Source organism: Nocardia sp. NPDC019323, from assembly GCF_044389845.1.
GTDB lineage: Bacteria > Actinomycetota > Actinomycetes > Mycobacteriales > Mycobacteriaceae > Nocardia > Nocardia implantans.
On sequence record NZ_JBIRYN010000013.1, the window covers coordinates 1 to 56808 of the forward strand.

The 56808-nt window shown below is 69.0% G+C and carries 50 protein-coding genes, 1 tRNA gene, 2 pseudogenes and 1 riboswitch (1 of these 54 only partly in view); of the genes and pseudogenes, 36 read left to right on the forward strand and 17 right to left on the reverse strand.

From position 1 onward, the window contains the following. Positions 1-254 (reverse strand): acetyl-coenzyme A synthetase N-terminal domain-containing protein (locus tag ACH49X_RS31000; RefSeq protein ID WP_397071578.1); only part of this gene is annotated, 254 nt, incomplete at its 3' end. Between the two features lie 379 nt (positions 255-633). Here ACH49X_RS31000 and ACH49X_RS31005 point away from each other — a divergent pair. Genes ACH49X_RS31005 through ACH49X_RS31025 form a run of 5 tightly spaced genes read left to right on the forward strand, consistent with a single transcriptional unit; the run spans position 634 to position 6606 of the window. After that, on the forward strand, positions 634-2223 hold the full coding sequence (locus ACH49X_RS31005; RefSeq protein WP_357208979.1) for an ABC transporter substrate-binding protein: 1590 nt from the start codon (positions 634-636) through the stop codon (positions 2221-2223). Between the two features lie 54 nt (positions 2224-2277). Beyond that, entirely contained in the window at positions 2278-3204 is a 927-nt protein-coding gene (locus ACH49X_RS31010; protein ID WP_195077965.1) for an ABC transporter permease, read from the forward strand. Next, positions 3197-4147, forward strand: coding sequence for an ABC transporter permease (locus ACH49X_RS31015; RefSeq protein ID WP_195077966.1), 951 nt, complete (start codon positions 3197-3199; stop codon positions 4145-4147). The genes ACH49X_RS31010 and ACH49X_RS31015 overlap by 8 nt, the downstream gene beginning before the upstream one ends. Beyond that, a complete protein-coding gene (locus tag ACH49X_RS31020) occupies positions 4144-5808 on the forward strand; it encodes an ABC transporter ATP-binding protein (RefSeq protein ID WP_357110595.1) in 1665 nt (554 codons plus the stop codon). The genes ACH49X_RS31015 and ACH49X_RS31020 overlap by 4 nt, the downstream gene beginning before the upstream one ends. A 51-nt stretch (positions 5809-5859) precedes the next feature. After that, the gene (locus ACH49X_RS31025) at positions 5860-6606 is read left to right on the forward strand and encodes an oxidoreductase (protein ID WP_195077968.1); all 747 of its coding nucleotides are present in this window, start codon (positions 5860-5862) and stop codon (positions 6604-6606) included. A 490-nt stretch (positions 6607-7096) separates the two neighbouring features. Here ACH49X_RS31025 and ACH49X_RS31030 read toward each other — a convergent pair whose 3' ends face one another. Beyond that, positions 7097-7906: an HAD family phosphatase gene (locus ACH49X_RS31030; RefSeq protein ID WP_195077969.1), complete on the reverse strand. Its 810-nt coding sequence runs from the start codon at positions 7904-7906 to the stop codon at positions 7097-7099. Positions 7907-8521: 615 nt separating this feature from the next. Between ACH49X_RS31030 and ssd the strand changes: the two genes are divergently transcribed. The 7 genes from ssd to ACH49X_RS31065 all read left to right on the forward strand — a co-directional run bounded on the left by ssd (position 8522) and on the right by ACH49X_RS31065 (position 13880). Beyond that, a complete protein-coding gene (gene ssd, locus ACH49X_RS31035) occupies positions 8522-9631 on the forward strand; it encodes a septum site-determining protein Ssd (RefSeq protein ID WP_357208935.1) in 1110 nt (369 codons plus the stop codon). Between the two features lie 10 nt (positions 9632-9641). Next, positions 9642-10826, forward strand: a complete 1185-nt coding sequence (locus tag ACH49X_RS31040) for a TadA family conjugal transfer-associated ATPase (protein WP_195077971.1) — start codon at positions 9642-9644, stop codon at positions 10824-10826. Beyond that, entirely contained in the window at positions 10823-11617 is a 795-nt protein-coding gene (locus ACH49X_RS31045; RefSeq protein WP_357110600.1) for a hypothetical protein, read from the forward strand. The genes ACH49X_RS31040 and ACH49X_RS31045 overlap by 4 nt, the downstream gene beginning before the upstream one ends. A gap of 360 nt (positions 11618-11977) precedes the next feature. Further along, on the forward strand, positions 11978-12601 hold the full coding sequence (locus ACH49X_RS31050; RefSeq protein ID WP_357110603.1) for a type II secretion system F family protein: 624 nt from the start codon (positions 11978-11980) through the stop codon (positions 12599-12601). Between the two features lie 354 nt (positions 12602-12955). Then, on the forward strand, positions 12956-13156 hold the full coding sequence (locus ACH49X_RS31055) for a DUF4244 domain-containing protein (protein WP_357110714.1): 201 nt from the start codon (positions 12956-12958) through the stop codon (positions 13154-13156). Between the two features lie 38 nt (positions 13157-13194). Then, on the forward strand, positions 13195-13509 hold the full coding sequence (locus tag ACH49X_RS31060) for a TadE family type IV pilus minor pilin (RefSeq protein ID WP_357110606.1): 315 nt from the start codon (positions 13195-13197) through the stop codon (positions 13507-13509). Continuing rightward, entirely contained in the window at positions 13506-13880 is a 375-nt protein-coding gene (locus ACH49X_RS31065; RefSeq protein WP_195077975.1) for an Rv3654c family TadE-like protein, read from the forward strand. Before ACH49X_RS31060 ends, ACH49X_RS31065 begins: the two co-directional genes overlap by 4 nt. 289 nt (positions 13881-14169) lie before the next feature. On the opposite strand, the gene ACH49X_RS31070 is transcribed toward ACH49X_RS31065, so the two are convergent. Then, on the reverse strand, positions 14170-16554 hold the full coding sequence (locus tag ACH49X_RS31070) for a DEAD/DEAH box helicase (RefSeq protein ID WP_397071584.1): 2385 nt from the start codon (positions 16552-16554) through the stop codon (positions 14170-14172). A gap of 436 nt (positions 16555-16990) precedes the next feature. Here ACH49X_RS31070 and ACH49X_RS31075 point away from each other — a divergent pair, with 436 nt between their 5' ends. The 3 genes from ACH49X_RS31075 to ACH49X_RS31085 all read left to right on the forward strand — a co-directional run bounded on the left by ACH49X_RS31075 (position 16991) and on the right by ACH49X_RS31085 (position 20957). Then, positions 16991-17197 (forward strand): cold-shock protein, encoded by a 207-nt coding sequence (locus ACH49X_RS31075; RefSeq protein WP_011206895.1) that lies wholly within the window; start codon positions 16991-16993, stop codon positions 17195-17197. A 375-nt stretch (positions 17198-17572) separates the two neighbouring features. Continuing rightward, on the forward strand, positions 17573-20419 hold the full coding sequence (gene topA / locus ACH49X_RS31080; RefSeq protein WP_323124588.1) for a type I DNA topoisomerase: 2847 nt from the start codon (positions 17573-17575) through the stop codon (positions 20417-20419). A gap of 31 nt (positions 20420-20450) precedes the next feature. Next, on the forward strand, positions 20451-20957 hold the full coding sequence (locus ACH49X_RS31085; RefSeq protein ID WP_195077978.1) for a DUF664 domain-containing protein: 507 nt from the start codon (positions 20451-20453) through the stop codon (positions 20955-20957). Positions 20958-21478: 521 nt separating this feature from the next. Here ACH49X_RS31085 and ACH49X_RS31090 read toward each other — a convergent pair. Then, positions 21479-21604: pseudogene (locus ACH49X_RS31090) on the reverse strand (response regulator); the annotation flags it as partial. A 79-nt stretch (positions 21605-21683) separates the two neighbouring features. Here ACH49X_RS31090 and ACH49X_RS31095 point away from each other — a divergent pair. Both ACH49X_RS31095 and ACH49X_RS31100 read left to right on the forward strand, forming a co-directional pair. After that, complete coding sequence (locus ACH49X_RS31095) at positions 21684-22919, forward strand: DNA polymerase III subunit delta' (protein WP_397071645.1); 1236 nt, start codon at positions 21684-21686, stop codon at positions 22917-22919. 63 nt (positions 22920-22982) lie between these two features. Beyond that, positions 22983-23055 (forward strand) — tRNA-Thr (locus ACH49X_RS31100). A 440-nt stretch (positions 23056-23495) separates the two neighbouring features. Here ACH49X_RS31100 and ACH49X_RS31105 read toward each other — a convergent pair. From ACH49X_RS31105 to ACH49X_RS31115, 3 genes are all read right to left on the reverse strand, one after another. After that, positions 23496-23843 carry a DoxX family protein gene (locus ACH49X_RS31105; protein ID WP_357208937.1) on the reverse strand — a complete coding sequence of 116 codons (348 nt, stop codon included), beginning with the start codon at positions 23841-23843 and terminating at the stop codon, positions 23496-23498. A gap of 467 nt (positions 23844-24310) precedes the next feature. Beyond that, positions 24311-24982 carry a serine protease gene (locus tag ACH49X_RS31110; protein ID WP_357110610.1) on the reverse strand — a complete coding sequence of 224 codons (672 nt, stop codon included), beginning with the start codon at positions 24980-24982 and terminating at the stop codon, positions 24311-24313. A 658-nt stretch (positions 24983-25640) separates the two neighbouring features. Then, on the reverse strand, positions 25641-26396 hold the full coding sequence (locus ACH49X_RS31115; RefSeq protein WP_195077981.1) for a ZIP family metal transporter: 756 nt from the start codon (positions 26394-26396) through the stop codon (positions 25641-25643). Between the two features lie 517 nt (positions 26397-26913). On the opposite strand from ACH49X_RS31115, the gene ACH49X_RS31120 reads away from it, so the two are divergent. The 3 genes from ACH49X_RS31120 (at position 26914) to ACH49X_RS31130 (ending at position 30083) form a co-directional block, all read left to right on the forward strand. Next, entirely contained in the window at positions 26914-27723 is an 810-nt protein-coding gene (locus ACH49X_RS31120) for an alpha/beta hydrolase (RefSeq protein ID WP_357208939.1), read from the forward strand. After that, entirely contained in the window at positions 27720-28979 is a 1260-nt protein-coding gene (locus ACH49X_RS31125; protein WP_357208941.1) for a SpoIIE family protein phosphatase, read from the forward strand. The genes ACH49X_RS31120 and ACH49X_RS31125 overlap by 4 nt, the downstream gene beginning before the upstream one ends. A gap of 69 nt (positions 28980-29048) precedes the next feature. Next, positions 29049-30083: a small ribosomal subunit Rsm22 family protein gene (locus ACH49X_RS31130; protein ID WP_195077984.1), complete on the forward strand. Its 1035-nt coding sequence runs from the start codon at positions 29049-29051 to the stop codon at positions 30081-30083. Between the two features lie 681 nt (positions 30084-30764). Here the strand turns inward: ACH49X_RS31130 and ACH49X_RS31135 are convergent. Beyond that, positions 30765-31220 carry a hypothetical protein gene (locus tag ACH49X_RS31135; RefSeq protein WP_357110620.1) on the reverse strand — a complete coding sequence of 152 codons (456 nt, stop codon included), beginning with the start codon at positions 31218-31220 and terminating at the stop codon, positions 30765-30767. Between ACH49X_RS31135 and ACH49X_RS31140 the strand changes: the two genes are divergently transcribed. From ACH49X_RS31140 to ACH49X_RS31155, 4 genes are all read left to right on the forward strand, one after another. Further along, complete coding sequence (locus ACH49X_RS31140; protein ID WP_357208943.1) at positions 31203-32153, forward strand: cytochrome P450; 951 nt, start codon at positions 31203-31205, stop codon at positions 32151-32153. The genes ACH49X_RS31135 and ACH49X_RS31140 overlap by 18 nt on opposite strands. Before the next feature lie 67 nt (positions 32154-32220). Then, positions 32221-33963 (forward strand): hypothetical protein, encoded by a 1743-nt coding sequence (locus ACH49X_RS31145; RefSeq protein WP_357208945.1) that lies wholly within the window; start codon positions 32221-32223, stop codon positions 33961-33963. Between the two features lie 395 nt (positions 33964-34358). After that, the gene (locus ACH49X_RS31150) at positions 34359-36191 is read left to right on the forward strand and encodes an MFS transporter (RefSeq protein ID WP_357110627.1); all 1833 of its coding nucleotides are present in this window, start codon (positions 34359-34361) and stop codon (positions 36189-36191) included. Between the two features lie 61 nt (positions 36192-36252). Continuing rightward, entirely contained in the window at positions 36253-36999 is a 747-nt protein-coding gene (locus ACH49X_RS31155; protein WP_357208947.1) for a hypothetical protein, read from the forward strand. 136 nt (positions 37000-37135) lie between these two features. On the opposite strand, the gene ACH49X_RS31160 is transcribed toward ACH49X_RS31155, so the two are convergent. Both ACH49X_RS31160 and ACH49X_RS31165 read right to left on the reverse strand, forming a co-directional pair. Continuing rightward, positions 37136-37591 (reverse strand): hypothetical protein, encoded by a 456-nt coding sequence (locus ACH49X_RS31160; protein WP_195077990.1) that lies wholly within the window; start codon positions 37589-37591, stop codon positions 37136-37138. 239 nt (positions 37592-37830) lie between these two features. Beyond that, on the reverse strand, positions 37831-38883 hold the full coding sequence (locus ACH49X_RS31165; RefSeq protein ID WP_357110632.1) for an alpha/beta hydrolase: 1053 nt from the start codon (positions 38881-38883) through the stop codon (positions 37831-37833). A 192-nt stretch (positions 38884-39075) separates the two neighbouring features. Here ACH49X_RS31165 and ACH49X_RS31170 point away from each other — a divergent pair. The 3 genes and pseudogenes from ACH49X_RS31170 to ACH49X_RS31180 form a co-directional block, all read left to right on the forward strand. Next, positions 39076-39254 (forward strand): annotated as a pseudogene (locus ACH49X_RS31170) (glyoxalase superfamily protein); the annotation flags it as partial. Between the two features lie 88 nt (positions 39255-39342). Beyond that, on the forward strand, positions 39343-39801 hold the full coding sequence (locus tag ACH49X_RS31175) for a DUF2752 domain-containing protein (protein ID WP_323124571.1): 459 nt from the start codon (positions 39343-39345) through the stop codon (positions 39799-39801). 28 nt (positions 39802-39829) lie between these two features. Then, entirely contained in the window at positions 39830-40015 is a 186-nt protein-coding gene (locus ACH49X_RS31180; RefSeq protein WP_195044543.1) for a hypothetical protein, read from the forward strand. Here ACH49X_RS31180 and ACH49X_RS31185 read toward each other — a convergent pair whose 3' ends face one another. Together ACH49X_RS31185 and ACH49X_RS31190 are read right to left on the reverse strand one after the other, a co-directional pair. Next, complete coding sequence (locus tag ACH49X_RS31185) at positions 40016-41362, reverse strand: M1 family metallopeptidase (RefSeq protein WP_357208949.1); 1347 nt, start codon at positions 41360-41362, stop codon at positions 40016-40018. Continuing rightward, on the reverse strand, positions 41362-45273 hold the full coding sequence (locus ACH49X_RS31190; RefSeq protein ID WP_357110639.1) for a Pls/PosA family non-ribosomal peptide synthetase: 3912 nt from the start codon (positions 45271-45273) through the stop codon (positions 41362-41364). Before ACH49X_RS31190 ends, ACH49X_RS31185 begins: the two co-directional genes overlap by 1 nt. Before the next feature lie 616 nt (positions 45274-45889). Continuing rightward, positions 45890-46003: riboswitch (SAM riboswitch) on the forward strand. Between the two features lie 48 nt (positions 46004-46051). Here ACH49X_RS31190 and ACH49X_RS31195 point away from each other — a divergent pair. The 3 genes from ACH49X_RS31195 (at position 46052) to ACH49X_RS31205 (ending at position 48081) form a co-directional block, all read left to right on the forward strand. Then, positions 46052-47371, forward strand: coding sequence for an aminotransferase class V-fold PLP-dependent enzyme (locus ACH49X_RS31195; protein ID WP_357208951.1), 1320 nt, complete (start codon positions 46052-46054; stop codon positions 47369-47371). Between the two features lie 67 nt (positions 47372-47438). Continuing rightward, positions 47439-47795 (forward strand): type II toxin-antitoxin system RelE/ParE family toxin, encoded by a 357-nt coding sequence (locus ACH49X_RS31200; RefSeq protein ID WP_195077995.1) that lies wholly within the window; start codon positions 47439-47441, stop codon positions 47793-47795. After that, positions 47788-48081 carry a helix-turn-helix domain-containing protein gene (locus ACH49X_RS31205; RefSeq protein WP_195077996.1) on the forward strand — a complete coding sequence of 98 codons (294 nt, stop codon included), beginning with the start codon at positions 47788-47790 and terminating at the stop codon, positions 48079-48081. The genes ACH49X_RS31200 and ACH49X_RS31205 overlap by 8 nt, the downstream gene beginning before the upstream one ends. A 12-nt stretch (positions 48082-48093) precedes the next feature. On the opposite strand, the gene ACH49X_RS31210 is transcribed toward ACH49X_RS31205, so the two are convergent. The 3 genes from ACH49X_RS31210 to ACH49X_RS31220 all read right to left on the reverse strand — a co-directional run bounded on the left by ACH49X_RS31210 (position 48094) and on the right by ACH49X_RS31220 (position 49604). Continuing rightward, a complete protein-coding gene (locus tag ACH49X_RS31210) occupies positions 48094-48561 on the reverse strand; it encodes a flavin reductase family protein (RefSeq protein WP_195078389.1) in 468 nt (155 codons plus the stop codon). Between the two features lie 197 nt (positions 48562-48758). Next, positions 48759-49235, reverse strand: a complete 477-nt coding sequence (locus ACH49X_RS31215; RefSeq protein WP_195077997.1) for a YbaK/EbsC family protein — start codon at positions 49233-49235, stop codon at positions 48759-48761. A 54-nt stretch (positions 49236-49289) separates the two neighbouring features. Continuing rightward, positions 49290-49604 (reverse strand): 2-oxo-4-hydroxy-4-carboxy-5-ureidoimidazoline decarboxylase, encoded by a 315-nt coding sequence (locus ACH49X_RS31220; protein ID WP_397071648.1) that lies wholly within the window; start codon positions 49602-49604, stop codon positions 49290-49292. Between the two features lie 188 nt (positions 49605-49792). On the opposite strand from ACH49X_RS31220, the gene ACH49X_RS31225 reads away from it, so the two are divergent. Together ACH49X_RS31225 and ACH49X_RS31230 are read left to right on the forward strand one after the other, a co-directional pair. Continuing rightward, positions 49793-50614, forward strand: a complete 822-nt coding sequence (locus tag ACH49X_RS31225) for a crotonase/enoyl-CoA hydratase family protein (protein ID WP_195077999.1) — start codon at positions 49793-49795, stop codon at positions 50612-50614. Between the two features lie 188 nt (positions 50615-50802). Then, entirely contained in the window at positions 50803-51045 is a 243-nt protein-coding gene (locus ACH49X_RS31230) for a hypothetical protein (protein ID WP_067794586.1), read from the forward strand. Between the two features lie 125 nt (positions 51046-51170). On the opposite strand, the gene ACH49X_RS31235 is transcribed toward ACH49X_RS31230, so the two are convergent. Then, a complete protein-coding gene (locus ACH49X_RS31235; RefSeq protein ID WP_195078000.1) occupies positions 51171-51662 on the reverse strand; it encodes an inorganic diphosphatase in 492 nt (163 codons plus the stop codon). A 218-nt stretch (positions 51663-51880) separates the two neighbouring features. Here ACH49X_RS31235 and dacB point away from each other — a divergent pair, with 218 nt between their 5' ends. The 4 genes from dacB to hpt all read left to right on the forward strand — a co-directional run bounded on the left by dacB (position 51881) and on the right by hpt (position 56194). Beyond that, positions 51881-53320 carry a D-alanyl-D-alanine carboxypeptidase/D-alanyl-D-alanine-endopeptidase gene (gene dacB / locus ACH49X_RS31240; protein WP_195078390.1) on the forward strand — a complete coding sequence of 480 codons (1440 nt, stop codon included), beginning with the start codon at positions 51881-51883 and terminating at the stop codon, positions 53318-53320. 13 nt (positions 53321-53333) lie between these two features. After that, positions 53334-54443, forward strand: a complete 1110-nt coding sequence (locus ACH49X_RS31245) for a zinc-dependent metalloprotease (protein ID WP_357110648.1) — start codon at positions 53334-53336, stop codon at positions 54441-54443. A gap of 172 nt (positions 54444-54615) precedes the next feature. Then, positions 54616-55638, forward strand: coding sequence for a tRNA lysidine(34) synthetase TilS (tilS, locus tag ACH49X_RS31250; protein ID WP_357110651.1), 1023 nt, complete (start codon positions 54616-54618; stop codon positions 55636-55638). Position 55639: 1 nt separating this feature from the next. Next, positions 55640-56194, forward strand: coding sequence for a hypoxanthine phosphoribosyltransferase (hpt, locus tag ACH49X_RS31255; RefSeq protein WP_195078003.1), 555 nt, complete (start codon positions 55640-55642; stop codon positions 56192-56194). Between the two features lie 3 nt (positions 56195-56197). On the opposite strand, the gene ACH49X_RS31260 is transcribed toward hpt, so the two are convergent. Then, positions 56198-56808 carry the 3' portion of a cyclase family protein gene (locus ACH49X_RS31260; protein ID WP_357208953.1) on the reverse strand. It continues 106 nt past the right edge of the window, so only the last 611 of its 717 coding nucleotides appear in the window; its start codon lies beyond the right edge, outside the window — the gene reads right to left on this strand; its stop codon occupies positions 56198-56200.

Below are 56808 nucleotides of genomic sequence, written 5' to 3' on the forward strand. Positions count from 1 at the left end.
AGGACGTGGCGGTCCACGCAGTTGTAGGCGACGTTGAGCTTGCCGCCGACGAACCACTTCGCCACCGGCGCTTCGCTCCAATCCAGCACCTGGGTGAACGGTTCGTCCCAGTGCAGCCGCCGGGCCTGCTCGGCCCAGAACGCGTCGCGATCGGCCGCCGCCCGCTCGTAGAGCGCCGCGCTCGCGTTCGCCCGGGCGGCGAACTCCGCGGTCGGCGGGTACGAGTCCCGGTGGTCGGCGCTGGTTTCAGTCATCTCGTCTCTTCTTTCCACGTAGCCTGAGCGCACGATTCGACGCAGCCAAGTTCGACAGTAATAAACTGTGACCCATACCGCGTGGGGTGTGCCGACCGGGTTCCGCCGCCGCGCGTCGGTTCGAGAAGGTCGCCTCGACGAAGGCGATATTCCGGCCGCGGGGACGTTTCCGCACCGAACTCGAGGTGTTTCGGCAGTGTTGCCGGATCGGTAACAAGTGCGACGAACTCGGATCAATCAGGTGACAGTGCCCGCGCCGGTGGCTACTCTGCCAACCACACAGGGGGATCGTGTCGGCGTGCGCTGACGGGCCTCCCGCGGGTGCCGATCGGCTCCCCCCTTCTCGCACCGGGAGGACGCGTTGAGATTCCACAGAGCGATGGCGCTGACGGCGGCAGTCGGGCTGGCCACGACCCTCGGGCTGTCCGCATGTTCCTCGGGCGACGGGGCCGACGCCGACATCGTCACCGTCAACGGCGGTGAGCCGCAGAATCCGTTGGTGCCCACCAACACCAACGAGAACATGGGCGGGCGCGTGGTCGACCGGCTGTTCGCGGGCTTGAAGTACTACGACGCCGACGGTAAAGCACACGACGAGATGGCGGAGTCGATCCAGACCACGGATCGGAAGAACTACCGGGTGACCATCAAACCCGGCTGGAAGTTCACCGACGGCACGCCCGTGACGGCGAAGTCGTTCGTCGATGCCTGGAACTACGGCGCACTCGGCGGCAACGCGCAGTTGCAGAGCTACGTGTTCGGTCCCATCGTCGGTTTCGACGAGGTGTCCGCGGAAAAGCCGACGGCACAGACGATGTCGGGTCTGAAGGTGATCGACGACCGGACCTTCACCATCGAACTGAAGGCGCCATCGATCGATTTCGAAACCGAACTCGGGTACGCGCCGTTCTATCCGCTGCCGGAGGCGGCGTTCAAGGACATGAAAGCGTTCGGGGAGAACCCGATCGGCAACGGGCCCTACAAATTCGCCAGGCCCGGGGCGTGGGAGCACAACGTCAAGATCGACCTGGTGCCCAACCCGGACTATCCCGGCGGTCGTCCGGCGAAGAACAAAGGGCTGCGATTCGTGATGTATCAGTCCTTCGACACCGCCTACGCGGATCTGCAGGCGGGCAACCTGGACGCGCTCGACACCGTGCCCGACAGCGCGCTCACCTCCTACGAACAGGATCTCGGCGACCGCGCGATCACCAAGCCCACCGCCCAGAACCAGCACATCGGCATCCAATCCAACGTCGCGCACTTCGCAGGCCAGGAAGGGCTGCTGCGGCGCAGGGCGATCTCGATGGCGATCAACCGGGAACAGATCGCGCAGAACATCTTCCACGGCACCCGGATCCCCGCGCGCGATTTCACCGCGAGCACGCTGCCCGGCTTCGACCCGAACCTGCCCGGCTCCGAGGTGCTGAAGTACAACCCCGACGAGGCCGAGAAGGTCTGGGCGCAGGCCGACGCGATCGCGCCGTGGTCGGGCCGCTACGAGATCGCCTACAACTCCGACGGCGGCCACCAGGCCTGGGTGGAGGCGGTGGCCAACAGCGTCAAGAACACCCTCGGCATCGACGCTATCGGCGTGCCGTACCCGACGTTCAAGAACATCCGCGACGAGGTCAACGCGCACACCATCAACAAAGCCTTCCGCTACGGCTGGCAGGGTGATTACCCGACCATGCTGCAGTTCCTCACCTCGCAGTACTACAGCTACTCCGACACCAACAACGTCGACTACAAGAGCCAGGAATTCGACCGCCTGCTCGACGCCGCCCTGGCCGCGCCGAGCCAGGACGAGTCCTACAAGATCATCGCGCAGGCCCAGGCCCTGCTGATCAAGGATCTGGCCGACATCCCGGTGTTCGACTACGTGGCCGCCGCGGGTCGCTCCGACCGGGTGCGCAAAGCCGAACTCGCCTGGAACGGTCTGTTCGACTTCGAGAACATCGAGAAGTAGCCGCCGGCCGCCTGGCGTCCGCCGGACGCTCGGCGGTCCTGTTCAGGAGGCGAAATGGCCTGGTATGTCGGGCGGCGTCTGCTTCAGATGATCCCCGTGTTCCTCGGTGCGACCCTGCTCGTCTACGCCTTGGTGTTCCTCGTGCCGGGCGACCCGATTCACGCGCTGGCCGGGGACAAGCCCATGACGCCCGCGGTGGAGGCGCAACTGCGGGCTCGCTACCACCTCGACCAGCCCTTCCTCGTGCAGTACCTGCTGTATCTGAAGGGCATCGTGACGCTGGACTTCGGCACGGCGTTCTCCGGCCGGCCGGTGCGCGACGAACTCGCGCGCGCGTTCCCGATCACGCTGAAACTGGCGTTCATGGCGGTGCTGATCGAGTCCGTGTTCGGCGTGCTGTTCGGGCTGGTCGCCGGGCTGCGCAAAGGCAAGCTGTTCGACTCGGCGATGCTCGTGGTCAGCCTGGTCGTGATCGCCGTTCCGGTCTTCGTGGTCGGCTTCCTCGCGCAGTTCCTGCTGGGTGTGAAGTGGGGGATCGCGCCCGTGACCGTCTCCGGGAAGGCGACCGTCGGCGAACTGCTGGTGCCCGCGTTCGTGCTCGGCTCGCTGTCGTTCGCCTACGTCCTGCGCTTGACCCGGAATTCCGTGGCGGAGAACATGTCCGCCGACTACGTGCGCACCGCGACCGCCAAAGGTCTGGGCAGGCCACGGGTGGTGATCGTGCACATCCTGCGTAACTCGATGATTCCGGTGGTCACGTTCGTCGGCGCCGATCTGGGCGCACTGATGGGCGGCGCGATCGTCACCGAGGGCATCTTCAACATCCCCGGCGTGGGCGGCACGCTCTACCAGGCCATCACCAGGGGCGAGCCCCCGACCGTCGTCTCCTTCGTCACGGTGCTGATCGTCATCTTCCTGCTCACCAACCTGATCGTCGACCTGCTCTACGCCGCACTCGATCCGAGGATCCGCTATGCCTGACCCCACCGAGGGCCCGCGCCGCGGCCAGGAGCACTTCGTCGCGCCGCCCGACGAGGTCGAGGTGCTGGCCACCGACGCCGTCCTGGATGCCGGAGCGCCGTCGGGGCTCTGGCGCGACGCGTGGCGACAGCTGCGGCGCAACCCCATCTTCGTCGTCGCGGCCGTACTGATCGTGTTCGTGCTGATCGTGGTGATCTGGCCGGGACTGTTCACCGATCAGGACCCCCGGTACTGCAACGGCGACTTCAGCATGGACCCGCGCAGCGCGGGCCACCCGTTCGGATTCGACAAGCAAGGATGCGACATCTACGCCCGCACCCTCTACGGAGCCAGGGCTTCCGTGCTCGCCGGAGTCGGCGCGACCTTGCTGTTCGTGCTGATCGGGGGAACGCTCGGGGCGCTGGCGGGCTTCTACGGCGGGCCGCTGGACTCGGTCGTCTCCCGGATCGCGGAGATCTTCTACGCGATTCCGTTGATGCTGGCCGCGATCGTGATCATGCAGCTGCTGGACGCCCGCACGGTTTGGACCGTGATCGTCATCCTCGCCTTGTTCACTTGGCCGCAGGCGGCGCGGATCGCCCGCGGCGCGGTGATCCAAGCGAAGAACAGCGACTACGTCACGGCGGCGAAAGCATTGGGCGTCTCCAGAATCCAGACGCTCTTGCGCCACGTGCTGCCCAACGCGGCGGGGCCGCTGATCGTGGTGACCACACTGTGGCTGGGCGTTTTCATCGTCACCGAGGCCACGCTGTCGTATCTCGGCGTCGGTCTGCCGCGCACCGTGGTGTCCTGGGGCGCGGACATCGCCACCGGGCAGAAGGAGATCCGCACCTCGCCCATCCTGTTCTATCCGGCGACGGCGCTGGCGCTGACCGTGCTGAGCTTCATCATGCTGGGTGACGCCGTGCGCGACGCCCTCGATCCGAAAGCGAGGAAGCGATGAGCGAGGGCGACCGGCCGCTGCTGGAGATCACCGATCTGAACGTGAGCTTCACCGCCGACGGCAAGCCCGCGCCCGCGGTCCGGGGTGTGAGCCTGTCGGTCTATCCGGGGCAGACCGTGGCCATCGTCGGTGAGTCGGGTTCGGGGAAGTCGACCACCGCCCACGCGATCATCGATCTGCTGCCCGGCACGGGCCGGATCACCTCCGGCTCGATCAGGTTCGACGGCAAGGAACTCACGGCGGCCTCGAAACGAGAGATTGTCGCGGTCCGTGGCAGCGGCATCGGCCTGGTCCCGCAGGACCCGATGTCGAACCTGAATCCGGTGTGGAAGATCGGCTTCCAGATTCGCGAGACGCTGGAGGCCAACGGCATCGCGAAGGGGAAAGCCGCCGAGCGGCGAGCGGTGGAGCTGCTCGCGGAAGCGGGCATGCCCGACGCCGAACGACGCGTGCACCAATATCCGCACGAGTTCTCCGGCGGCATGCGCCAGCGCGCGCTGATCGCCATCGGCCTGTCCTGCCGGCCCAAACTGCTCATCGCCGACGAGCCGACCTCGGCGCTCGACGTGACCGTGCAGCGGCAGATCCTCGACCATCTCGAACGGCTCACCGCCGAACTCGGCACCGCGGTGCTGCTGATCACCCACGACCTGGGCTTGGCGGCGGAGCGGGCCGAGCACCTGGTGGTGATGTATCGCGGCCGCGTCGTGGAGTCCGGGCCCGCCTTGCGGATTCTGCGTGATCCCCAGCATCTGTACACCAAGCGGTTGGTGAGTTCGGCGCCGTCGCTGGCCGCGCGACGGCGGTCGGCGGTGCGGCGCCGGGCCGAGATCCACGCGCAGGCCGTGCAGGTCGCCGCGGAAACGGACGACGTGCTGGTAGCCGAGCGCCTGAGGAAAACGTTCCGCGTTCGCGATCGCGCGCCGTGGAAGTCGACCGAGTTCGTCGCGGTGGACGATGTGTCGTTCCGGCTGCGGCGCGGATCGACCACGGCGATCGTCGGCGAATCCGGTTCGGGCAAGACGACGGTGGCGCAGATGGTGCTCGGACTGCTCGCACCCACCTCCGGCACGGTCACGTTCGACGGCAAAGACGTGGCCACCCTGGACCGGCAGAGCGCCTTTGCGTTCCGGCGGCGAGTGCAGCCGATCTTCCAGGACCCCTACGGCTCTCTCGACCCGATGTACACGATCTACCGGACCATCGAGGAGCCGTTGCGCACCCATCGGATCGGAACCGCCGAGGAACGCGAGGCGACCGTGCGGGAACTGCTCGACAAGGTCGCGCTGCCCGCCGGGGTGCTGCGGCGCTACCCCAGCGAGTTGTCCGGAGGGCAGCGTCAGCGCGTCGCGGTCGCGCGGGCGCTCGCCCTGCGGCCCGAGGTGGTGGTGTGCGACGAGGCGGTGTCCGCGCTCGACGTGCTGGTGCAGGCCCAGATCCTGGGGCTGCTCAACGAGCTGCAGGCCGAGCTCGGGCTGGCGTACCTGTTCATCACGCACGATCTGGCCGTGGTGCGGCAGATCGCCGACGACGTGCTCGTCATGCGGCGCGGCGAGGTGGTCGAGGCGGCGACGACCGACGAAGTGTTCGACCGTCCCCAGCAGGAATACACCCGCAAGCTGCTCGACGCGATTCCGGGACGCGATCTGCTGGCCGGATAGCGGGCCGGGCGCGCGGATCGGTCCGCGCGTGCGCAAGTAGCCTCGTATGCCGTGACCGATCCGCTACAGCCTCTCGTCGATCTCCCCGGTGTCCGGGACGCGGCCGACCGTGCCCGCGACGCGCTCGCCGAGGTGCACCGGCACAAAGCGAACCGGCGTGGGTGGCCGACCACGGCGGCCGAGGCCGCGGTGCGCGCGGCCAGATCCTCGGCGGCCATCGACGGCGGCAGCACGGACATTCCCGCCGACGGCCGCGTGGCCGATCCGATCCTGGCCGGCTCGCTGCGCGTCGGGCAGGCGTTGGACGCAGACGCGCTGCGGAATCTGGTGAGCACCTGGGAACGGGCTCCGTTGCAGGCGCTGGCGCGGCTGCATCTGCTGGCCGCGGCCGATCTGGTGCGGCAGGAGGAGTCGCTCGGCAGGCCGCGCGGCGACGCGGGTGTGGCGCAGCGGCTGGATCTGCTGGCGCAGACGGTGGTCGGTTCGCGAGCGCCCGCGCCGGTGCTCGCCGCCGTGGTACACGGCGAGCTACTGGCGTTGCGACCGTTCGGAACGGCCGACGGCGTGGTGGCGCGGGCGGCGTCCCGGCTGGTCGCGGTGTCGAGTGGGCTGGACCCGCACAGCCTCGGCGTGCCGGAGGTGTTCTGGTTGCGCAGGCGGCAGGCGTACCTCGACGCGGCCGCGGGGTTCGGGACCGGGGACCCGGAGGCCGTCGGCGGCTGGGTGATCTTCTGCTGCGGGGCGTTCGAGGACGGCGCCCGCGAGGCCACATCGATCGCCGACTCGGCGGCGGGATAACCCCCCGAACACATCAAAGCGGGCGGCGTTGTCTGTCGACCTCACCGCCCGCTAGCACGGACTACCCGGTTACCAAGCGTGCTAGGTGGGTTGTGTTCTGCGGCCTCGGCGACAATCCGAACATCGGCCGGTTCATCCCCGCAACCTGTGCGAGGCCTTCGCCGTCGACTATCCGAATTTCGCAGGCCCACAACGCTTCTGCCCTTGTCGCGGCGCGCTCCGCGTGGGTGCCTGGTGCCCGTGCTGGGAAGAACAGTCGGGAGACAGTACCTTCTCTTCCGGTGCTGCCTTGGCCTTCCGCCCTTCCGTAGTTACCTTTCTACACTGTGACTGCACTCACATCAAGTGGTCGCAAAACATTGAATAATCGGCGTGTTTGTCGGCGTTTCGTGGTTAAATGCCTGGTCCGCCGCACCGCCTGTTCAGGCGGCGAAGCCCCCGCAATCATCCAGCGACCCCGTCTCGGGCGGGACGCTCCCGCGTCCGGATTTCAGCGCTTGCGGCGCAACATCCGGTAGCTGATCGCTCCGGCGAGCACGGCGCTCACGCCGACCGCTGCCGTGGCCGCGAGCGTCGTCGAGGACGGCGCCTGGAAGCGCGACCACAGTGACACCGGGTTGGAGAAGGTCAGGACCGGCCAGCCGCGCACGGTCGCCTCGCGGCGCAGATTGCGATCCGGGTTGACCGCGGTGGGATGCCCCACCGCGCCGAGCAGCGGCAGGTCGGTGATCGAGTCGGAGTAGGCGTAGCAGCGGGACAGGTCGTACCCCTCGCTGGCGGCGAGTTTCTCGATCGCGGTGACCTTGCCTTCGCCGTAGCAGTAGAACTCCACCTCGCCGGTGTACTTTCCGTCCGCCACGACCATCCGGGTGGCGGCGGTATGGGAAGCGCCGAGCGCTTCGGCGATCGGACCGACGATCTCCTCGCCGGAGGCCGAGACGATCACCACGTCGTGCCCCCGGATCTTGTGGTCGGCGATCAAGTCGGCCGCCTCGGCGTAGATCAGCGGATCGACCAGCTCGTGCAGCGTCTCGGCCACAATGGATTTCACCTGCTCGACGTCCCAGCCCGCGCACATGCTGGTCAGGTGGGCGCGCATCCGTTCCATCTGGTCGTGGTCGGCGCCGGAGAGCAGGAACAGGAAGTGGGCGTAACTGCTCTCCAGGACGGCGCGGCGATTCAGCAGCCCCTGTGCGTAGAACGGCTTGCTGAACACGAACGTGCTGGATTTCGCGATCACGGTCTTGTCGAGATCGAAGAAGGCCGCGACGCGTCCGCCGGTAGTGGCTGGCTTGTCCACTCGATCAGGATAGGCGGCGGTATGGCATCCGCTCGGTCGGGCGTCGGCCGTGGTGCGGCTTCGGGAGCGGTCGCGCCCGGTGGTGGACCGGCCGCACGCGGGAGAGGAATGGCGGCCACAACGTTCGGCGCGCGCGCTTCCCCTGTGGCGCCAGGCGTGGCCCGGTGAACGGGCGGATCCGCCCCGCCGCGCCTCTTCTGTGGCCGCGCTGCCCTTCGATCGGCGACGGATAGGCGGCGGCCGGACCGCGACGCCGCCGGTCGGCACGCGTGGCGCGTGCGGTGGCGCGGCTGCGGACGGCGCGGCGCCGAGGTTTGCCCCGCAGACGCCGAAGCCACGACGGCCACAAAGATGTCCGTCGGCAGACTTGCGTTGTGGCCGGGGCTTGGGTGTAGTATTGCTGGCACCTGGACATGGTCCAGGCGCGTTCAGCCCGACCCCCCGGGGCTGAACCCGACGGCCCCAGCCTCCTCCCCCCCCGGCTGGGGCCGTCCTCTATTTCAGGGACAGTGTGGCAGGGCGCCGAGTCGGCTTGGTTGTCCACAACCCCGGAGTTGTCCACATTCGGCACATCGCCCCTTCTGTCCCTCTCCGCGTTCAGCGACGCTGACCTGCATGAACCTCGACGCATCGGAGCCGGGCGGCCCTGCGCCCGCCCTCGTGCTCATCGATGACGACCGCCTGCGCGACGAAGTCCGGCGTATCGCGGCGGCCGCCGAACGGCCGCTCGACGAGCGGTCCCGGCCTGTCGGCCGACATGCCTGGACAGGCGCCCCGCTGGTGATCCTGGACACCGACGCGGCGCGCGAAGCGGCGGCCGCGGGCTACCTGCGCCGTGCCGGCGTCGTAGTGGTAACCGACGGTGAGCCAGGGTTGCTCGACTGGCAGGCCGCTGCCGCGGTCGGCGCGGAGCGGGCTATCGCACTGCCCGGCGCGGCGGTGGGGCTTATCGAGATGTTTGCTGAGTATGGCGAGCTGCGTGCGGGTGACGGCGTGGTGGTCGCCGTGGTCGGCGCGGGCGGCGGGGCGGGAGCGTCCATCCTCGCCGCCGCGGTCGCGTTGCGCGCCGCCGCGGAGGGGTTCCGGCGCGAGACCTTGCTGGTCGATGGCGCACCCTTCGCCGGCGGCCTCGACCTGCTGCTCGGTATCGAGAACGCGGCTGGCCTGCGCTGGCCCGACCTGGTGGTGGAGGACGGCCGCGTGTCCGCGACCGCGCTGCACGGCGCCCTGCCCGTCGTGGCGCAGGGACTCGCGGTGCTGTCCTGCGGGCGCTGCGGTGCGGGACGATTGCCACGGGAGCTCGGCGCGCCCGCGGTTCGCGCTGTCATCGAAGCAGGCCGTGCCGCAGGCGATTTCGTAGTTTGCGATGTTTCCGGTGAGCGCGGGCCGCATGCCGACCAGATGCTCGACTCGGCGGACCTCGTGGTTCTGGTCGTCCCGGCGCGGCTGCGGGCGGTCGCCGCCGCCGAAGCGGTGTCCGCCCATATCGCGCGGCGAAACCCGAACCAGGGCCTGATCGTTCGCGGCCCTGCGCCCGGCGGCCTGCGCGCAGCCGAGGTCGCCGAAGTGCTCGATCTCCCGCTGCTCGCCGCCGTCCGCGCCCAGACCGGTCTCGCGCACCGGCTGGAGCGCGGCGGGATGTCGGTGAGCCGCCGTGGGCCGCTGCGCGACGCCGCCGACGCCGTGCTCGGCGTACTGAGCGCACCACCGGCGCAGAGGCGCTGAGGAGGGGGAGATGAGCGCGATACTGACCAGCGAACTGCTGGACCGGGTACGGGAGCGTCTGGCGGGCGAGACGGGCGACCCGGATCCGGCGCAGGTGGCCGCGGCGATCCGGGCCGAAGCGGGCGGGGTGCTCGGCGACACCGACCTGCTGCGTGCCCTGCGGCTGTTGCAGACCGAACTCACCGGCGCGGGCGTACTCGAGCCGCTGCTGCACGATCCCCATGTCGCCGACGTCCTGGTGACGGGTCCGGACGCGGTGTGGATCGATCGCGGGCATGGACTGGAGAAGACCTCGATCACCTTCTCCGACGAGGCCGCGGTCCGGCGGCTGGCCCAGCGCCTGGCCCTGTCGGCGGGACGACGACTCGACGACGCGCAACCGTGGGTGGACGGCAGGCTGACCGGAACCGGTGCGGTATCGGGTGATTCGTTCGGCGTTCGCCTGCATGCCGTCCTCGCGCCCGTCTCGCATGGCGGCACCTGCCTGTCGTTGCGCGTACTCCGTCCGGCCACCCAGGGGCTCGATGCGCTCGCCGCGGCTGGTTCGGTGCCCGCCGACGCGAAACGACTGCTGGAACGGATAGTCCGGGCGAGGCTGGCGTTTCTCGTCGTCGGCGGCACCGGCGCGGGGAAGACGACGCTGCTGTCCGGCCTGCTCGCCACGGTGGACCCGGCCGAGCGGATCGTCTGCGTCGAGGACGCGGCGGAACTCGCGCCACCGCATCCGCACGTGGTCCGGCTGGTGGCCAGGACCGCGAACGTCGAAGGCGTCGGCGAGGTCAGCGTGCGTGACTTGGTCCGGCAAGCGCTGCGCATGCGGCCGGACCGGATCGTGGTCGGCGAGGTCAGGGGCGCCGAGGTGGTCGACTTGCTGACCGCGTTGAACACCGGACACGACGGCGGGGCGGGCACCGTGCACGCCAACTCGCCACAGGAAGTCCCCGCCCGGCTCGAGGCTCTCGCCGCTCTCGGCGGCATGGATCGAGCGGCTCTGCACAGTCAACTCGCCGCGGCGGTGCAGGTCGTCCTGCACGTGCACCGCCGATCCGACGGCTCGCGCGGGCTGCGCGAGGTCGGGCTCGTGCACCGCACCGGCGATGGGAGCGTGCGGATCACGCCCGCCTGGCATGCCACCGGTGCGGCCCCCGCCGCAGCGGACCTGTCCACGCTGCTCGCGGAACGGCTGGACCGGTGAGCGGCGCGGTGTTGTGTCTGGCGCTGGCGTTGGTCATGGTCCCCGCGCCCCGGTCGCACCGGCGGTTCGGGCAGTTGTTCACCGGGCGGGCCGAGTATCGAATGCCGGGCAAAGCCATGATTTTTCGCGTTTGTGCCGGCGCGGGCGTCGTGAGTGTGCTCATCCTCTTCGGCGCAGGCCCTTTCCTCGCGGCCGGCCTGGTCGCCGGAACGGCCGAGTTCCGAACGCGCCGGGCGGCAGGCGAGCGGCGCAGGAAGGCCGAGCAAGGCCACCTGCTCGATGCCTTGGAGGCGGTGATCGCGGAGTTGCGGGTGGGGGCGCATCCGAGCGCCGCCGCCGAGACCGCCGCACGCGAGGGATGGGGCGAGTCGGCCCGCGCGTTCACCGTCGGCGCCGCCCGCAGCCGACTCGGTGGCTCGGCGGCGGAGGGTCTGCGCAGGCCGGGTTCGCCGATCGCCGTGGAACTTTCCCGAGTCGCCGGGGCGTGGCAGGTGGCCGAGCGGCACGGCTTGGCCCTGGCCGAGTTGCTGTCGGCGGCGCGGACCGATCTCGCGGGGCGTCTTCGATTCCATGGCCGCACCACCGCGGCGCTGGCCGGCGCACGGGCCACCGCGGCGGTCTTGGCGGGCTTGCCGCTGCTCGGCATCGCCCTCGGCCACCTGATGGGCGCCGCGCCGCTGCACGTTCTGTTCGCCTCGTCCGCAGGGGCGGTGCTGTTGCCGCTCGGCGCAGGCCTGGCTTGCGCCGGCTTGCTGTGGACCGACGCCATCACTCGAAAGGTGTTGCTATGAGGTTATTTCCGATGGCGGTCCGAGGACGGTCGGAACAGTTTCCGCACACGAGGCCGGTTTCGGTCGGCGAGGAAGGGCGGTTTGCGGGCACGCCGGTTCCAAGGGTTGTGTCTGCCGTATCCGCGCGTGGTGCGGCGCGGCGAAGTCGTCGTCCGGGGGAGGCTCTTGGACTGCGGCGAATGCTGGTCCGCAGCGTCGGTCGGCTCTTCGGCGGTCGCCTGCGTGCCGCCGCCCTCGCGCTGGGAAGCCCGGCACGTGCAGGCGCAGGCGTGCCGGAGGCGTGCGGTGTGCCGTCACGCGGCCCGACGGCGGGGCGCGTACGAGGTCGTCGCACAACAGGATCGCTGAGGAAGGCTGACGATGGCGTTCACACCTGGGGCGGCACTGTCATTGCTGCTGGTGGCAGCCGCGCTCGCGACGGTGCCAGGACGGGTTGCCGTGAGCAGGCGATTGCGAGCTCTCGGCCGGACACACAAGGCGCCGGCCGATGCGCCGCGCCGTGCGAATCAGGCGCCCGATCCGCTGGCTGTCGCCTCGGTTCTCGACCTGCTTGCCGCCTGTCTGCGTGCCGGGCTGCCGATGGCGGGCGCGGCGCGCGCAGTGGCGCCCGAAGCACCGGAACCGCTCGGCGAAGCACTGCGGCGGGCCGCGGACCTGCTCGCGTTGGGCGCCGATGCGGCCGTGGCCTGGCAACAGGTGGCGCGGGATGCGGATGGACGTCCCGGGGCCAAGGAGATCGAGTCGCTGGCCCGGATGGCGCGCCGTTCGGCGCGGTCCGGGTCGTCGCTGGCGGCAGCGGTGACCGAGCTGGCCGAGCAGCGCAGAGCCGCGGTCGAGGACATCGCCGCCGCGAAGGCGGAGCGTGCGGGCGTCCTCATCGGCGGCCCGCTGGGACTGTGCTTCCTCCCGGCCTTCGTCTGCCTCGGCATAGTGCCGGTGGTGATCGGCTTGGCGGGCCAGGTGCTCGATGGTGGCCTGCTGTAACCGCGCCCCAGGTTCTGACCGTGCCGCCCATGGTGTGGAGGCGTTCGCGCGGGCCCATCGCGCAGATTCGAGGGCTGGCGGTCGGACGACCCTCGCGCCGGGCCATCCCTCGGATCGCATCGGGAGAAGGGCGCACGGGCGGGCCCACGTTCGTCAGGACAGCGGGCCACGCCCCGGCGCTGCCGCTGCTCGGCGCGCGCTTGCGGTCCGTTGCGGACCGAAGCGATCGAGACCGTGTTCGGGCGGCCGCGCGCACTGCATCGGAGAAGGCGTGCTCGTGCGGATCGGCCGCACGGGCCGGAAAGGAGGAATCGGGTGCGTATCCAGGGGGTCGCGAAGTCCGTGGGCCGCAAGATGCGGGCTGTATATATGAGCCTGCGCGCGCGAGCGCTACGGGCGATGGTCGCGGAGGACGGCATGAGCACGGCGGAGTACGCGATCGGCACGATCGCGGCGGCGGCGTTCGGCGCCGTGCTGTACGGGGTGGTGACGGGCGACAGCATCGTCAACGCGCTGACGAAGATCATCGACCGGGCGCTGAACACAGCGGTGTAGCCGTTGCCGCACCGAGGCTCGGGGACGATCGGGGAGGGGTGACGATCGAGGCGGCGCTCGGCCTGATCTCGGTCGTCGCCACCGTAGTGCTCTGCCTCGGGGCTCTGCTGGCGGCGTCGGCGCAGGTCCGCTGTGTCGACGCCGCCCGCGAGGCCGCCCGCCTGAGCGCACGGGGCGATCACGCGAACGCGCGTCCAGCGGCCGAGCGCATCGCCCCGCCATCGGCCGGCATCACCGTCCGCATCGAGGGCGCTCGCGCGATTGCCGTGGTTTCCGCACGCGCCCCGCTTCTGCCGCTGCTCACCCTGCGCGCGGAGGCGGTCGCGACCCTCGAGCCCGGAGCCACCGAATGAGGGGGTGTGCGTTCTCCGCGCTGCGGCGCGACGAGCAGGGGTTGGCCACCGTGTTCGCATGCTCGGCGCTGGTGGCCCTGATCGGGGTGACGCTGTTGATCGCGCAGGTGGGAGCCGTGGTCGTGGCGCGGCATCGGGCGCAGGCGGCCGCCGATCTGGCGGCGCTGACCGCGGCGGGCGCCTTGGTCGATGGCGTCGAAGCCGCATGTGATGAGGCGGACCGGGTGGCGCGGCGGATGGGCACGCGAATCCGTGTTTGCGAGGCGGCGCAGTGGGACGCCACCGTGGCGGTGGAAAGGAATGTACCAATAGGTCTGTATGGCGATCGGATCGTTCGGGCGAGCGCGCGGGCCGGACCGGTTGAAGAGTGAAGGAGTTCGATACACGGTAGGCTCCGCGTCGCTTCCAGTAGCGGAAATCGGAAATTTACCGGCCGGTTTATCAGCGGGCTCGCGGAATTACCCGCGCGAGCCGGGATATGGAAAACGAAGGAATGCGCATGTCGGCAATCGGGGTGGTGGCAATAGTCTAGTTAACATGAATCTATTCCTTTTTATTCGTCAGGGGTGAAGCGGTGTCATTCCACTGGGAGGTATCCCAGCCTTCCCAGCGTGCGCGCTGGCAAGGTCGACAATTGGTCACATGTCCGGCTCTGCGTCGTCACGAATCGAGCGGGACGTCCGCACCGGCGGACAGTTCGGCGAGCACGGCGGTGAGCAGGCGTTCCGCTGCCGCCTTGTCCAGCGGGTGGTTCCCGTTGCCGCACTTGGGTGACTGGACGCAAGACGGGCAGCCCGCCGCGCAGCCGCACGACTCGATGGCCGACAGGGTGGCCGTGAGCCACTGCCGCAGCCGGGCGAAGCCGCGCTCGGCGAATCCCGCTCCACCGGCTTGGCCGTCGTAGACGAAGACGGTGGGCAGGCCGGTATCCGGATGTTCGGCGGTGGATACACCGCCGATGTCCCACCGGTCACAGGTGGCCACCAGGGGCAACAGGCCGATGGCCGCGTGCTCGGCCGCGTGCAGCGCTCCGGGGACATCCTGGGGTTCGATCCCCGCGAGCGCCAGCAGTTCGGGTGTCACCGTGTACATGACCGCCCTGGTAGGCAGGGTCTGCGGCGGCAGGTCGAGTTCGACCAGGTCGAGTACTTCGCCGGTGATCAGCGTGCGCAGATAGCCGATCACCTGGCTGGTGACCCGTACCCGCGCCAAGCCGGCCGTCACGTGACCGTGGGAGCGTCGCTCGGTGACCGCGTCGATGACGATCGAGGTCACCTGGCGCGCACTGGTGGTCCACCCGGGCTCCGCGGCGTGCACGAAGGCGACGCCGTCGTCGAGATCCAGCTCGTCGACCACGTACGTCTCGCCCTGGTGCAGGTGCACGGCGCCCGGGTGCAGCGTCGCCCCCGCCCGGCGCGCATCGGCGGTGCCGAGCAGCCTGCCGGTCTCGCCGTCCACGATGGCCACCGGGGCGCCGATCCCACCTCGGACGTCCACCGCGTCGTGCGGCTGCGTCTCCGCGGTCACGTACCAGCGTGCGCTTTCTCCCGCTCCACGCCGCCTGATCAGCCCTTTCGCGGTCAATTGCGCCAGCACTTCGCGCGCGCCGAGCTCGTCCACCTCCGCATCGGTCAGCGGCAGCTCCAGTGCGGCGCACAGCAGTTGCGGACCCAGCACGTAGGGATTGCGCGGATCGGTGATGGTGGCCTCGACGGGCTTGCCGAGCAGCGCTTCCGGGTGGTGAACCAGGTAGGTGTCCAACGGATCGTCCCGCGCCACCAGCAGCACCAGCGACCCCTGCGTGCGTCGTCCGGCCCGCCCGGCCTGCTGCCAGAACGACGCGACCGTTCCGGGAAAACCCGAGATGACCACGGCATCCAGTCCCGCGATGTCGACGCCGAGTTCCAGCGCGCTGGTGGTCGCGGCGCCCAGCAGCGATCCCTCCGACAGGGCCGCTTCCAGCTCACGCCGATCCTCCGCGAGATAACCCGCCCGGTAGGACGCCACACGCACGGCCAGATCCGGATCGACCTCGTCCAGAAGTCGCTTGGCCTCCATCGCGGTCAGCTCGGCGGCCCGGCGGGAGCGCACGAAAGTCAAGGTCCGCGCGCCTTCGGCCACCAGGTCCGCCATGATCCGCGCTGCCTCCGCGGTGGCGGGTCTGCGCACCGGGGCGCCGTTCTCGCCGGTCATGGTGGTGAGCAACGGTGGCTCCCAGAGGGCGATCGTCCGCGGCCCCCGCGGTGATCCGTCCCGGGTGACCGCGGTGCAGGGCGCGCCGATCAGGCGCGACGCGGCCGCCGCCGGTTCGGCGGAGGTCGCCGAGCAGAGCACGAACACCGGGTCGGCGCCGTACCGTGCGGCGATCCGCCGCAGCCTGCGCAGCACCAGCGCGACGTGCGAGCCGAACACACCGCGATAGGCGTGGCATTCGTCCACCACCACATAACGCAGCCTGCGCAGCACCCGCGCCCAACGCTGGTGCGACCGAAGTATGCCCAGGTGGAGCATGTCCGGATTGGTGAAAACCCAGCGCGCGTTGGCGCGTACCCACTGCCGGATCTCGGCGGGCGTATCGCCGTCGTAGGTGGCCGGATGGACATCGCGCAACGGGCCTTCGTGGGTCAGCGCGCCGACCGCGCGCAGCTGATCAGCCCCGAGCGCCTTCGTCGGCGACAGATACAACGCGGTGGCCTTCGGGTCCGCTTGCAGCGTGGTGAGCACCGGAAGCTGGTAACCGAGCGATTTGCCGGAGGCGGTACCCGTGCTCACGACGACGTGCCGCCCGTGGAACGCTTCCTCGGCGGTCTCCACCTGATGGCGCCACGGCGCGGCGACGCCCGTCTCGCGCAATGCCGCGATCACTTCCGGCGAGGCCCACATGGGCCACGCGGAGTGCTCGGCGGCGCGCGCGGGCAACTCGGCCACGTGAGTCAGCCGTGGGTCGCCGTCGGGCCCCCCGGCTAGGACACGATTCAGCAACGATGCCCCGTAGCCGAGCTCGGTTCCCGGCCGTCCGCGCAGCGCGGAGTCTCGTGGATTCACGCCGCGAACCCCGCAACACGCTCGGCGAGTGTGAAACGTGTGCGTCCGGGACCCGCCACCTGCCATTTCGATACCCAATAGCGACCTGGGTCACAGCTTCTTTGCCGAACGTCCACTCGGTTATCACCAGGCAAACGAACCCCAAGTCTGGATTCCGCCATTGTGTCCCTCACCTGCGCATTCGCAAGATCAACTTTTTTGCAAATTGTCGGTAACTCGACTGTTGAATTGCCCGAAGACATGGTTCACTGGTTCCTGGTCGCAAGCTTCTGTGTTCGAGGGACGGATCCAAAGTCCAAACCGTCAGCAGGATCGATGTTGCGAACGGTGTGCTTGGTGCTTTCCTGCAGGGGGAACCAACAGTACAGCGGTCACAACGGACCCGGTGGACGAACCCAGTTGTCCGCCGTTCCGGTAAGAAAAGAGAAGGAACAGAATGGCACAGGGAACTGTGAAGTGGTTCAACGCGGAGAAGGGGTTCGGCTTCATCGCGCCGGAGGACGGCTCCGCTGACGTCTTCGTCCACTACTCCGAGATCCAGGGTTCGGGTTTCCGCACCCTCGAGGAGAACCAGAAGGTCGAGTTCGAGGTCGGCCAGGGCACCAAGGGCCCGCAGGCCACCGGAGTGCGTGCGCTCAGCTGAGCGGCGCAAGGATCCACAGCTCGTCCCTCACCACCGGCAACGGGGTGAGGGACGAGCTATATCTGGGGTAGTCACGGCCCGTGTGCGCCGGCGGAACGGTCCGCCGAGCATGCCGCGGCGCAGGTGTGGCGAAACGGCAAGGCATACTGATTCGAACTCACGGGCGTACGCTCGGTGGTTCGAGTCGCAAGCACTCGACCACACGCGGCGTCACGGTATAAACGTGTCTGGTGCGACGTTCAGCCGTCGCAGCCGCTCGCCCCAGCCGCGCGCAGCGGGAAACTACGCAGCGCGGGTCGATCAGGAAAGGTGTATTCGCCGGTGGCAACACGAGACCTCGGTGCAGCCGACCAGGGTCGTCCCCTGCGTCGTCTCGTGATCGTCGAGTCCCCGACCAAGGCCCGCAAGATCGCGCCATACCTCGGTCGTAACTACACGGTCGAGGCGTCGGTCGGCCATATCCGGGATCTGCCGCGCGGCGCGGCCGATGTCCCGGCCAAGTACAAAGGCCAGTCCTGGGCGCGCCTCGGCGTCGACGTGGACAACGACTTCGAACCCATCTACGTCGTGAGCCCGGACAAGAAGGCCAAGGTCACCGAGCTGAAGAGTCTGTTGAAGGACGCCGACGAGCTCTACCTGGCCACCGACCCCGACCGGGAGGGCGAGGCGATCGCCTGGCACCTGCTGGAAACGCTCAAACCCAAGGTCCCGGTCCGGCGGATGGTGTTCCACGAGATCACCGAGCCCGCCATCCGGGCGGCCGCCGCGGACACCCGCGACCTCGACAACGATCTGGTCGACGCACAGGAGACCCGCCGCATCCTGGACCGGCTCTACGGCTACGAGGTCAGTCCCGTGCTGTGGAAGAAGGTCATGCCGCGGCTGTCGGCAGGCCGCGTGCAGTCGGTGGCCACCCGGGTGATCGTGCAGCGCGAACGTGAGCGGATGTCGTTCCGCTCGGCCGAGTACTGGGACATCGCCGCCAAGCTGGACGCGGGCAACGGCGAGGGGAGCGACGCCACCAACCCGAGAACCTTCGGCGCGCGACTGGTCACCGTCGACGGCGCGCGGGTCGCCACCGGACGCGATTTCGGTTCGGACGGCAGGCTGAAGTCCACCAACGGCGTCGTCGTACTGGACGAAGGCTACGCGCGGCGCCTGGCCGAGGCGCTGGACGGCGTCGATCTGGTGGTCTCATCGGCGGAGGCCAAGCCGTACACCCGCAAGCCCTATCCGCCGTTCATGACCTCCACGTTGCAGCAGGAGGCCGGACGCAAACTCCGTTTCACCTCCGAGCGGACCATGCGGGTCGCGCAGCGACTGTACGAGAACGGCTACATCACCTATATGCGTACCGACTCGACGACGCTGTCGGAGTCGGCCATCGCCGCGGCGCGCGCGCAGGCGACTCAGCTCTACGGCTCGGAGTACGTGCACCCGACCGCGCGGCAATACAACCGCAAGGTGAAGAACGCCCAGGAGGCACACGAGGCGATCCGCCCGGCGGGCGACACCTTCGCCACCCCAGGCGAACTGCACGCGCGGTTGGACAACGACGAGTTCCGCCTCTACGAACTCATCTGGCAGCGCACGGTCGCCTCCCAGATGGCCGACGCCAGGGGCACCACGCTCACGCTGCGCATCACCGGCGTCGCGGGCACCGGCGAGGAGTGCGTGTTCTCCGCCTCCGGCCGCACCATCACCTTCCCCGGCTTCCTGAAGGCCTATGTGGAGAGCGTCGACGAGGAGGCGGGCGGGCAGTCCGACGACGCGGAGTCCAGGCTTCCCGCGCTGGAGGAAGGCCAGGCCGTCACCGCGGTCGAGCTGAATCCCGATGGGCACAGCACGAATCCGCCCGCGCGCTACACCGAGGCTTCGCTGATCAAGACGCTCGAAGAACTCGGCATCGGCCGTCCGTCGACGTATTCGTCGATCATCAAGACGATCCTCGACCGCGGCTACGTCTACAAGCGCGGCAGCGCGCTGGTGCCGTCATGGGTGGCGTTCGCCGTGATCGGCCTGCTGGAAGAGCATTTCGGCCGGCTGGTCGATTTCGACTTCACCGCCGCCATGGAGGACGACCTCGACGCCATCGCCGGTGGGCGCGAGCAGCGCGGAAACTGGTTGTCCAGCTTCTACTTCGGCGGCGAGCACGGCGTCGAGGGTTCGGTCGCGCGGTCCGGCGGTCTGAAGAAGATGGTGGGGGACCGGCTCGACGACATCGACGCCCGCGAGATCAACTCCATCAAGCTGTTCACCGACGCCGCCGGGCGCGACGTGGTCGTCCGGGTCGGCAAGTACGGGCCCTACCTGGAGCGGATGGTCACCGATCCCGATGACCCCGAAGGCAATGCGGTGTCGCAGCGGGCCAACCTCCCGGACGATCTTCCGCCGGACGAGCTGACGCCCGAGGTCGCCGAGAAACTGTTCGCGACGCCGCAAGAAGGTCGCTCGCTCGGCGTCGATCCGGAGTCGGGGCACGAAATCGTCGCCAAGGAGGGGCGTTTCGGTCCCTACGTCACCGAGGTGCTGCCCGAACCCCAGGCCCAGGAGGGCCAGGAGCCCGCCAAGAAGACCGCGAAGAAGGCCGCGGCGCCCAAGCCGCGCACCGGTTCGCTGTTCAAGTCCATGGATCTGGCCACCGTCACGCTCGACGACGCGCTCAAGCTGCTGTCGCTGCCGCGCGTGGTGGGTACCGACCCGGCCAGTGGCGAGGAGATCACGGCGCAGAACGGACGTTACGGGCCTTACCTGAAGAAGGGCACCGACTCGCGTTCGCTGAACACCGAGGATCAGATCTTCACCGTCACGCTGGAAGAGGCGCTGAAGATCTACTCCGAGCCGAAGCGCCGTGGACGGCAGGCATCGAGCGCCGCTCCGCTGCGGGAACTCGGCAACGACTCGGCCACCGGCAAGCCGATGGTGATCAAGGACGGCCGCTTCGGTCCGTACGTCACCGACGGCGAGACCAACGCGACGCTGCGCAAGGGCGACGAGATCGAATCGATCACCCCGGAGCGGGCCATGGAGCTGCTCGCCGACCGGCGGGCGCGCGGGCCGGTGAAGAAGACCGCGAAGAAAGCCGCGGCGAAGAAGGCGCCCGCCAAGAAGACCGCCGCGAAGAAGACCGCCGCCAAGAAGGCGACCGCCACCAAGACGGTCGCGAAGAAGACCACCGCGCAGAAGGCGGCGGCGAAGAAGGCCGGCGTCGGAAAGTCGTGAGTTCGCGGCTCGTGGCCGTAGCCTGAGCGCCATGAGTACCGAACAGGAGCGCGAGGATCTGATCGCGATGCTCGCCGACCAGCGCGAGCTCTTCCGGATCACGCTGCGCGGCATCGATGACGAGCAGGCGCGGCGGCGGACCACGGTGAGCGAGCTGACCCTGGGCGGATTGCTGCACCACCTGGTCAGCTGCGAACGGCACTGGACGTCGGTGATCGTGCGGCGCGACGAGAACGCGGAGCTGGATGTCTCGCAATTCGCCGCCGAATACGTCATGGCGGATGACGAGACCGTGGCCGGACTGCTGGCCACGTGGGACGAGGTCGCCGCGGCGACGGCGGAGCTGATCCGTTCGGTGGACAGTCTCGACACCTCGATCCCCACCCCGACAACGCCGTGGACTCCGGAGCGGATCTGGCAGTCGGTGCGCTACACGGTGCTGCACATCCTGCGGGAGATCGCGCATCACTCCGGGCACGCCGACATCATCCGTGAGGAATTGGACGGGGCGAACAGCACGCGGCAGCGGGCTTCCTAGTCCCGCGTCTACGCCGAGTACTGCCGCGGCATCCTCGGGCTGACAGGCAGCCCGGGCTGCCGTGCGCCGCGCCGAGACCGGGCGTCTGCGGGGAGTGGTCGCCAGCGCGGGCGAGTAAGTCCGGCTACAGCCGCTCGCGTCGTTCCGTCATCGATTCCCCGATTCGAACCGAGCCTGTCGGTGCATCGGCGCGAACCGCCGCATATGTGGCCGAGCGTGTGCTCGGCTCGGGCGGGCATGGACCTGCTGGGTCACCTTGGTCGTCGCCGCGGCGTGCGGCGGCGCGCTGACCCTCACGCTGGTGCCGCGGCTGCTGCGCGAGTCGGCAACCGGCGCGGAAACCGCGGAGTCCCCTGACGTCGCGTCCGTCCACAGCGGCGGCCTCGACGCCACGCCACCGGAACACAGCGGGAAACGCGCTTCGTCCCGGCACGACAGCGTGCCGATCGGGGCCGGCGCGGAGTCCACCGCGCGGCCGCAGGGCCGCGACCAGGTTTCCCGCGCCCATGCCCCGACCCACCTCGAAGGCAGGCCGAGCCGTCGAGGACGGGCATGCGGATGTCCATCAGCACCACGTCGGGACGCAGGCAGCGGGTCATCCGCACGGCCTGCTCGCCGTTGTCCGCCTCTGGCCCGCCGATCTCGATGATCAGTGGCGGGCCGCGCACCATCACTGCCGAGCTGCGCGTGCTGGCGACCCGGCGGGCGCACAAGCGGGCCCTGGAGATGTCGGCCGGGGCGGCTAGGGTGTACGCCGTGGCGGGAGTCTTCGATCGGTTGGTCGGCCAGGAGGCGGTCGAGTCCGAGCTGACGGCTGCCGCCGTCGCGGCCCGCGCCGGTGTGGTCGAGGGCGCGATGACGCATTCGTGGTTGTTCACCGGCCCGCCCGGGTCGGGCAGATCCGTCGCCGCGCTGTGTTTCGCGGCGGCGCTGCAGTGCACCGACCCGGCCACGCCGGGGTGCGGCAGGTGTCACGCCTGCACCACGACCATGGCCGGCACGCACGGCGACGTCCGCCGGGTGGTGCCCGAGGGGCTGAGCATCAGTACCAAGGAGATGCGCGAGATCGTGCAGGTCGCCTCGCGCAGGCCGAGCACCGGGCGCTGGCAGGTGGTGGTCATCGAGGATGCCGACCGCTTGACCGAGGCGGCGGGCAATGTGCTGCTCAAGGTGGTCGAGGAGCCGCCGGACCGGACGGTCTTCCTGCTCTGCGCGCCCTCGGTCGACCCCGAGGACATCTCGATCACGCTGCGCTCCCGCTGCAGGCATGTGCACCTGGTGACGCCGTCGGTGGCCGCCGTCGCGCGGGTGCTGCGGGAGCGTGACAACCTCGACGAGAAGACCGCGGCATGGGCCGCGTCCATCAGCGGCGGGCATGTCGGCCGTGCCCGCAGGCTCGCCACCGACGAGGAGGCGCGAGCCCGCAGGCAGCGTGCCCTGGCCTTGGTCACGGCCGTCGGAAAGCCCGGTGCGGCCTACGCCGCCGCCGACGAGCTGGTGCGCGCGGCCGACGACGAGGCCAAGCAGATGAGCGCGGTCCGCGACGAACGTGAGCGCGAGGAACTCGCCACCGCGCTCGGCGCGGGCGGCACCGGCAAGGGCGCGGCCAGCGCCACCCGCGGCTCCGCGGGCGTGCTCAAGGACCTCGAGCGGCGGCAGAAATCCCGCGCCACCCGCACCGGCCGCGACGCCCTCGATCGCGCCCTGATCGACGTCGCGGGCGTCTATCGCGACGCGCTCGCGGTGCGGTTCGGGGCCACCCGGCTCGGCTCCGGCGTAGCGCTCACCCACCCCGACCTGACCGACGAGATCCACGATCTGGCCGACCGCATGCGCCCGGAGGGCCTGCTGAAGTCCATCGAGGCCGTTCTCGCCTGTCGCACCGCGCTCGACCAGAACGTCAAACCCCGTTTCGCCCTCGCCGCCATGGCCGCCGCCCTCATCGCAGCCCGCGCACAATGACCGTGACCACCCGTTTTCGCGATCGGGCGGAAGAGACGATAGACTGCCCTGGCCGAAAGGCACGCCGCCTTAGCTCAGTCGGTAGAGCGCTTCACTCGTAATGAAAAGGTCGGGGGTTCGATTCCCCCAGGCGGCTCAATCAAACAGCCAGGTCACGGTGGTTCCGGCCGCCTGGTACGGACCTGGTGTCTGCACCGTGGTCATCAACCGCGACGTACCTTCCGACGAGCCGGAAAGTGCACAGGGCCGCTGCACCTGCTTGCCGCGTCGTCTACAGGCTGCTTTTACTCCCGCGATCCCGACGGTAAGCGCCGTCAGTCCTCGGAGACGTTCAACGCGTAGGCCGGTGGCCCAAGGGTGGGCCGAGTTCGTCGGCAAGGTCGACGTCGCGGAGGCGCTGAAGATGCGTCAAGCCAGACGCGCCACCAATTTCGATGATTGCTTCGTACCCGTGGTGACCTCGTCTATGCCTACGGTGGGGCAGTTCGGCGGGACCATCGGGCTCGCGCGCGGATATACACGCCGGACCCCGCGCCGGTCCACCGGGACCCGGTTCGCGGGGTGCCGTCGTCTTCCTTACGCGGTGACGCCCAGCCTCAGCGCGATCGCGACCGGAATCAAGTACAGCATCGGAAACGCCACGGTCTTGTACGAGCGGGCCCGCAGCACAGTGATCACCGCGCCTGCGAAGTAAAGGATCAGGCCGATGGCCGCGGCGACTCCGACCGCGGGAACGAAGAGGCCGACGAGCAACCCGAGCGCTCCGGCGGCCTTGGCCAATCCCAATGGGGTCCACCACGATTGCGGCACACCGTATTCCACCAGCGGGTCCACGACGAACGCTGCCCGCCGCAGCAGCGAGAATGCCGAGAAGCCGACCCAGGCGGCAGCGGCGATGGTGACGACGACATATGCGGTGCTCATGGCGATTTCCCGGTTTCTCGGTGGTTCGGATGGGTTCACCTCGATGACGACACAGCGCGTCGGGGTGTGACATCGAGCGGTCGATGATCTCGCCGATTCGCCCGCTGACATCGGCGGCCGCCGCCGGGAGGGTGCTCGCCAGTTCGAAGTGCTCGAGCACTGAGTTCAGGTCACCATCGAAGTCGGCGACGACGCCTGGGCGGCGTTCGCACTGACACACGAGGTCCGGAACAAGCCCGAGCACGGACGACGCTGGAACCTATCCGTCGCTCGCTGAGCAGGGTTCGTCGCTCACTCTTTCCGCACATCGGCGAGGGCATCCTGCACGGAGGCCGCAGACCGTTGCCGCCGCTGACCGTGTATCCCGCGCATGCGCGGTCCTCGATTTCCGAACGGGTCCACGCTGAAAACCGGGCGCATAGCGTGGTCGGACACGCCCGCAGGCCCGCATTGCTCGGCGATGCAGTTCAGATGGGCCGGAATCCGGCGCCTATGTCGTTGCGGGCGTCGATGTCGGTGAGGATGGCGTTGATGTCGGTTCCCACTTCGGGTCCGAGACAACCCATGCCCAAGTAGGCGTTGACCATTCCGACCAGGGTCGAACCGATCACCACCGGCGCGCCGGAGTCGCCTTTGAGCACGCACATCTGGGTCCAGGTGTCCCGGCTGTCGCCCATCATGTCGCCCCAGGCGACACCGCAGGTTTGGCCGGTGGTCCGGCCCTTCTTGCAGACGATGTCGGGGAACTGCGCGGGAGCGCCGAGATTCTCGATGCGAAACCCACCGACGTCCCGGGCCGGAGCCACTCGCGTGGCGTCGAAGTCGATGACGGCGTAGTCCAGTTCGTGATCGGCGTAGACGAACCGTCCGAGCACCCCGTAGCTGGGATAGGTGACGGACGTGACGCGCGCTCCCGGTTCACCGCAATGGCCCGCCGTCAGACCTACCAATCGGCCTGCCGCGTCGTAGCCGATGGTGGTGAGCGTGCATTCGGCTTCGTCGTCGATCACGATGCCGGACCCACCGCCGATCGGCGGCGGCGGTAACTGCGGAACACCGGCCGCGGTGCCTGCGCCGACCGAGACGGGGCCGCAAGCCAGTGCCGCCGCGGCGATAACCTTCATCCACGCACCAGCCATCGTTCCTCCCATCGGGTCGAGCCCAGTTCCGGCGACACGACTCCAGCCGTGCCCGACGAACTCGGCACCGCATTGTCATCGATCGCGGAACCCCTTCGGCAACAGGGGGTTCCGCGCGTTGCTTGTTCGGGCTACCCATACCTGCGCGAGGGAAACGGGGCGTCGGCCATACTGCCCCAGCGGTCGGCAGACTCCGCTGTGTCGTAGGGCCTAGGCCGCCGGCGAACCGGCTGGCGACCGGAAGGCGTCGGTGCACCCCCTCGGCGCACTTGACGGAAGCAATCGCCGGTCGAGTCGGTGCGGCGATATCACGAGTAAGGAAGAATCTTCGACGTCGCCGAGATCGCCGCGGCCAGCAACGCTGTGGCCGCGGCTGCGGTGCCGGCGGAGCCGGTGAGGGCGGTGATGCCAAAGGAGAGAACCAAGCAGGTGAACAGGGCCAGGACTGCGGTTCCCCACTCCGCCCCTGCGATTCGGGTTGGTCGGTTTCGCATCGCTGTCATAACGGTCAGCTACCCGCCAGCATTCAAATGAAACCGTCACCGGACACCACCTCGACGACGCGGGGCCGGCGGACGTGAGGTCGGCGTGTTCGTCGGGTCACCACGGCGAGTCGATCCCGCCGGGCGGCGTCGGGGCGGAGAATCGTGCTCAGCGGTTATCGCTCGAGTTGCGACAGGCTGAACGCGGTGAGGAATCCGGCCACCGTGATCAGTCCGACCCACAGGTGGGCGTGTTCGAATGCTTCGGGGATCATGGTGTCGGCGATCATGGACAGGATCGCGCCACCGGCCAGGGCGGTGATCGCGGCGAGCACGGCAGGCTGGGCGCCGCCGAGCAGTCCGTAGCCCGACATCGCGGCCACCGCGCTGATGATCGCGATCCCGCCCCAGAGGGTGAACACATAGCGCCGGGAACGGCCTCCTCGGCGCATTCCCGCCGCGCTGGACAGGCCTTCGGGGATGTTGCTGATGAACACCGCGGCTACGGTCACCATGCTGACGGCTCCGCCGCCGAGCAGGCTGGTGCCGATGACGATGGACTCAGGGACGCCATCGAGCAGCGCGCCCAAGGCGATGGCGGTGCCGGAGCCGGATTGTTCGGATTCGCTGGGCTGCTGATCTCCGGAGCGTTTGCGGTGCCGGGCGCCGCGGCGCGCCAAAGCCAGGTTCGCCAGGGTGTAGCTCACCGCCCCGGTCACCGCGCCGAGTGCCGTTGGTGCCAGCCCTGCGCGTTCGTGAGCTTCGGCGATCAGTTCGAACGACACCGCCGACAGGAGCACTCCGCTACCGAAACCCATGATGCTGGCGATGATCTTCGTCGGGATGCGCGCGAAATAGCCGACCAAAGCTCCTGCCAGCAAGGCGGATCCGGCCAGAAGCCCCCAGCCACCCGCAGCCCACAACCCTGACACCGAAGATCCCTCTCCTCCTCCGCCGAACGTCCAACCGATGCCGACGATCGCGCTGATTCCTCTTCGGAGCTACCCGCACCGGCGAGACGGAAACGAGATGTCGATCCAGCTCGTGTGTACACGGCAGCCCGATGAACGAGAACTCGGGCGAGGGGCGACATTCCGAGGAAGTTGAATTCGGCACAGCGAAGCCACTTCTCGGCGTCATGGACCGAACCATGATGGGCAGTGTCGGGCTGGGACAGCCAGCTCGCCGATCTGATGCGTTCGCGGTTCGGCCAGTTCTCGCGTCCGCTGTTCGAGGGTGGGCGCATGCTCGTGGTCCGGAGTCTCGGTTTTGCCGGTGAAGCCTCGAGGGCAGTGTCCGGCGGCCGGCCGGTGTGACGCCGAGCAGGTAGCGGCTCGCGGTGCGACGGGCCCGGCGTCCTCCGCTGTCGACGGAGGCTCCGCGTCGATGTCACTCACCAGGGCAACCCCGGGGTGAGCGCGCGCGTGGGTTTTCTGCGAAGGTGTCTGTGTGGAGTTATTGAGCAGGAACCATGTGAGCGTGCGCGGCAAGATCGGCGCGCCGGTGGTCGTGCTCGCCCACGGCTTCGGGTGTGACCAGCACATGTGGCGGCTGGTCGTGCCGGTTCTCGAGCGCGACTTCACCGTCGTCCTGTTCGACCACGTGGGCGCGGGCCGCTCGGATCTCTCGGCGTGGACCCCGTCGCGGTATTCCAGCATGGACGGCTACGTGGAGGATGTGCTGGCGCTGCTTCGCGGGCTGGAGTTGGGGCCGGTGGTCTTCGTGGGGCACTCGGTCAGCGCGACGATGGGCGTGCTCGCCGCCGCACGCGAGCCCGCGGCATTCGCCGGACTGGTCCTGGTGACGCCCTCGCCGTGCTTCATCGATGATCCGGTGACCGGGTACCGGGGCGGTTTCAGCGCCGCCGACATCGAGGAACTCCTGGAAGCGCTCGATGCGAACTATCTGGGCTGGTCGGGTGCGATGGCGCCGGTCATCATGGGCAACCCGGACCGTCCGGAGCTGGCCGAAGAACTCACCAACAGTTTCTGTCGCACCGACCCGGAGATCGCGCGCGTGTTCGCCCGGGTCACGTTCCTCTCCGACAACCGGGACGATCTGGACGAGGTGGGCGTACCCACGCTGATCCTGCAATGCTCCGCCGACGCCATCGCCCCGCCCGAAGTCGGGGCGTTCGTGCACGAACGGATCCGGGGCAGCCGGTTGGTCACGCTCACCGCGACCGGACACTGCCCCCAGCTCAGTTCTCCCGCCGAGACCGCCGCCGCCATCGCCGCCTTCGCCGCCGAAACCGGATGACGGGCGAGGCGGGCGACCGAGAGGGCGGCAGTGCTCTCGGAGCGGGGACGGACGACGACGCGGTGTTCGCCGCGTTACTGGAGGACAGCGCCGAGGACCTCTACGAGAACGCCCCCTGCGGATACCTCTCCACCTCGCTGGACGGCCGCATCGCCAAAGTGAACGCCACGCTCCTGGACTGGCTCGGCTGGCGGCGCGACGAACTGGTCGGCCGCAAACACTTCTCCGACCTGCTCACCGTGGGTGGTCGCCTCTATCACGAAACCCATTTCGCACCGCTGCTCCGGATGCAGGGCGACATTCGCGGCATCGCCCTCGAGATGAAGACCGCCGACGGTGGCCGACTACCCGTCCTGGTGAGTTCGCACGTCAAAACCGGCGGAGAGGGGCAACCGCTACTGATCCGCACCACCGTCTTCGACGCCCGCGAGCGCCGGGCCTACGAGACGGAGCTGCTGCGGGCACGGCGCGAAGCCGAGCAGGAGCGCGAACGCCTGCAGCGTCTGAACGCCACTTTGCAGACCACTCTGCTGCCACCCGACCTGCCCGAAGTTCCCGGCCTCGAGGTCGCCGCGTACTACCACATCGCCTCCGTCGACGAGGTGGGCGGCGACTTCTACGATCTGTTCCCCATTAGTGCCGACACCTGGGGAATGTTCCTAGGCGACGTCTGCGGCAAGGGAGCCCCCGCCGCCGCACTCACTTCACTGGCCCGGTACACACTGCGCACGGCCACCGCATACACCCATGACCCGGCCGCGGTGCTCGACATGCTCAACGCCACGCTCACCGAGCGACACCACGGGCACAGGCCCCGCTTCTGCACGATCATCTTCGGGCTCATCCGGCCCACACCCGATCGCGAGGGTTGTGACATCACCTTGGCCGGCGGCGGGCACCCGCCCGCGCTGCTCCTGCGTGCCGACGGCGACGTGGAGGAGATGCACACGTGGGGTGGCCAGCTGATCGGGGCCATCCCGCATGCCCACATCGTCACCAGGAGTTTCCGGCTCGAAGCCGGGGACACGCTGCTGCTCTACACGGACGGACTCACCGAAGCTCGCGTCACGGAGAACGGCGGTCGTTACGGCGACCGAGCCCTCGCCGACTTCGCTCGCGCGCTGGCGCCCGTCACGGCCTCCGGCTGCATCGAAGCGATCCGGGAATTGCTCGACTCCTTCGGGCCGGGAGTGGAGGACGACACCGCCCTCCTGGCCCTCCACGCGCTACCTCAGCCCCGGGGCGCCGCGCGCTGAGACGCGGCTGGCGGAGAGGCCGTGCCAGAATGACGGGCCAGCCATCACCGACCGAAGGAGTTTTCTCGGGTGGAACTGCCCGTCGAACTCGTCGAGGCCCTCGACCGGGCATGCGCGGGCGTTCCCCAGCGGCAGCTCGCCGCCTCGGTCGAACGGCTGATCGCGCGGTACCGGGACCCACGCCCGGCAGCGTCGCCGATTCTCGCCTCGACCGCAGACGTCACCGCCTACGCCGCCTATCGCATGCCTGCCACGTGGGCAGCGGTGCGCAGCGCGCTGGAGCGGTTCGCCGACCGAGCGCCCGGCTTCCGACCCGGGACGATGCTCGACATCGGCGGGGGCACCGGCGCGGCGTTGTGGGCAGCGGCAGATCTGTTCCCCTCCTTGGCGGAGGTGACCATTCTCGATCAGGTGGAGGAAGCGCTGCGGCTGGGGCACGAACTCGCGGCCGGCGCTACCACCGCGGCGATGCGCTCCGCCGCGTGGCGGCGCACCTCGTTCGCCGCTCGGGAACCGTTCGGCGCGGCCGACCTCGTCACCATCTCCTACGTGCTGAGCGAACTTTCCGCGGCAGACCAAGCCGACCTGGTGGCTCGGTCGGCCGAGGGGGCGGACGTGGTCGCGATCATCGAGCCTGGAACTCCGGACGGCCACCGCAGAATCCTCGCCGCCCGCGACATCTTGATCGAGGCCGAGCTGACTGTCGTGGCCCCCTGTCCGCATCAGCACGTGTGCCCGCTGGCCGAGGGGACGGACTGGTGCCATTTCAGCACGCGCATCAACCGCACCTCCCTGCACCGGCGGTTGAAGGGCGGCGAACTCGGCCATGAGGACGAGAAGTTCTGCTATGTGATCGCGTCCCGGACCGCGCACGCCCCCGCCCCGGGCCGCATCCTGCGGCATCCGGTCAAACGCAAGGGCTTGGTCACGCTGCAGGTCTGCACGGCCGACGACGGCATGCGGCAAGCTCTCGTCTCCAAGCGACACGGCGCGGCGTATCGCGGGGCAAGAGACGTGGCTTGGGGCGACGCCTGGCCGATATCCCCCCGCGCGGCGGATCGACCGCCAGCGCCCGAAGGAATCGATCAGTCGAAACACCGGTAACCGGGGAATAGAAATTCTCCGAACTGGCCGCTCGGACAAGCGGAATTTTGAATTTCCGCCCATGAAAAAATTGGCGGCGATAATTCGGATCGCCGAAAGACGCGGCACACTTTTCCTTCCCACCGCTTCCTCCCCGACTCCTTGGCGAACGACACGCCGACTCCCACGGCTGGTGGTTCTCGAGAAGCTTTCTGGACCGAACGGTATGGCGGCCATCGGCGCTTTTCAATAGGAGAGTTCGAACCGAGGACGCCAGCGCAGGTCAACGGTCCGAAAATGCTGTCCGGACCGGACAACCGCCCCGCCGTACGACCACGCTCACCAGCGAGGATGCGCTTGATGTTCCGCATGACGTGATCCGGTCCGGCATCGTGCCCGGTGTCACCGCGCTCCGCTCGCGTGCCGGGCCGCGAGCTCGATGCGCAGGCTCGTCCGCGGCACCATGTCCGGACCGGACGACTTTCCATCGCAACTGGCCTGCGAGAACTCGATAATTCCGGCAGCCGTCATTGAACCACGATCCCGCGCGTGCCATTCTTCCCAGGTACCGATCGATCCTCCTTTCAGAATTGGACTGGTTCACACTATGCGAGATATTGCCACCGCTTGGTTCCTTCGGCTCACCCGAGCGCGGGTCGCTCGGGCTTACCTGTACTACACGTGCGATCAATGGCCGCCCGTTCACTGATCGGGAAGGGGGGCTCCGTCGGAGATCTCGCCGCATTCCGGCGCGATCCGCTGTCCTGGCTCCGGCAGGCTCAGCGCACCGGCGGAGACGGCGCCCGGCTCGCCAGCGGGGTCATCGCGGTGTTCGAACCGGACACTGTGCACCGCGTGCTCGCGGAAACGAACACTAACTTCGTCATCGATTCGGGTGGCATCGCCGGAGCACGAGGCCGCGCGGCGCGACTGGCCCGGCTTCCCGCTTGGATGACGGTCCGGCGTGAATTGTGGCGCGGCTTCCGGGCTGACATCGTCGACGCCCACATCGCGCGATCGCCCCACTGGCTCCCCGCGGATCTGGCCGGCCTCGGAACCGAATTGGTCGGAACATGCCGCGATCTCTGCGGCCGGGGGATCGCCGACTTCTGCTTCGGCGGCGATGCGGAAACACAGTCGTTGATCGACGACATACACACTGCCGCCACGAATCTCTTCGCCAGCTCCTATGACACCATCGATCGCGCCGAGGCCCGGGTGCGCTGGCTGCCCAGACCCGCTGCGGCCGCGGCGGATTCGGCCAACCGGGAACTGATGGCGCTGCTGGCCGAATGTATCGGATCGCGTGCGCACTCGCCGCGACCCGCCGCGCCGCGCGACCTGCTCGATGTCCTGCTGCACGACGCCGAACCGAGGTCGAAGGCTCAGATCCTCGCGGTGCTGCGGATGGCGATGTTCGCCGCGCCCGGCGTTCCCGGCGTCGCCCTGTCGTGGCTGCTGCTTCGTCTGGGCACCCACGCGGACATCCGAGCGCGGGTCACCGACGAGCTGGGACGCAGCCGGTTGACCGCCGCGGGCTTGCCGACCGAAGCCGCCTACACACTCTCGGTGATCCGGGAGACACTGCGCCTGCACCCTCCGCAGTGGATTCTTTCGCGCACCGCCGTTCGCCCCACGGAGGTGGCGGGTTTTCGGATGAAACCCGGTCACGAGGTGGTTATGTGCCCATATCTGCTGCACCGAGATCATCGGTACTGGACCGAGCCGGACCACTTCGACCCCGATCGTTGGTCCAGCGGAGCCGCTGGCCAGCGCAGGCACGTCTATCTCCCGTTCGGCTCGGGCACGCGCGTGTGCCCCGGATCCCATCTCGGCACCATCGAGATGGTCCTCGCCGCGCGGCACGTCACCGCCGCCGGAGCCCTCCGGTTACCCCAACTCGCCCAGACCACATCAGAATTCGCCACATTGCTGCAGCCCGGCGGCATCCCGGTGAACCAGCGAAGCCGCAGGCAGGAGTCGAGCGAACTGTCCGATCTGACAGAGCGCGGGCACGTCTCACGATCTGTTGCTAGAACTTTCGGAAGAAGAAGGGAACCGACGAGGCTGCTGCCTCGTCCAAAGCTGTAAGACACCAAATTCGGGCACGGGGGCGGAACCGAGTGCCTGTACGAGCGGAACGGGGGCGGTGTTGACCGTGAGGCCAGCAGTTCACTTCAGTGGTGGGAACAATGCGCACTTCGCGCGCGAGGAGTTCGCGCGCAGATTCGCGGCGCTCTACGACGCGGCGGACAGCCCATCACTGCGTAGCGTCGCGATGCGGGCCCAGCGGCGTGCTCAGCAATCCAAGGGCGCGGCACGGCCGGTAACGGTCTCGGCGCAGCGGATCAGCGATTGGAAGGCCGGACGCAACGTTCCAGCGCGATTCGAGACGCTGGCTCCCGTCCTCGTAGAACTCGGCGAGCGCGTGCGGCGTCGTACGGGCGCATCCATCGAATTGCTGAGTATGCCGAGCTGGCGAGCGCTGTGGTCGATGGCCCGATCGCCGGTCGTCGAACAGACCGGGACACCCGAGACCGTCCCGTATCCGGGCCTCGACCCGTATCGGTCCTCGGTCACACCTCTTGCGGGGCGGGCTCGTGCCGTCGAGCAATTGGTCGGACTGGTGCAGGGGCCCGGCAGGTACCTCGCACTCGTCGGCGCCTCCGGGGTCGGCAAAACGTCACTGCTGCGGGCGGGACTGCTGCCCGCGCTGCAGTCGACGGCGCCGAATCGGCAAGCCGTGCTGCTGAGTCCCGGTGCGAATCCGATCCGGTCACTGATCGAAGCATCCGACCATGGGAACGTCGACCGCGTTTACGACGCCCTGCTCGAGCGAATGAAACCGAGCCGAAATGGCCGCCCCCTCATCATCATTGATCAGTTCGAGGACCTGTTCACCGATCGCTCGGATCCGCAGCAGGTGTCTCATTTCCTCGCCGTACTGCACAAGATCTCCGAGATGGCGCAGATTCTGCTGGTGATCCGCGCCGACGCCGTCGCGGCCTGCACCGGCGATCCGGTCCTGGCCGAGGCGATCGAGCACAACAGCCTCACCTTGGATTCGCTCGGCCCGCAGGACATCGCCTCGGCGATCACCGACCCGGCACGCGCCCACGGCGTCACCGTCCAGCCGGGTGTGGCGGAATTGCTGCAGTCAACGCTGATCGACCGGCTTCCGCCGCACCACGCGCACCCGGGATTCGCCGAGCCCGGCGCCGTGCCGCTGCTCTCGATGACCTTGCGCGCACTCTGGTCGACCCGCGAGAAGAACACGTTGACCGTGGCAGGGCTCGCCCGGATCGGCGGCGTGGCGGGCATCGTGGAACGCATGGCCGAAACGGCCTGGGACATGCTTTCCGATCAGGAGAAGACCGACTCCCGGCAACTGCTGCTCCACCTGGTCACGGTCCACACCGACGGCAGCGTTGTGCGCCGCTTCCTACCGCACATGGAGCTGGACCGGGTCGCCGCCAGGACGCCGTCCGGCTCCCGGCTCCTCGCACGATTGACCCGAGCCCGGATTCTCACCGTCGACGACCGATCCACCCATCTCGCGCACAATCTGCTCCTCACCTGGCGCAGGCTGAGCACCTGGATCTCCGACGAGAAGGCCGCGCTGATCTGGCGCAGGCGGACCGAATTCGACGCCGCCGAATGGGAATCCTCCGGTCGCGATCCGGCGCTCCTGTACCGCGGTGGCCGCCTGGTGACCGCGCTGCGCCACGCGGACCCGACCTTGGCCATCTCGGCAACCGAGTTCCTCGACGAGTCGATCAGGTTCGAACGAGACTCCGCCGCGACCATCGTGGCGTATCTCCGGGGAAGGGGCCGACATGACACCCCGGCAACAGGCCTCGATTTCCGGCTCGACAACACGCACTCTTCTATGACCGCGTGACCGCTTCGATGCGGCCCCCCGGCCGCGGAACAAGGCGGTCTGCTCAGCCCATAGCGGGCTTTCGACCCGGACGATGCCGATAGTCCCGCCCGTGAGCGGAAACTGCTGACATCTGGGCGGGATCACTGTTGGATGGCAAGCCGGCGACCTGCTCGGCTCCGACGATGGATGTGGTCGGGGCCGTCAGCGCAGCGTGACGCGCAGGAGAGGCTGGGGGTGCGACCTTGGCCGCCGATCCCCTGACGCCTGAATACGCCATGTCGCTCAACGGGTTCCGCGTGGTGTCAGCAGTGGGAAGACTGATGCCGGGCTTTAATGCGCCGCCAGTTAGTGGCACAATTCACAACGATCCAATAGCTACGTAAATCGGGCGTAACCATGTTCCGCTCAGGCCGTTGAGGAGCGATACCAGTGCGGATGTCGAGACGCGATTCCCGCTCACGACCGCGCTGTGCTGGGGCTTTCGCGTTCCGGGCGCCGGGTTCGGCCCACTGGTCGAGGTCACCCTGGGGCGAGGTGATCCCCGCGCGGCGTTCGGGCAGGGGCGTCCCGCAGGCCCCGCGGCGGTCCGGCCTTCTTCTGAAATCGAGGTGATCCGTCAAGTGCTGGAAACACAAACCAAGGTCGTGCGAAGTCTGGTGCCCGCCCGGATGGACCGGCTTCCGTGGACCAAGTTCCACTGGCTCATCGTCGTCGGGCTCGGCGTCTCCTGGATCCTTGACGGAATCGAGATCCAGATCGTCAGCAGCATGGGCGGGCCGCTGCAAGACGTCGAGGCGCTGCATCTGACGTCCGGGCAGGTCGGTGCGATGGCTTCGTGGTATCTGGCCGGTCAGGTCGTCGGCGCCTTGGTGTTCGGCAGGCTCACCGACCGGCTCGGTCGCAAGAAACTGTTCATCCTGACCCTGGCGATCTATCTGATCGGCAGCGGGTTGGCCGGTTTCTCGTGGAACGCGTGGTCGTTGTATCTGTTCCGCTTCATCGCGGGCACCGGAATCGGTGGCGAATACACGGCGATCAATTCCGCGATCGACGAGATCATGCCGTCCAGGTATCGGGGCAGGGTGGACATCGCGATCAACGGCACCTATTGGGGTGGCGCGGCATTGGGAGCGGCGGCGAGCCTGATCCTGTTCAACGAGAATTTCATCCCGACCGGCTGGGGATGGCGGATCGGATTCTTCATCGGGCCCGTCCTCGGCTTCATCATCATCTTCCTGCGCAGGCACATCCCGGAGAGCCCGCGCTGGCTGCTCACGCACGGGCGGGCCGAGGAAGCGGAGCGGACCGTCGATGAGATCGAAGCGCAGGTGCGCAGCCAGGGAATCGAGCTCCCTCCGGTCGACGAGAGCAAAGCCTTGGACATCGTGGACGCGGATCGGCTGTCCTACCTGCAGATGGCCAGGATCTTCTTCGGCCGGTACCCATCGCGTTCCTTCCTCGGCTTCACGATGATGGCCACGCAGGCATTTCTCTACAACGCCATATTCTTCACCGTCGGCTTGGTGCTGATCAATTTCTACGACGTGCCGTCCGATCACACGGGATACTATTTCTTCCCGTTCGCCGTCGGTAATCTGATCGGTCCTTTGGTGCTCGGCCCGCTCTTCGACAGCATCGGCCGCAGGAAGATGATCTGCGCTACCTATCTCGGCTCGGGTTTCCTGCTCTTCATTTCCGCTTGGGCATTCAACGCAGGCATCCTGAACGCCGTCACCCAGACTCTCTTCTGGTGCGTCATCTTCTTCTTCGCCTCCGCGGGGGCATCGTCTGCCTACCTCACGGTGAGCGAGATCTTCCCGCTCGAATTGCGCGGTCAAGCCATCTCGTTCTTCTTCGCCATCGCGCAGGGCGCGGGCGGGGTCGTCGCACCGTTCCTCTTCGGCCACCTGGTCGGTGGCGCCGACAACCCGAGTCCCGACCGGTTCCCCCTCACGGTGGGATACCTCATCGGCGCCGGGTTCATGATCTTCGGTGGTCTGGTCGCCTGGTTCTTCGGAGTGAACGCCGAAGGTCAGTCCTTGGAAGACATCGCGGATCCGCTGTCGGTGGCGAAACCGGAGGCGACGACTCCCGGCTTGGCCGTCGACGCCGAGGCGGGCGGCGACACCTTGACGGCTCCGGAGACAGCCACTCGCCGGCAACCGGCCGCACGGCAGCCCGCTGCCGTGGTCAGCGAGCCGTTGTTCGACGGCGCACCATGTACCGATTCGGTCAAGGGGGACTAGCGAGATGGTGCAGCCAACTCCTTGGCGAGCGAGTCGTGACCGGCAGCAACAGGCAGCCTCGATGAGCCGCTCGCCGGGCGATACTCGAAAACGCCGGGTCGACGTCGCCAAACTTCGGGCGCGGCTGCCGAAACTCCGGGCCAGGATGCCGCGACTGCGAGCCAAGGCGCCGCAATTCCGGGCAGCGCTGCGACCGCTGGCTCTACTGCTCCGGGACAACTGGGGCTATCTGGGCGCCGCGGCTGGGAGCGTCGTCACGTTCACCCTCCTGTTCAAGCCGTGGCTCGCCACCGGAGGACCGGACGGCACGATCTGGAGCAATGCCTTCGGGCAAACCCATATCACCACTACGCTCGTCGGCCTCTGGTCGAAGAACCCGCCTGCTCACTCCAACCTGAGCGGCAAGTGGGCCGTTCTCGCCACAATCGCGATCTTCTTGACCGTCCTGGCCGCGCTGGCCAATCTCTGGGCGCGCACCGAGGCGCTGGCTCGTTTGACGACCGGCTCGGCGGTGGCGGTCGCGCTTTTCATCGCTTTCACGCTGATCTATCTCAACGGGGCTGGACCGGAGTTGCGCTCCATGATCGGCTCCGGCCCGCCCACCGACCTCGGCACTCAGGTCGGCTACGTGATCCGATGGGCTTCGGGCAACGGGCAATATCCGCTGCCAGGGCTTCGAAAGGTCGAGTTCTCGACCGCGAAACTCACCGGCACCGCGCTGCTGGCCGGAGCGACGGCGATGTTCTCGGCCGTCGCGGCTGTCGCGCAGTGGGTCCGGAGCATGAAGGCGCGCCGCGCCGCCGGCTGAGAGACGATCCGCATCGCGTCGCGGCCTGAGCACATGGGTCGCCACGTGCGGGGGCCGGCGGCGTCAGACGGCCGAGGGGCCCGGCGCCGCTGGCCCGGATCCGGGTGGGAGCACGTCGTAGCGCCGGGCGCATGGTCTACGTCACGACGAAGACTCCCTTTCCGGGGACGTGGGGCGCGTCCGTCGCGATCAGAACTTCCACGCGCCCCAGACCGGAGGGAATGGACACCGGCACCCAGGCGCCTGCGACGTTCTCCTCGGCCGGTGTGTTGTCATCGAGCCGGATCGGCGGCAGGGTGCCGAACACCCCGGTGTCGGAGTTACGCCAAGAGACCGTGACCGTGACGCCACAGGAGCCGCCGGGCCGGTCGGGCGCGAAGACGAATTCCGGGCGGATCCACAGCGTGGGGTCGCCGGAGTAGTTGCGGTCGGGGTCGTAGTAGGCGGCGATCATGCCGATGCCCGCGCCGCCCCCGGCGCAGAGCGTTCGTGCCGGGGGGACACCGAGGGGGAGCGCGGATACCGCCGGGGCGGTCGCACCGAGTGCGCCGATGGACAGGGCCAAGACCGCCACACGATGCCGAACATTCACCCGCTGCTCCCTTCGTCGGACCGAAACTGTCTGTCTGCTGTGTCGACATGAGTTCGCGGAGTGTTAACGGGAGCCTATGTGGGGTGCGTTGAGTAGCCGTGATCCGGCACCGGAGTGCCCGGCAATTCAAGACAAGCGACCGCCGGTTGGAGATTGTGGCGGGGCGGGCCGATCGTGGTTCGGAAACGCTGCTCCTCGACCGGGGCCTCAGTCCCGCCCAGGAGCAGCGTTCGCCGGGGTCAGCCCGCGGCCGCGGAGTGCAGGTGTGCGCTCTCGGCGATGGCGGCCAGTTCCGCGTTGAAGCGATCGGCGGCTTCGATATTGCCCAAGTGCCCCGTGGGCCAGACGTGGTAGGCGGCCAGGTGACCGGTTTCCGCGAGCGCATCGGCGATGCGGCGGGACATGCGTTCGGGCAGCAAGCGGTCGTGGGCGCCCGCGATCACCGTGGTGGGCACGGTGAGAGCGGCGGCGGCTTCGGCGAGATCCATGTCGGCGAGTGCGGCGGCGTGCCTGCCGCGGGTGAGCGGCCTGCACGAGCGCACGATGCCGAGCGCGAACTCCACTTGGTCCGCGGTCGCGTGCGGGGTCATCACGCGGGCTTTGAGCAGCGCGCTGGTCGGCCAGCCGCCCGGCAGCGGGACCGGGGCGGTCAGCAGTGTCTCCGCGACGATCATCGGCATCCGCACGCTGGCGCCGAACAGAGTGAGGGGGCGATCCGCCAACGTCAACGGCTTGTTGAGCAGGGGAAGCAGATCCGTGTCGTAGCGGATGTTGCCCGACGTGCTGTTCAACAGGACGGCGGCCGCGGCCTGCTTGCGGACCTGCTCCGGATAGCGAGCCGCCCACGCCTGCACGGTGATACCGCCCATGCTGTGGCCGACCAGCACGGCACGCTGTCCTGGACGCAGCGTGGCAGCCAGCACGGCCGAGAGATCGTCGGCCAGCGACTCTTTGCTGGGCAGGGTCTTGCCCGGCTCGCTCGCGCCGTGGCCGCGCTGGTCGTAGCAGACCACCCGGTACCGGTCGGCGAACGCGTTGATCTGCGGGTTCCAGTACTCGATGCTGCAGCTCCAGCCGTGGATCAGCACGATGACATCGCCCTTGGCCGGACCGTACGCGTGCACCCGCAGGCGAGCGCCGTCTTTGGTGGTGACCGGAATGACCGCGTGGCGGGCGGTGGGCGCGTTCAACGACGCGGTCCGGAAGGTGCGGGACCGCAGTCCGGCGCGGTAGTCGGCGGTCAGCGCACCGTTGTACGCGTCCGCCAGCGTCTTCATCGACTTCACCAGCATCAGGCACTCCTTTGTGTCCACCGTCACCGTACAGTGCAAGCAACGGTGCTTGCTAGTGTTAGCGCTGCACGCCGGTGTTCGTGGTCTATATCGGGGAGTACCCCCGGATTCGTACGGCAAAAGATCATTTCGGCAGAAAAAGTCGTACGTGCTTTTTCCGAGGTTGTCGGGCCTCGATGCCAAGATCGCGGCATGGCCGCCATCGAGTTCGCCGCTCCGATACCCGTCGTGCGCAGGTTCGACGTCGCGCGGACCTATGCGTTCTACCAGGACTACCTGGGCTTCGCCGTGGACTGGGAGCACCGGTTCGCGCCGAGTTCCCCCTCTACGCGCAGGTCTCCCGGACCGAGGCGACGCTTCATCTCAGCGAGCACCACGGGGACGGCACCCCGGGCAGCGTCGTGTGGATCGGAGTCGGCGCCGTAGCGGCGCATGTCACCGCCCGGTTACCGTTGACTGGTGGACATCGCGCATCCTGCCTCCGCCCCGGTGACGGACCCGGGAACCGAGCCGAAGACCGGGTGGCGCGGGGCGGCGCTCCCGCTGCTGGTGGCGGGCGTCGGCGTGGGTGTCGGCCTGCTGCTGCACGTGCGCGACCCGCACGTCGAAGGCTCCTACGGCACCTGTCCGGTCTACGCCCTGACCGGCTGGTATTGCCCCGGCTGCGGTGGGATGCGCGCCGTGCACAATCTCACCGACGGGCATGTCATCGATGCCCTGCACAGCAACTTGCTCGCGCTGCCGCTGGTTCTCGCCTTCGCGGTCTGGGTGCTGGACTGGACGGCGCAAGCGTGGCGCGGCCGGAAGATGCGGCTGCCGTCGATCAGCCGGACCACCATGTGGACATTCTTCGCGTTGCTGGCGATCTACACCGTCGTACGCAATACGCCGTGGGGAACCCTGTTCACACCCGTGTAACACGCGCATGGGCGGGCAGCCCCCAGGTATGAACGATTCGCTGAAGACCCGGGTGCGGGAGAAGTTGCTGCGCCAGCTCATCGAGGATCCGCGGGACGCCGAGCGCGACGACCCACGCCAGATCGCCGTGGCGACCGACCTGGACGCGCTGGCCAACGTGCCGGAGGACCATCCACTGGTCGAGGAACTCGCCGCGCGATACCTGGTGTTCTGATCAGGCCGTCGACGCGCCGCCGTGGGGCGGCAGCTGCGGTAGTCGCTCGGCGAGCAGCCAGCTGTCCCAGAGTGGGCGCAGTGACACCAGGCTGTAGTGCCCGGCCAGGTCGGTGAATTCCTCCGTGGTCACCGACGAGTGACGGTAGCGAATGGTCCATTCCCGGAGCAGGTCGAAGAAGGCCGAGTCGCCAAGTTCCAGGCGTAGCGCGTGCAGGGTGAGCGCACCCCGCTTGTAGACGCGATCGTCGAACATGCGTTGCGGTCCCGGATCGCCGATGACGATGTCCTGGGGTTCGCGGGCCAGGTTGTGCCGCGCGGCGCGGGCCAGCTGGTCGGCGGTGGGCCCGCCCGCCGCCTCCGACCAGATCCATTCCGCGTAGCAGGCGAAGCCTTCGTGCAGCCAGATGTCCCGCCACTGCCGGATGGTCAGGCTGTTGCCGAACCACTGGTGCGCCAGCTCGTGTGCGACCAGCCGTTCCGCGCCGCGGCGGCCGTCGCAGTGATTGGCGCCGAAGATGGAGATGCCTTGGGCTTCGATCGGAATCTCCAGCTCGTCGTCGGTCACGACCACGGTGTAGTCCGCGAACGGGTAGGGACCGAATTTCTCGCTGAAGACCTCGAGCATCCTCGGCTGACGAGCGAAGTCGTGGTCGAAGGCGGCGCGCAGCCGCGGCGGCAGGATCGCGTGCATCGGCACCGGGGCGTGCGAAGAACCGACGCGGTGCTTGCGATAGTGACCGATCTGGATCGTGGCCAGGTAGCTCGACATCGGCTCGGCCTGCTCGTACACCCAGGTGGTCTGACTGGACTTGGTCTGCTTGCGCAGCAGGGTCCCGTTGGCCACCGCGTAGTACGGCGAATCGGTGGTGATCGAGATCCGGTAGCTGGCTTTTGAACTCGGGTGGTCGTCGCAGGGGAACCAGGACGCCGCGCCATTGGGCTGGCTTGCCACGATCGCGCCTTCGGTGAGTTCTTCCCAGCCCACCTCGCCCCATGGCCCGCGCACCGGTTTCGGTGTGCCGCCGTACTGCACCACGAGCGCGAGCACGCCGCCGGCCGGAATCCGCTGTGCCGGGGTGACGACCAACTTGCCGTGCTGATGGGCGAATTTCGCGGCCTTGATCCCGTTGACCGACACTTTCGACACGCTCAGTGCCTGTCCGAGGTCGAGCGCGAACCGGGTGCGCGCCTCGGTGGTCACGGCGGTGACGGCGGCGCGTCCGGTGAGCCGGTTGGCGGACACCCGATAGGTCAGCTCCAGCTCGTACCGGGAAACCCGGTACCCCCGGTTGCCGTTCTGCGGGAGGTACTCGTCGATGGGGGCTTCGTAGAACTTGCCCGCCATCAGCGCGCCCCGGGGTCGCCCGTGAACCAAGGCGCGATCGGGTTGCCCCACCAGCGCGTCGAGGCCGGCACCGCGTCACCGCGCATCACCAGGGAAGCCGGGCCGATGGTCGCGCCGTCGCCGAGCGTCGACGCGGGCAGGGCCACGCAGTGCGGGCCGAGGGTGGCGCCCGCGCCCAGGGTGACGGTGTCCATGGCCATGATCCGGTCGTGGAACAGGTGGGTCTGCACCACACAGCCGCGTTCCACGGTCGCGCCGTCGCCGAGAGTCACCAGGTCCGCCTCCGGTAGCCAGTAGGACTCGCACCATACCCCGCGCCCGATCCGGGCGCCGAGGCCCCGAAGCCAGAGATTCAGGACGGGCGTCCCGGTCGCGGCGCGCGCGAACCACGGCGCGGCAACCGTTTCCACGAAGGTGTCGGCGACCTCGTTGCGCCAGACGAACGAACTCCACAGCGGATGCTCCTCGGCGCGGATACGCCCCACCAGCAACCATTTGGCAGCCACCGAGCTCGCCCCCGCCACGGCGCCGGCCGCGAGCAGCACCAGCCCGCTGAGCAGCCCGGCGGCCAGGTGGCCGAAGGTCTGCGCGAGCCAGGCGAGGGCGCACAGCACGCCGAGACCGATCGCGAAGGTCACCAGAACGGGGATCAAGCGGCAGGTCTCGACGAAGCCGCGGGCGACGCGCAGGCGGGCGGGCGGATCGAAGGTGCGCGCGGTGTCGGCGTTCTCCGCGGCGCGGCGCAGCCGGACCGGCGGGCTGCCCAGCCAGGACGAACCCGGCTTCGCTTTGGACGGCGCCGCCGACAGCACCGCGACCAACCCGTTCTTCGGCACCCGCCGCCCGGGGGCGGTCATGCCGGAGTTGCCGAGGAAGGCGCGCTTGCCGACCTTCGCCGCGCCGATGTGCAGCCAGCCGCCGCCGAGTTCGTAACCGGCGATCATGGTGTCGTCGGCCAGGAACGCGCCGTCCGCGACGGTGGTGAACTTCGGCAGCAGCAGCACCGTGGACGCCTCGACGCTCTTGCCGACCTTCGCGCCGAGCAAACGCAGCCACACCGGGGTGAGCAGGCTGGCGTACAGCGGGAACAGGAAGGTACGCGCGGAATCGAGCAGGCGCTCGGTGGCCCATGCCTGCCAGCCGACCCGGCTGCGCACCGGGTGGTAGCCCTCGGTCAGGCCGATGCTCAGCAGCCGGACCGCGACGACGGTCGCCGCGGCGTAGACCCCCAGGCTCAGCAGGGTCGCGAGGGGCAGGACGGCGAACCCACGCGCGACACCGTCCGCGAGCGTGCGGGTGTCGCGAACGAACCAGGCGAGGATCGCGCCACCGGCTCCGATGCCGAGAATCGGCATGGCGGCCAACGCCATCGACGTGATGCCGAACACGCCGACCCAGCGCCGGGCCCGAGCGGGCGTGTGCGCGGGCCAGCGGTGCTGCGCCTTGCCCACCTTCACCGCGGGCGAACCGGCCCACCCCTGTTCCGCCTTCACCTTGCCCGCCACCGCGGAGCCGGGCGCCACCTCGGCGTTCCTGCCGATCTTCGTGCCGGGCAAGAGGATCGAACGGGAACCGACCACCGCGCCGGGGCCGACGACGATCGGGCCGAGATGCACCACGTCGCCGTCGATCCAGTAGCCGGACAGATCGACCTCCGGCTCGACGCTGCAGCCGTCGCCGAGTTCGAGCATCCCTGTCACCGGCGGGAGGCTGTGCAGATCGACGCCCTTGCCGATCTTCGCGCCGAGCGCGCGGGCGAACGGCACCATCCACGGGGCGCCGGACAGGTTCTCCGCGCCGCTGGCCTCGGACAGCCGCACGGCCGCCCACAACCGCAGATGCACCGAACCGCCGCGCGGATAACGCCCCGGCCGGACCCCGCGCAGCAGCAGCCGCGCGCCCGCCACGCAGATCGCCATGCGGCCGAGCGGCGAGATGAACAGCAGGAACGCGACCAGCGTCCACCACCAGGACAGCCGAGGCAGCCACGGCAGCGAGCCGGACCAGGCCGCGATATTGCCGACGATCGCCAGCCAGGTGAACCACTGCAGTCCGGTGAGCGTGGTGAGCGGAATGGTGGCGAGCACCTGCGCGGCTTGCGCGAGCCACGGCGTCGGCCGCACCGTCCGGTCGGCGACGGCCACGGCGGGCGTGGTCTGCTCCAGCAGTTCGGCGAGCGCGCCGAGGCGGGGGTGATCGTAGACATCGGCGACGGCGATCTGCGGATACCGTTCGCGCAGTGCGGTGACCAACTGCGCCGCCGCGAGCGAGCCACCGCCCAGGTCGAAGAAATCCGCGTCGAGATCGCCGACCTCGGCGCCGAGGATGGCATCCCAGAGCCCGGCGATCCACAGGGCCGTGCCGGTCAGCTCGTTGTCGTCGTCGTCATCGGCGGCGTTGGGCAGCGGCCATGGCAGCGCGTCGCGGTCGACTTTGCCGGAGGTGCGGGTGGGCAACTCCGCGACCACGGCGAGCCGGGGTACCAGCGGCGCCGGAAGCCGGCCGGCGAGGACGGCGCGCGCGGCCTTGGCATCGAAATCCGGTCCCGGCCCGGTCAGATAGCCGACCAGAAGTTTGTTGCCCGCTTTGGTGGTCCGGATGGCCGCCGCGGCGCCGGTGACGCCGGGCAGGTGCTGCAGAGCGTTGTCGATCTCGCCGAGCTCGATGCGCCGCCCACCCAGCTTGATCTGATCGTCGGCGCGGCCGAGGAAGACCAGACCGGCGCTGTCGTTGCGCACCAGGTCGCCGCTGCGGTACGCGCGCTCCCAGCCGACGGACGGCAGTGGGGCGTACTTCTCGGCGTCCTTGACCGGGTCCAGGTAGCGGGCGAGTCCGACGCCGCCGATCACCAATTCGCCGGATTCCCCCTCGGCCACCGGGTTACCCGCCGCGTCCACGACGACCAGGTCCCAGCCGTTGAGCGGCAATCCGATTCGGATCGGCCATCGGCCGTCCAAGCGCGCGGCGCACGCGACGACGGTGGCTTCGGTGGGGCCGTAGGTGTTCCACACCTCGCGCGTCGCGTCGCCGTTGCCGGCGAGCCGCTCGGCCAGTTCCGGCGGGACGGCCTCACCGCCGAAGATGAGCAGGCGCACCGCCTCCAGCGCCTCGACCGGCCAGGTCGCCGCCAGCGTGGGCACGGTCGAGACGACGGTGATCCGCCGCCGCACCAGCCAGGGGCCGAGATCGGCGCCGGTGCGCACCAGCTCGCGCGGCGCGGGCACCAGGCAGGCTCCGTTGCGCCAGGCCAGCCACATCTCCTCGCAGGACGCGTCGAAGGCGACCGACAGACCGGCGAGCACGCGGTCGCCGGGACCGATCGGGGCGTCCTGGAGGAACAACTCGGCTTCCGCGTCGACGAAGGCGGCCGCGTTGCGGTGGGTGACGGCAACGCCTTTCGGCGTTCCGGTGGAGCCGGAGGTGAAGATGATCCAGGCGTCGTCTCCGGGAGCGGGCAGCGTCGACCAGGTTTCCGGGCGCTCCCGCTCCGCCGCGCGGATGCCCGCGGCCGTGGTCTCGATGCCGTCCGCGGTCACGATCGCGGTGACCTGCGCCTCGCCGAAGACCAGCTGGGCGCGCTCGTCGGGATCGTCGGCGTCGACCGGCACGTAGGCGGCGCCGGAGTACAGGACGGCGAGAATGGTCACGTAGAGCTCGCGCGTGCCCGACGGGATGCGCACGCCGACCCGGTCGCCCGGCCGCACACCCGCGGTGGCGAGACGGGCCATGGTCTTCTCGATCTCGACGACCAGCTCCAGGTAGGACAGCACCACCTGGCCGTCATCGATGGCAGGGGCCTCGGGATGAGCGAGCGCCGTCGCGGTCAGGATGTCGACCAGCGTCCTGGCCTCCGGCGCGCGGTCGCCGCGTGACAGCGGGCGCGCCCGCGCGTCGACGTCTGTCTCGAGCATGGTGCTCCGCGCACCTCCCATCGACTTGCCCACACTTTCGCGTTGTTTGTGTCATAGCTGGGTTACCAAAGGGCAAACGCCGCGCTGGCCAATCGTCCACGGTACCCGGGCTTGTCGTCGTCCGTTGTTCACCTGACCCGACGACGGACCGACCGGCGCGGTGCCCGTTGTTGCAGGTGGGATCGACATTCGCCGTCGCGGCGCGGCAATCGCTGGTCGGCGGGACGCCGTGCGGTTCGCCGGAAGATCGCTGTTTCGGGGATGTGATTCCGCTCATCGAAAGCGGAGGCCGCGATGAACACCAAGGGCCTATGCTCGGCTCCGGCCGGGCCGAGGAGGGGCGCGGCCGGTGCGGAACGGCATTCGCATTCGACTCGCGCCGGCCCGCTCCAGGCTTGCCGGTAACCGCTGAGCGAACCGCCTCGGGATGCTGCCGCCGGTGGCCTGCGTCAGTTGCCGAGCGACGTGCGGAAACCCGAGGCGGACACGGCTCGCGTGTTGTCGTGGGGGTGCTTGTAATGGCTCGCGTGCGGTGGTTATCTCCACGCGGTGCTCGTGAGGACTCGGGGTCGAGCGTGGTTGACAGCGCCGGGGCGCTTCTGCCACCCTCGGGTCAGGTCATGAGTGCCAGCGCGAAGCCCCGGCTTGCTGGCCGGCAACCCTCCTCCGCGGTGGGGTGCTCCGGGTGACGACCCGGCCGCCGCCCGACCGGGCGCGGCAAGCGCGGACTCGACGAATCATTCGATTGCGGGTCCCTGAGCCGACGGGATTTCACGTGATGACTACGACTGTCGACAACACCTGTGCCGCTCTCGCCCGGGTCTCCGGCGACGAACTGCGTGTGCCGCTCGTGCAAGGCGGGACGGCCACCTACGCCAACTTCGACTACGCGGCGAGCGCGCCGGCCTTGACCCAGGTCACCGACCGGGTGCAGCAACTGCTGCCGTACTACGCGAGCGTGCACCGCGGCGCAGGCTACGCCTCGCGGATCTCCACCGAGTGCTACGAGGCCGCCCGCGGGTCGGTCGCCCGGTTCCTCGACGCCGCCGACGACCAGGTGGTGGTGTTCACCCGCAACACCACCGATTCGCTGAACCTGCTCGCGTCCTGCGTCCCCGGCGACACGGTGGTGCTCGACATCGAGCACCACGCCAATTTCCTGCCCTGGACCAGGCGGGGCAGGCGCGTCGTGCGGGCGGCCGACACGGTCGAGGAGACCATCGGCAGGCTGGTGGCCGAACTGTGCAGCAGGCCCGCCGCATTGCTCGCGGTGACCGGCGCGTCGAACGTGACCGGGGAGGTGCTGCCGCTGGGGCGGCTGGCCACCGTCGCGCATCAGTGCGGCGCCCGGATCCTGGTGGACGCGGCGCAGTTGGCTCCGCATCGGCGAATCAGCCTGCGCGCCCGCGGGATAGACTACGTGGCTTTCTCCGGGCACAAGCTCTACGCGCCGTTCGGCGCGGGTGTGCTGGTGGGCAGGCGGGATTGGCTCGACGCGGCCCGGCCCTACCTCGCGGGCGGCGGCGCGGTGCGCGAGGTGAGCGCCGACGCGGCCGAGTGGGCGCCCGCTCCGCAGCGGCACGAAGCCGGCTCGCCGAACGTGCTCGGCGCCGCCGCGCTGGCCGCCGCCTGTGACGCGCTCTGTGCCATCGAAGCCGAAACCCTTGCCGCGCATGAACACCGGCTCGCCGACCGTCTCCGCGACGGCTTGGCCGCCATTCCCGGCGTCCAGCTGTTGCGCATCTGGGCCGACAGTCCCGACTCCGTCGGCATCGTCGCCTTCACCCTGGACGATTTCGTCCCCGGCCAGGTCGCCGCGTATCTCTCCGCCGAACACGGTATCGGCGTACGCGACGGACGCTTCTGCGCCCACCCGCTGCTCACCAGGCTCGGCTTGGACGGCGCGCTGCGCGCCAGCATCGGCCTCGGCACCACTTCGACCGATGTGGACCGTCTGATCGATGCGATCGCCACCTTGGTCGAAACCGGCCCTGCCTGGAACTACACCGCCGAGAACGGCGTGTGGAACCCCACCCCCGAAACCCGCCCGTTCAGCTCGACCGCCCCCACCGGCGCGGCCCCCTGCCTCGTCGGCTGAAGCCGCGCTTGTCCGTCGTTTCGTCGAAAAGGGCGCTTCAGCTGCCACACGTTATAGCATCCATGCTATGGGTTGGGGTATCGTGGAGTTGGAACCGGAGATACGCGATTGGGTGGAAAGGCTCCCCACGGTCGCATTCGCCCGGGGGGCGTTCTACATCGATTTGCTCGAAGACAAGGGACCGCTGCTCGGCGAGCCGTATACCCGGCAGCTAGACGGTAAGCTGCGGGAACTGCGGTTCTTTTTGGACAGTTTCGCGGTCCGGCTCACCTACTGGATTGCGCCTGGGCGTCGGATCGTGATGCTGACCGTGTTCGTCAAGACGAGGATGCGGGAGCATGCCGAGGTCGAGCGAGCGCGACGAGCGCTCGACCGCTGCATCGCGGAGCGGCATACGGCCGAGGAGGATGAGATCAATGGCTGAGCGTGGCGATTGGGCGGAAATCAGGAACCGCCGGATGAAGGAACGCGGCGCCGCGGAAGCATATGAGGCGGCTCGGTTGGCTTATGAACTGGGGCGGACAATTCGGCGGATGCGCGAGGAACGAGGCTGGAGCCAGACCGGACTGGCCGACGCCGCAGGTATGACTCAGTCCGCGGTCGCCCGGTTCGAGGCTGGTGGAACGGTGCCCAGCCTTCCTGTGCTGGAGCGGCTGGCCCGTGCGCTTGACGCCGAGCTGGTGGTGCAGGTGCGACCGAGAGTGGCGTAGCGGAACTCCGGGTCAGTCGCCGAGGGGGGTCGGCCGGTAGTAGCGCCCGTTGTAGTACAGCAGGGGCGCGGCGGACGGCTTCTCGTCGGTGTTGTCGTGGACTCGGGTGACCAACCCGACGACGAAGGTGTGGTCGCCGATGGGGATCAGTTGGTGCACCGTGGCGCGCAGCCAGATGGGGGTGCCGTGCAGGACCGGTTCGCCGGTGTCGAGGGCGGTCCACAGGGATCGGTCGGTGAAGCGTTCCTGCGCGGTGCGGGAGAACCGCTGGGCCAAGTGCTGCTGGTGTTCGCCGAGGAAATGGATGACGACGGACTCGGCGTCCAGCATCCCGGACAGGCTGGAGGAGGTGTGCGCGATGTTGAACGACACCAGGGGCGGGTCCAGCGACAGCGAGGCGAACGAAGTCGCGGTGAAGCCGACCGGTCCCTGCGGCGATTGCAGCGTGACGACCGTGACGCCGGCCGGATAGTGGCGCATGGACGCGCGATATTGCTCCGCGGTGATGCCGCTCAGATCGTCCGGAACCCGTAGTTCCGTTTCCGGCTGTGGTGCGTCGGTCACACCACGAAACTACGCCCGGTTTCCCGGCCGACGGCGGTGGCATATGTCGCATCCGGCCGATGACTGTGCTGCCCCGGCCGCGCGACCCGCGCTTTTCGGGACGCTCGCACCGGTCAGTCGACGTCGATCGGCAGCCCCGCGGTGATGCGCAGCAATTCCGGGAACGACGTGCGGAAGACGGTGTTCGGATGCCCGCCCGCGGCCCACAGCTCGCGATGGTGGGCCAGCGCGTTGTCCACCCAGGTGGGCAGGTTGGTCGGATGGCCGACCGGTGCGACCCCGCCGATGGGCTGGCCGGTCACCTCGCGCACCATGCTCGCGGGGGCGCGGGTCAGCGTTCCTTCCAGGCGCGCGCCGGTCTTCGCCAGATCGACCTGGTGCGCCCCCGAGACCAGCAGCAGCACCGGATCGTCGTCGAGCAGGAACACCAGTGACTTCGTGATCGCCCCCACGTCGACGCCCAGTGCCCGCGCGGCGTCGGCGGCGGTGTGGGTCGGCTCCGGCTGGGCGACGATGAGACCGTGATGGCCACGGGAGATGAGGGTGTCGGCGACCCGGCAGGCGACCGGTGGCAATGACGACCTGCGCATCCCACCAGGGTAGAGCGATAGCGGGCGAGACGCCGGGCGAGTCGCGCTGTCGGCTCAGTATTCCGGGTAGCCCTCGGCCGGGCCGAGCATCCGGGCGATCCGCACGCGGGTGATCCGCGCCAGCTCGGTCACGTCGCGCGCCGAGACCGGCTCGTGGGCAACTCCTTCGAAGGCGCGGTCGACATCCTGCTGCGAGAGCGCGAGCAGTTCGACATCGGCCTTGTTCAGCAACGCGTTGCGATCGGGATAGGGACGGGCGTCGGCCAGTGTCGCCGCCCACGTGACGTTGCAGCAGCACTCGTACAGCGCGTGCACCGCGCGGCCGCGGGGCAGTTCGTTGAAGCGGTCGAGACCGATCCCGCGATGCATCAGCACGATGTCCTCCGAAGCCGGTGAATGAGGTTTGCTGACCTGCTCATGATCCGCTGTTCTCGCCCCCGGCACCCAGTACACCATCGCGAATTTGCACAGGCTTTACACGCGCCGAGTTCCGCTTTCCGAGTCGTGCGGCACCGGGTCGGGACACGGGTCCGGATTTGTCTCGATACGCTGTACAAATGACAGATTGGCAGGCTTTCACCGTCGAAACCAAGGATCACGTCGCGCAGGTGACGTTGATCGGGCCCGGCAAGGGCAACGCGATGGGTCCCGACTTCTGGCGCGAGCTGCCGGAGGTGTTCCGTGCGCTCGACGCCGATCCGGACGTGCGCGCGATCGTGCTGACCGGCTCCGGCAAACACTTCTCCTACGGTCTGGACCTGCCCGCCATGAGCGGCACGTTCGGCCCGTTGCTGGCCGATCGCGCGCTGGCCGCGCCGCGCACCGACTTCCTCGTCGACGTGCGCAGGTTGCAGGCCGCGATCACGGCCGTGGCCGACTGCCGCAAGCCGGTGATCGCGGCGGTGTCCGGCTGGTGCATCGGCGGTGGGCTGGACCTCATCGCGGCGGCCGACATCCGCTATGCCAGTGCGGAGGCGAAGTTCAGTCTGCGGGAGGCGAAGGTCGCGATCGTCGCCGACGTCGGCTCGCTGCAGCGGCTGCCCGGCATCATCGGTGAGGGCCACCTGCGCGAACTCGCCTACACCGCAAAGGACATCGACGCCGCGCGCGCGGAGAAGATCGGCCTGGTCAACGACGTCTTCCCGGACCAAGATGCGGTGCTGGACGCGGCGCACGCCACCGCGCGCGAGATCGCCGCCAACCCGCCGCTGGTGGTGCAGGGCGTCAAAGACGTGCTCGAGCAGCGGCGCAAGGACGAGATCGCCGCAGGCCTGCGTTACGTCTCCGCGTGGAACGCCGCGTTCCTGCCGTCGGAGGACCTCACCGAGGCGGTGAAGGCCGTCTTCGAGAAGCGCGCGCCCGAATTCCGCGGCCAGTGACGCCGGCGGCGCGCTCGCACCCCGGGCGGGCGCGCCGGGCCGGACCCCAAGGGTGGGTATCAAGGGTGGGCAAGGTGATTCGCCTCAGGGTTGCGTTGCCCTCACCCTAGGGGTGGCTGTGCGAGGTGCCGATCGCCCATATCGTTTGAGGCGTCGAAAATTTCATCTCGCATTCAGGAGCAAGAACAATGCGTATCAAGTCCTTCTTCGCCGCTGGTCTGCTGGCCACCGCCGCCGTCGCCGGGGTGTCGACGGCCGCATCGGCCTCGGCCGCACCGGTTTACCAGGAGGTCGCCTACGGCGGCACCTACGTCGGAACGTACGCCACGCTGAGCGCGTGCCGGGCCGACGGCGAGTCGCCGAGCACCGGCGGCTACTACTGGGAGTGCATCGAGACCTGGGACGGCTACGACCTGTACATCTACTACTGAGCCACCTGTCACAGAGAAGGGGCATCCGGAATCCGGATGTCCCTTTTCGCTTTTCGTGACGCCGGACGGCAGAGCGGGGAGCCGGTACCCACCGGACTCCCCGCTTTCGTTGTGCCCGAAGGGCTTCAGTGCCCGCCCTGGTCCTTCAGCCGCTGGATGGACGCCTCCACCTCGGCCTCGGCCTCGGCCCGCCCGACCCACTCCGAGCCCTTGACGTACTTGCCCGGCTCCAGATCCTTGTAGCGCTCGAAGAAGTGCTTGATCGCGGCCAGTTCGAACTCGGGGACGTCCTTCAGATCCTGGATGTGATCCCAGCGCGGATCACCCGCGGGCACGCACAGGATCTTGTCGTCGCCGCCGGCCTCGTCGGTCATCTTGTACATGGCGACCGGCCGAGCCTCGACGATCACGCCGGGGAACACCGAATCGGGCAGCAGGACCAGCGCGTCCAGCGGGTCGCCGTCCTCGCCGAGGGTGTTCTCGATGTAGCCGTAGTCGGCGGGATAGACCATGGACGTGTACAGGAACCGGTCGAGCCGGACCCGGCCGGTCTCGTGATCGACCTCGTACTTGTTCCGGGAACCCTTGGGGATCTCGATGGTGACGTCGAACTCCACGCCATCTCCTTCGTGCATCGGTGCCGAGTACGGACGACTCGGCTTCTTTTCGGCGACTGCCGACTCGGCCGCTGCGGAGTGCGCCGACTCGCCAGGTTGTTCAGGGGAACGGTTGCGCAACGAGGATAGTGTGGTCGGCGGGGACATGGGTGCGGCAGGCGGCTGCTGCGGGAATCGGTCAGGAGAGCGGCGGCGACGTGTTTGGTGGGAACGAGAACATCGGTGGGCTGGCCGCCCGGCGGCGCCGCAACAGATGGCTGTTGATCTCTGCCGTGCTGGTCGTGCTGGCCGTGGCCGCCGCGGTGACACTGCTGGCGGTGCGTCCGTGGACCGACGAGTTCCGCCACGGTGGCCTGACCATCGCCGCCCCGCCCGCGCCGGTCGAGCCGTCCCCGCAGGTGGGCCCGGCGCGGCCCGCCGGTTCCGCGCCGAGTCCCGCCGGGGTCGCCGCCGCGCTGGCTCCGGTGATCGCCAATCCGGACCTCGGCGCGTTCGCGGGTCAGGTGACCGATGCCGACAGCGGGACGGTGCTGTGGAGCGGCGACGCGAACCGGCCGATGATCCCCTCGTCCACCGCGAAGATCCTCACCACCGCGGCGGCCCTGCTCACGCTGCCCGCCGAGCACCGGGTGACCACGAAGGTGGTCGCCGGCGCGGCGCCGAACGAACTGGTGCTGGTCGGCGGCGGCGATCCGACGCTCACCGCGCAGCCGGACGGCAAGGGCTACTACCCGAACGGACCGCGGCTGTCCGAGCTGGTCACTCAGATCAAGGCCGCGGGCCGCGCGGTGGACACGATCGTCGTCGACCTCTCCGCCTACGCCGGCCCGGCCATGGCGCAGGGCTGGGACCCGATCGACATCCCCGAGGGTTCCATCGCCCCGATCGAGCCGGTGATGATCGACGGCGGCCGGTTGCAACCGCTCGTCGAGTACTCGCCGCGCACCGCGACGCCAGCCCTGGACGCGGGACGGCGGCTGGCCACCGAACTCGGCCTCGACCCGGCGCGGGTCAAGGCGGGCGTCGCGCCTGCGGGCGCGGCCGAGGTCGCCTCCGTGCGTTCGGCGCCGCTGCGCGACCGGTTGCGCGACATGATGGTCCACTCCGACAACGTGCTGGCCGAGGCGATCGGACGGGAGATCGCGACGGCCACCGGCGGCGAGGCCTCGTTCAGCGGCGGGGTCACCGCGGTGCGCACGGCGCTGAGCAAGGCCGGTTTCGATCTGTCCGGCCTGGATATGCACGACAGCAGCGGGCTTTCGGTGGACGACCGGATTCCCGCGCGTTTGCTCGACCGGGTGGTCGCGACCGCGGCCGGACCCACCGCCGCCACGGCGGTGCAGCAGACGGGCGCAAAGGCGAAGCCGGAGAACGACCGGCTGGCGGCCACTTTGGCGCCGATGCTGGACGACCTGCCGGTCGCGGGCGCGACGGGCTCGCTGACCAGCCGCTACGTCACCCGGGACCGTCAGGCCGCGGGCTGGGTGCGAGCCAAGACCGGAACTCTGTCGGTCTCCAGCGCGTTGGTCGGATATGTGCTGGACGCCGATGGGCGGGTGCTGACCTTCGCGCTGATGTCGAACGATCGACCGCCGGAGGTGAGCAGGCCCGCGTTGGACGCGATCGCAGGCACGCTGCGAAACTGTGGATGCTCGTGACGGGTGGTTGATCATGACCCAGCAAGGTTCCGAGACAGCCGGACTCGGCTCCGCCGATACGGTCGAGCGGCGCAAGCTCCGCTCGGGCCTGTCGGGCGTGGTCGATTGGCGCCTGGCCGCGCGGACCGGCTCCGCTCTGGTGCCCGCGGGTCCGCGCACGTCGCGGTACTCGGCCGAGCAGGTGGTCGCCGAACTCGCCGATTCCTCCGTGCGGGCCGAGGCGCCGGTGCGCGAGGTCAGCGGGTTGCTGGACGACCGGCCGGTCCCGGCGGCCAGGATCGTCGACCGGCCGGGGTGGATCACGGCCGCCGCCGACTCGATGGCCCAGCTCACCGGTGCGGGCGAGGCGCAGGCCGACCGCAAGTTCCTCGCGGGCAAACCCGCCGGGGTGCAGGCGGGCGCCATGCTCGCCTTCCTGTCCACCGCGATCCTCGGCCAATACGACCCGTTCACGGGCGCGGATGGCACCTTGCTGCTGGTCGCGCCGAACATCGTGGCGGTCGAGCGTGCGCTCGGGGTGTCGCCGAGCGATTTCCGGTTGTGGGTGTGCCTGCACGAGGTCACCCATAGGGTGCAGTTCTCTTCCGCGCCCTGGCTCGGCGAATACATGCGCGCGAACGTCGAGGTGCTCGGCGAGGTCGGTGACGAGCCGATGAGCGAGATGCTGTCCCGGCTGGTGGAAGAGCTGCGCGACCGTCGTCGCGGCGGCGCTCCCGATGACCCGGCCGCACGCGGCGTCGTCGGCCTGCTGCGTGCCACTCAGGCTCCGCCGCAGCGTGCGGCGCTCGACCGGCTGCTGATGCTCGGCACCCTGCTGGAAGGGCACGCCGATCACGTCATGGACGCGGTCGGCCCCGCGGTTGTCCCGTCGGTGGAGCAGATCCGCAGCGCGTTCGACCAGCGGCGCAGGCGTCCGGCCAACCCGGTGCAGCGGCTGCTGCGCGCCCTGCTCGGCGTGGACGCGAAGGTCGCCCAGTACGTGCGCGGCAAGAAGTTCGTCGACGAGGTGGTCGGCGCCGTCGGGATGACCCGGTTCAACACGGTGTGGACCGAGGCCGACACGCTGCCGCGCACCGATGAGATCGAGCATCCGCAGCGCTGGATCGAGCGCGTGCTGGCCTGAGCGAGCGCGCCGGTACCCGGCCGGCGGCGACTCGCCGCGCGCGGCAGGCCGGTAGGCTGCGCCCATGGGGCGTGCGCCAGGAACGACACCCGGGCGCTTCGGGTCGGAGAGCGGGCCATCCGGTTCCGGGCGGCCGTCTGGAACCGTCCGGCGATTACCCGAGACCGCTGCCGTGCTCGCCGTCCGCAGGGCGGTCCGGGATTGGCTGAGCAGGTTCGGGCCGCGCGAGTCCGACGAGCGAGCCGTCGCGGTGGCGTTGTCCGGCGGCGCGGATTCGCTGGCGCTCACCGCGGCGGCGGTGGTCGAGACGGACGCGGTGGACGCTCTGGTGGTGGACCATCGCCTGCAACCCGGTTCCGGCGCCGTCGCGGCCGAGGCCGCGGCACAGGCCCTCGCCCTCGGTTGCCGGTCCGCGCGCGTGCTCGCGGTCGAGGTCGGCACCGAGGGCGGTGTGGAAGCCGCCGCGCGCCGGGCCCGTTACGCCGCACTGGACTCCGCGCGCCACGGCCTTGCGGTGCTGCTCGGGCACACCCTCGACGACCAGGCCGAAACGGTGCTGCTCGGCCTCGCGCGCGGCTCGGGCAGCCGCTCGATCCAAGGGATGTCCGCCTGCGCCGAACCGTGGGGGCGGCCGTTGCTCGGCGTGCGCAGGGAAACCACCCGGCGCATGTGTGCCGATCTCGGCGTGACACCGCATGACGATCCGCACAACGCGGCGCCGGAGTTCACCAGGGTCAGGCTGCGCACCGAGGCGTTGCCGCTGTTGGAGGAGATCCTCGGCGGCGGGGTGGCCCCGGCGCTGGCGCGCACGGCCGAGCAGCTGCGGGAGGACGGCGCGGTCCTGGACGCGCTCGCCGCCGAACTGCGGCACACCGCGAGTGATGGCCGCACGCTGCTGATCGAGACCCTTGCCACTGCGCCCGCCGCCCTGCGTAAACGGGCAATTCGGGCATGGTTGCTCGACAACGGGGCGAAAGCCCTGACCACCAAGCATTTACAGGCAGTCGACGAACTGGTGACGGCTTGGCGCGGGCAGGGCGGCGTCGCGGTCGGCGGCGGTACCGCGGGTAGCAGGTTGGTCGCCGGGCGCGAACATGGCAGGCTGGCACTGCGGCTGGACGAGGACGGCATCGGACCGATGACGCAGACCGAACCGGCCGGACGGGCTCACCACCACGGAAGGGAATCCAGCTGACGTGTACGGGGATGACATCGCGTCGGTGCTGATCACCGCCGACCAGATCGCCGCCAAGACCCAGGAGCTGGCCGAACTCATCGCCAAGCGGTATCCGCCGGACGCTCCCGAGGGCGATCTGCTGCTGGTCGGCGTGCTCAAGGGCGCGATCTTCTTCATGACCGACCTGGCCAAGGCCCTGCCGATCCCGACCCAGATGGAGTTCATGGCCGTCTCGTCCTACGGGTCGTCGACCTCGTCCTCCGGCGTGGTGCGCATCATGAAGGACCTGGACAAGGACATCGCGGGCCGCAACGTGCTGATCGTCGAGGACATCATCGACTCCGGGCTCACGCTGTCGTGGCTCAAGCGCAACCTGTCCACCCGCAACCCGGCTTCGCTCGAGGTGGTCACCCTGCTGCGCAAGCCCGACGCGCTGCGCACGCCCGTCGAGGTCGCGCACGTCGGCTTCGACATCCCGAACGAATTCGTCGTCGGCTACGGTCTCGACTACGCGGAGCGCTACCGCGACCTGCCCTACATCGGCACCCTGAACCCCAAGGTCTACGGCGGCTGAGCGTCAGCCGGGCAGAATGCCGAAAATCGTTGCGGGTCCGCCGGAACCGCCGCGGTAGAGCGGTCCGCCCACCAGCACCCACGCCCCGGTGGCGGGCAGCGCGGCCAAGTTCGCCAAACATTCCAAGCTGATCCGGTGCTCGCCGTAAAGCAGCTTCGACACCGCGTAGGTCTCGTCGGTCCCCACGTCGGGGCCGAACGTGTCGATGCCGAGCGCGCCGCGGCGGCCGAGCCTGCCGCTGCCCAGCAGCCATTCCACCGTCGGCACCGCGAAACCCGGTTGCCTGCCCGCTGATCCGCCCGTGCCGATGAACTCGGGTGTGCCCCACTTGGCGTCCCATCCGGTCCAGGCGATCACCGCGGCGCCGTCCGGGATCCGGCCGTGTTCGGCTTCCCATCGCTCCAGATCCTCGACCGTGATCGCGTAGTCGCGATCGCCCGCGCAGCGGTGCCGCAGATCGATCTTCACCGCGGGCAGCAGCAGGTCGTCGAGGTCGAGTTCGTCGGCGGCCAGCCCGTCCGCGCGGAAGTGGATCGGCGCGCCCCAATGCGTTCCGGTGTGTTCGCCCTGCTGGATATAGCGCAGGAGGTAGCCGTCGTCCGCGATCGTGGCCA

What these genes read in the sequence shown, in the direction of transcription:
- ACH49X_RS31005 (WP_357208979.1), top strand. Translation starts at nt 634, where the DNA reads ATGGCGCTGACGGCGGCAGTCGGGCTGGCCACGACCCTCGGGCTGTCC.
- ACH49X_RS31010 (WP_195077965.1), top strand. Translation starts at nt 2,278, where the DNA reads ATGGCCTGGTATGTCGGGCGGCGTCTGCTTCAGATGATCCCCGTGTTC.
- ACH49X_RS31015 (WP_195077966.1), top strand. Translation starts at nt 3,197, where the DNA reads ATGCCTGACCCCACCGAGGGCCCGCGCCGCGGCCAGGAGCACTTCGTC.
- ACH49X_RS31020 (WP_357110595.1), top strand. Translation starts at nt 4,144, where the DNA reads ATGAGCGAGGGCGACCGGCCGCTGCTGGAGATCACCGATCTGAACGTG.
- ssd (WP_357208935.1), top strand. Translation starts at nt 8,522, where the DNA reads ATGAACCTCGACGCATCGGAGCCGGGCGGCCCTGCGCCCGCCCTCGTG.
- ACH49X_RS31040 (WP_195077971.1), top strand. Translation starts at nt 9,642, where the DNA reads ATGAGCGCGATACTGACCAGCGAACTGCTGGACCGGGTACGGGAGCGT.
- ACH49X_RS31050 (WP_357110603.1), top strand. Translation starts at nt 11,978, where the DNA reads ATGGCGTTCACACCTGGGGCGGCACTGTCATTGCTGCTGGTGGCAGCC.
- ACH49X_RS31055 (WP_357110714.1), top strand. Translation starts at nt 12,956, where the DNA reads ATGCGGGCTGTATATATGAGCCTGCGCGCGCGAGCGCTACGGGCGATG.
- ACH49X_RS31065 (WP_195077975.1), top strand. Translation starts at nt 13,506, where the DNA reads ATGAGGGGGTGTGCGTTCTCCGCGCTGCGGCGCGACGAGCAGGGGTTG.
- ACH49X_RS31075 (WP_011206895.1), top strand. Translation starts at nt 16,991, where the DNA reads ATGGCACAGGGAACTGTGAAGTGGTTCAACGCGGAGAAGGGGTTCGGC.
- ACH49X_RS31085 (WP_195077978.1), top strand. Translation starts at nt 20,451, where the DNA reads ATGAGTACCGAACAGGAGCGCGAGGATCTGATCGCGATGCTCGCCGAC.
- ACH49X_RS31095 (WP_397071645.1), top strand. Translation starts at nt 21,684, where the DNA reads ATGTCGGCCGGGGCGGCTAGGGTGTACGCCGTGGCGGGAGTCTTCGAT.
- ACH49X_RS31105 (WP_357208937.1), bottom strand. Translation starts at nt 23,843, where the DNA reads ATGAGCACCGCATATGTCGTCGTCACCATCGCCGCTGCCGCCTGGGTC.
- ACH49X_RS31110 (WP_357110610.1), bottom strand. Translation starts at nt 24,982, where the DNA reads ATGGCTGGTGCGTGGATGAAGGTTATCGCCGCGGCGGCACTGGCTTGC.
- ACH49X_RS31125 (WP_357208941.1), top strand. Translation starts at nt 27,720, where the DNA reads ATGACGGGCGAGGCGGGCGACCGAGAGGGCGGCAGTGCTCTCGGAGCG.
- ACH49X_RS31155 (WP_357208947.1), top strand. Translation starts at nt 36,253, where the DNA reads ATGAGCCGCTCGCCGGGCGATACTCGAAAACGCCGGGTCGACGTCGCC.
- ACH49X_RS31165 (WP_357110632.1), bottom strand. Translation starts at nt 38,883, where the DNA reads ATGCTGGTGAAGTCGATGAAGACGCTGGCGGACGCGTACAACGGTGCG.
- ACH49X_RS31180 (WP_195044543.1), top strand. Translation starts at nt 39,830, where the DNA reads ATGAACGATTCGCTGAAGACCCGGGTGCGGGAGAAGTTGCTGCGCCAG.
- ACH49X_RS31185 (WP_357208949.1), bottom strand. Translation starts at nt 41,362, where the DNA reads ATGGCGGGCAAGTTCTACGAAGCCCCCATCGACGAGTACCTCCCGCAG.
- ACH49X_RS31190 (WP_357110639.1), bottom strand. Translation starts at nt 45,273, where the DNA reads ATGCTCGAGACAGACGTCGACGCGCGGGCGCGCCCGCTGTCACGCGGC.
- ACH49X_RS31195 (WP_357208951.1), top strand. Translation starts at nt 46,052, where the DNA reads ATGACTACGACTGTCGACAACACCTGTGCCGCTCTCGCCCGGGTCTCC.
- ACH49X_RS31200 (WP_195077995.1), top strand. Translation starts at nt 47,439, where the DNA reads ATGGGTTGGGGTATCGTGGAGTTGGAACCGGAGATACGCGATTGGGTG.
- ACH49X_RS31205 (WP_195077996.1), top strand. Translation starts at nt 47,788, where the DNA reads ATGGCTGAGCGTGGCGATTGGGCGGAAATCAGGAACCGCCGGATGAAG.
- ACH49X_RS31210 (WP_195078389.1), bottom strand. Translation starts at nt 48,561, where the DNA reads ATGCGCCACTATCCGGCCGGCGTCACGGTCGTCACGCTGCAATCGCCG.
- ACH49X_RS31215 (WP_195077997.1), bottom strand. Translation starts at nt 49,235, where the DNA reads ATGCGCAGGTCGTCATTGCCACCGGTCGCCTGCCGGGTCGCCGACACC.
- ACH49X_RS31220 (WP_397071648.1), bottom strand. Translation starts at nt 49,604, where the DNA reads ATGCATCGCGGGATCGGTCTCGACCGCTTCAACGAACTGCCCCGCGGC.
- ACH49X_RS31225 (WP_195077999.1), top strand. Translation starts at nt 49,793, where the DNA reads ATGACAGATTGGCAGGCTTTCACCGTCGAAACCAAGGATCACGTCGCG.
- ACH49X_RS31230 (WP_067794586.1), top strand. Translation starts at nt 50,803, where the DNA reads ATGCGTATCAAGTCCTTCTTCGCCGCTGGTCTGCTGGCCACCGCCGCC.
- ACH49X_RS31245 (WP_357110648.1), top strand. Translation starts at nt 53,334, where the DNA reads ATGACCCAGCAAGGTTCCGAGACAGCCGGACTCGGCTCCGCCGATACG.